37 protein-coding genes and 1 pseudogene are annotated in these 44,109 nt (G+C 72.1%); 19 read left to right on the top strand and 19 right to left on the bottom strand.

What is annotated here, in order from left to right; translation table 11 throughout:
• Positions 1–151 precede the first annotated feature (151 nt).
• The 9 genes from pstB (at position 152) to IO36_RS33750 (ending at position 11,463) form a co-directional block, all read left to right on the top strand.
• On the top strand, positions 152–1,075 hold the full coding sequence (gene pstB, locus IO36_RS33790; RefSeq protein WP_037625678.1) for a phosphate ABC transporter ATP-binding protein PstB: 924 nt from the start codon (positions 152–154) through the stop codon (positions 1,073–1,075).
• A 357-nt stretch (positions 1,076–1,432) separates the two neighbouring features.
• Positions 1,433–2,659, top strand: a complete 1,227-nt coding sequence (locus tag IO36_RS33785) for a M20 family metallopeptidase (RefSeq protein WP_037625662.1) — start codon at positions 1,433–1,435, stop codon at positions 2,657–2,659.
• 366 nt (positions 2,660–3,025) lie between these two features.
• On the top strand, positions 3,026–4,222 hold the full coding sequence (locus IO36_RS33780; protein ID WP_245173581.1) for a BMP family lipoprotein: 1,197 nt from the start codon (positions 3,026–3,028) through the stop codon (positions 4,220–4,222).
• A gap of 105 nt (positions 4,223–4,327) precedes the next feature.
• Positions 4,328–5,380, top strand: a complete 1,053-nt coding sequence (locus tag IO36_RS33775) for a BMP family lipoprotein (protein WP_037625660.1) — start codon at positions 4,328–4,330, stop codon at positions 5,378–5,380.
• Positions 5,381–5,623: 243 nt separating this feature from the next.
• Positions 5,624–7,318: an ABC transporter ATP-binding protein gene (locus IO36_RS33770; protein WP_051901155.1), complete on the top strand. Its 1,695-nt coding sequence runs from the start codon at positions 5,624–5,626 to the stop codon at positions 7,316–7,318.
• A complete protein-coding gene (locus tag IO36_RS33765) occupies positions 7,318–8,442 on the top strand; it encodes an ABC transporter permease (RefSeq protein ID WP_037625656.1) in 1,125 nt (374 codons plus the stop codon). The genes IO36_RS33770 and IO36_RS33765 overlap by 1 nt, the downstream gene beginning before the upstream one ends.
• Complete coding sequence (locus IO36_RS33760; RefSeq protein ID WP_037625654.1) at positions 8,439–9,704, top strand: ABC transporter permease; 1,266 nt, start codon at positions 8,439–8,441, stop codon at positions 9,702–9,704. The genes IO36_RS33765 and IO36_RS33760 overlap by 4 nt, the downstream gene beginning before the upstream one ends.
• The gene (locus IO36_RS33755) at positions 9,701–10,114 is read left to right on the top strand and encodes a cytidine deaminase (protein ID WP_037625652.1); all 414 of its coding nucleotides are present in this window, start codon (positions 9,701–9,703) and stop codon (positions 10,112–10,114) included. Before IO36_RS33760 ends, IO36_RS33755 begins: the two co-directional genes overlap by 4 nt.
• Before the next feature lie 65 nt (positions 10,115–10,179).
• Positions 10,180–11,463, top strand: coding sequence for a thymidine phosphorylase (locus IO36_RS33750; protein ID WP_037625649.1), 1,284 nt, complete (start codon positions 10,180–10,182; stop codon positions 11,461–11,463).
• Positions 11,464–11,519: 56 nt separating this feature from the next.
• Here the strand turns inward: IO36_RS33750 and IO36_RS33745 are convergent, their stop codons facing one another.
• Positions 11,520–12,440 (bottom strand): AEC family transporter, encoded by a 921-nt coding sequence (locus IO36_RS33745; RefSeq protein ID WP_037625647.1) that lies wholly within the window; start codon positions 12,438–12,440, stop codon positions 11,520–11,522.
• Between the two features lie 134 nt (positions 12,441–12,574).
• On the opposite strand from IO36_RS33745, the pseudogene IO36_RS48600 reads away from it, so the two are divergent.
• Positions 12,575–12,814, top strand: a pseudogene (locus IO36_RS48600) (STAS domain-containing protein); the annotation flags it as partial.
• Between the two features lie 39 nt (positions 12,815–12,853).
• Here the strand turns inward: IO36_RS48600 and IO36_RS33740 are convergent.
• Both IO36_RS33740 and IO36_RS33735 read right to left on the bottom strand, forming a co-directional pair.
• Positions 12,854–13,930 carry a sigma-70 family RNA polymerase sigma factor gene (locus IO36_RS33740; protein WP_078943611.1) on the bottom strand — a complete coding sequence of 359 codons (1,077 nt, stop codon included), beginning with the start codon at positions 13,928–13,930 and terminating at the stop codon, positions 12,854–12,856.
• A gap of 320 nt (positions 13,931–14,250) precedes the next feature.
• The gene (locus IO36_RS33735; RefSeq protein ID WP_037625645.1) at positions 14,251–15,540 is read right to left on the bottom strand and encodes an MFS transporter; all 1,290 of its coding nucleotides are present in this window, start codon (positions 15,538–15,540) and stop codon (positions 14,251–14,253) included.
• 62 nt (positions 15,541–15,602) lie between these two features.
• Between IO36_RS33735 and IO36_RS33730 the strand changes: the two genes are divergently transcribed.
• Positions 15,603–16,565, top strand: a complete 963-nt coding sequence (locus IO36_RS33730; protein ID WP_037625643.1) for a LysR family transcriptional regulator — start codon at positions 15,603–15,605, stop codon at positions 16,563–16,565.
• Positions 16,566–16,770: 205 nt separating this feature from the next.
• Here IO36_RS33730 and IO36_RS33725 read toward each other — a convergent pair whose 3' ends face one another.
• Positions 16,771–17,532, bottom strand: a complete 762-nt coding sequence (locus IO36_RS33725) for a dienelactone hydrolase family protein (RefSeq protein ID WP_037625641.1) — start codon at positions 17,530–17,532, stop codon at positions 16,771–16,773.
• A gap of 113 nt (positions 17,533–17,645) precedes the next feature.
• On the opposite strand from IO36_RS33725, the gene IO36_RS33720 reads away from it, so the two are divergent.
• Positions 17,646–18,800, top strand: a complete 1,155-nt coding sequence (locus tag IO36_RS33720) for an adenosine deaminase (protein WP_037625639.1) — start codon at positions 17,646–17,648, stop codon at positions 18,798–18,800.
• A gap of 142 nt (positions 18,801–18,942) precedes the next feature.
• Positions 18,943–19,296 (top strand): hypothetical protein, encoded by a 354-nt coding sequence (locus tag IO36_RS33715; protein ID WP_037625637.1) that lies wholly within the window; start codon positions 18,943–18,945, stop codon positions 19,294–19,296.
• Positions 19,297–19,503: 207 nt separating this feature from the next.
• On the opposite strand, the gene IO36_RS33710 is transcribed toward IO36_RS33715, so the two are convergent.
• From IO36_RS33710 to afsQ1, 5 genes are all read right to left on the bottom strand, one after another.
• Complete coding sequence (locus tag IO36_RS33710; protein ID WP_037625636.1) at positions 19,504–19,707, bottom strand: PspC domain-containing protein; 204 nt, start codon at positions 19,705–19,707, stop codon at positions 19,504–19,506.
• A 114-nt stretch (positions 19,708–19,821) separates the two neighbouring features.
• Positions 19,822–20,373 carry a VanZ family protein gene (locus tag IO36_RS33705; protein ID WP_037625633.1) on the bottom strand — a complete coding sequence of 184 codons (552 nt, stop codon included), beginning with the start codon at positions 20,371–20,373 and terminating at the stop codon, positions 19,822–19,824.
• Positions 20,374–20,436: 63 nt separating this feature from the next.
• The gene (locus IO36_RS33700; protein WP_245173580.1) at positions 20,437–21,087 is read right to left on the bottom strand and encodes a hypothetical protein; all 651 of its coding nucleotides are present in this window, start codon (positions 21,085–21,087) and stop codon (positions 20,437–20,439) included.
• Positions 21,084–22,667, bottom strand: a complete 1,584-nt coding sequence (locus IO36_RS33695) for a sensor histidine kinase (protein ID WP_037625632.1) — start codon at positions 22,665–22,667, stop codon at positions 21,084–21,086. Before IO36_RS33695 ends, IO36_RS33700 begins: the two co-directional genes overlap by 4 nt.
• On the bottom strand, positions 22,664–23,341 hold the full coding sequence (gene afsQ1, locus IO36_RS33690; protein ID WP_037625670.1) for a two-component system response regulator AfsQ1: 678 nt from the start codon (positions 23,339–23,341) through the stop codon (positions 22,664–22,666). Before afsQ1 ends, IO36_RS33695 begins: the two co-directional genes overlap by 4 nt.
• Before the next feature lie 296 nt (positions 23,342–23,637).
• Here afsQ1 and IO36_RS33685 point away from each other — a divergent pair, with 296 nt between their 5' ends.
• Complete coding sequence (locus IO36_RS33685; protein ID WP_037625630.1) at positions 23,638–24,435, top strand: SigE family RNA polymerase sigma factor; 798 nt, start codon at positions 23,638–23,640, stop codon at positions 24,433–24,435.
• A 286-nt stretch (positions 24,436–24,721) separates the two neighbouring features.
• On the opposite strand, the gene IO36_RS33680 is transcribed toward IO36_RS33685, so the two are convergent.
• The gene (locus IO36_RS33680; protein ID WP_037625628.1) at positions 24,722–25,375 is read right to left on the bottom strand and encodes a uridine kinase family protein; all 654 of its coding nucleotides are present in this window, start codon (positions 25,373–25,375) and stop codon (positions 24,722–24,724) included.
• Positions 25,376–25,674: 299 nt separating this feature from the next.
• Between IO36_RS33680 and IO36_RS33675 the strand changes: the two genes are divergently transcribed.
• The gene (locus IO36_RS33675) at positions 25,675–26,073 is read left to right on the top strand and encodes a hypothetical protein (RefSeq protein WP_037625627.1); all 399 of its coding nucleotides are present in this window, start codon (positions 25,675–25,677) and stop codon (positions 26,071–26,073) included.
• Between the two features lie 146 nt (positions 26,074–26,219).
• Here the strand turns inward: IO36_RS33675 and IO36_RS33670 are convergent, their stop codons facing one another.
• The 4 genes from IO36_RS33670 to IO36_RS33655 form a co-directional block, all read right to left on the bottom strand.
• On the bottom strand, positions 26,220–27,125 hold the full coding sequence (locus IO36_RS33670; RefSeq protein ID WP_051901154.1) for an aldehyde dehydrogenase family protein: 906 nt from the start codon (positions 27,123–27,125) through the stop codon (positions 26,220–26,222).
• Positions 27,126–28,583, bottom strand: a complete 1,458-nt coding sequence (locus IO36_RS33665) for an aldehyde dehydrogenase family protein (protein WP_037625625.1) — start codon at positions 28,581–28,583, stop codon at positions 27,126–27,128.
• 6 nt (positions 28,584–28,589) lie between these two features.
• A complete protein-coding gene (gene deoC / locus IO36_RS33660; RefSeq protein ID WP_037625666.1) occupies positions 28,590–29,543 on the bottom strand; it encodes a deoxyribose-phosphate aldolase in 954 nt (317 codons plus the stop codon).
• 706 nt (positions 29,544–30,249) lie between these two features.
• A complete protein-coding gene (locus tag IO36_RS33655; protein ID WP_245173579.1) occupies positions 30,250–31,032 on the bottom strand; it encodes a class I SAM-dependent methyltransferase in 783 nt (260 codons plus the stop codon).
• Between the two features lie 337 nt (positions 31,033–31,369).
• Between IO36_RS33655 and IO36_RS33650 the strand changes: the two genes are divergently transcribed.
• Both IO36_RS33650 and IO36_RS33645 read left to right on the top strand, forming a co-directional pair.
• Positions 31,370–32,038: a PH domain-containing protein gene (locus tag IO36_RS33650; RefSeq protein WP_037625624.1), complete on the top strand. Its 669-nt coding sequence runs from the start codon at positions 31,370–31,372 to the stop codon at positions 32,036–32,038.
• 132 nt (positions 32,039–32,170) lie between these two features.
• On the top strand, positions 32,171–33,976 hold the full coding sequence (locus IO36_RS33645) for a hypothetical protein (protein WP_037625623.1): 1,806 nt from the start codon (positions 32,171–32,173) through the stop codon (positions 33,974–33,976).
• A 186-nt stretch (positions 33,977–34,162) separates the two neighbouring features.
• On the opposite strand, the gene IO36_RS33640 is transcribed toward IO36_RS33645, so the two are convergent.
• From IO36_RS33640 to IO36_RS33625, 4 genes are all read right to left on the bottom strand, one after another.
• Positions 34,163–35,407, bottom strand: a complete 1,245-nt coding sequence (locus IO36_RS33640; protein WP_037625621.1) for a membrane protein — start codon at positions 35,405–35,407, stop codon at positions 34,163–34,165.
• Positions 35,408–36,110: 703 nt separating this feature from the next.
• On the bottom strand, positions 36,111–37,742 hold the full coding sequence (locus IO36_RS33635) for a phospho-sugar mutase (RefSeq protein WP_037625618.1): 1,632 nt from the start codon (positions 37,740–37,742) through the stop codon (positions 36,111–36,113).
• An 80-nt stretch (positions 37,743–37,822) separates the two neighbouring features.
• Positions 37,823–38,647 (bottom strand): purine-nucleoside phosphorylase, encoded by an 825-nt coding sequence (locus tag IO36_RS33630; protein WP_037625616.1) that lies wholly within the window; start codon positions 38,645–38,647, stop codon positions 37,823–37,825.
• A 285-nt stretch (positions 38,648–38,932) separates the two neighbouring features.
• A complete protein-coding gene (locus IO36_RS33625) occupies positions 38,933–39,370 on the bottom strand; it encodes a gamma-glutamylcyclotransferase family protein (RefSeq protein ID WP_037625615.1) in 438 nt (145 codons plus the stop codon).
• A 107-nt stretch (positions 39,371–39,477) separates the two neighbouring features.
• Between IO36_RS33625 and IO36_RS33620 the strand changes: the two genes are divergently transcribed.
• Positions 39,478–40,926, top strand: a complete 1,449-nt coding sequence (locus IO36_RS33620; RefSeq protein WP_037625613.1) for an NAD(P)H-quinone dehydrogenase — start codon at positions 39,478–39,480, stop codon at positions 40,924–40,926.
• Between the two features lie 203 nt (positions 40,927–41,129).
• Positions 41,130–42,062: a DeoR/GlpR family DNA-binding transcription regulator gene (locus IO36_RS33615; RefSeq protein ID WP_037625611.1), complete on the top strand. Its 933-nt coding sequence runs from the start codon at positions 41,130–41,132 to the stop codon at positions 42,060–42,062.
• 779 nt (positions 42,063–42,841) lie between these two features.
• Here IO36_RS33615 and IO36_RS33610 read toward each other — a convergent pair.
• Positions 42,842–43,387 carry a TetR/AcrR family transcriptional regulator gene (locus IO36_RS33610; protein ID WP_037625609.1) on the bottom strand — a complete coding sequence of 182 codons (546 nt, stop codon included), beginning with the start codon at positions 43,385–43,387 and terminating at the stop codon, positions 42,842–42,844.
• Positions 43,388–44,109: the final 722 nt, after the last annotated feature.

The following is a 44,109-nucleotide window of genomic DNA, read 5'->3' as shown; positions in this document are numbered from 1 at the left end:
GTACCCCCCGGGTCCGACCCGCCCGGGTCGCCTCCGCGCCGGACGCGGCCACCCGCACCCCCTGCCCGGCCCTTCCGCCCCCTGCCCACCCCATTCCTCCCCTCCCGCCGGACCCTGCCGAGCCCGGCCCGATCGTTCCGAGGTGTCCGACGTGACCGATGCGACCGCCGCGCGTGACAGCGCCGCGACCGAGACCGCCCCGACCGACCGCGTTACGGGCGCCACCGCCCTCATCGACCCCGGGGCCGCCGCGGACGGCGTCCTCGCGCCGCCGTACCCGTACGCCCGGCCGGCGACCGCCCCCGCCGAGCTCGACGCGCGCGAGGTGTCGGCCTGGTTCGGCAGCCACCTGGTGCTGGAGCGCGTCTCGCTCACCATGCCCGCGGGAGAGGTCACCGCCCTGATCGGCCCCTCCGGCTGCGGCAAGTCCACCTTCCTGCGCACCCTGAACCGGATGCACGAGCTGATCCCCTCCGCGCAGATGGCCGGCGAGGTGCTCTTCGACGGCGAGGACGTCTACGCCCCCGAGCGGCGGCTGACCGAGGCCCGGCGCCGGATCGGCATGGTCTTCCAGAAGCCCAACCCGTTCCCGGCCATGTCGATCTACGACAACGTGGTCGCCGGCCTGCGCCTGACCGGCACCCGGACGAGCCGCAGGGAGAAGGACGAGCTGGTCGAGGAGAGCCTGACCCGGGCGGGCCTGTGGAAGGAGGTCCGGGACCGGCTGCGGCAGCCCGGCGGCGCGCTCTCCGGCGGCCAGCAGCAGCGCCTGTGCATCGCCCGCGCGCTCGCCGTACGGCCCCGGGTGCTCCTGATGGACGAACCCTGCTCCGCCCTCGACCCGACCTCGACCCGCCGCGTCGAGGAGACCATCCACGAACTCGCCGGCCAGGTGACCGTCGTCATCGTCACCCACAACATGCAGCAGGCCGCCCGTGTCTCCGACCAGTGCGCCTTCTTCCTCGCGGAGCAGGGCACGCCGGGCGGCATCGTCGAGCACGGCCCCACCGCCGACATCTTCGGCACCCCGAGGGACCCGCGCACCGCCGACTACGTGGCGGGCCGGTTCGGCTGAGCCGGCATCCCGGGCCCGCACCTCACGGAACGTGACCATCGAGTCCGCTCCGGTGACCGTGCCGGGATCGGGCCGCGCTGGTGTGAGACCGTGGAGACCATGAAGGGGAACGGGCCCGGGCACCCCGGGCGTTCCCCGCCGCACATCGGCGGACGACAGCCGCCGACGAGGATCACGGCCGGTCACCCCGTACCCGTGCAAGATCCAAACGCCCGAAGAGCCGGGTGAGTTTACCCATCCCCGTAGCCGACCATGCACCACACGGCCAGATTTTCTTCCCCTAACGGGCTGAACTTTTGTTGATCGTGGGTCAGTTGGCCGCCCGATCGTCCTACCCTTCAAAGGGTGAACCAACTGATGTCCCGAGAGTCCGAGGCCGATCTCCCCGGGGAGCCGCTGCTCCCGGGCGCGCTGCCCGAGGCACTGCGCGCCGAACTCGTCGCGTTCCGCCGCGACTTGCACATGCACCCGGAGCTCGGCAACCAGGAGTTCCGCACCACCGCGGCGATCAAGGCACGTCTGGAGCAGGCGGGCCTCAAGCCCCGGGTCCTCTCCATCGGCACCGGCCTCATCTGTGACATCGGGGACGCGGACGACGTACGCCCCATGCTGGCGCTGCGCGCCGACATCGACGCGCTGCCCATCCCGGACACGAAGAGTGACTGCGCGTACCGCTCGACCGTGCCCGACCGCGCCCACGCCTGCGGCCACGACGTCCACACGACGGTCGTGCTCGGCGCCGGTCTGGTCCTCGCCGACCTGCACGCCCAGGGCCTGCTGCCCCGGCGGGTGCGGCTCATCTTCCAGCCCGCCGAGGAGGTCCTGCCCGGCGGTGCCCCGGACGCGATCGAGTCGGGCGTCCTCGAGGGCGTCGGCCGGATCGTCGGCGTGCACTGCGACCCGAAGGTCGACGCGGGGCGCATCGGTCTGCGGCACGGCGCCATCACCTCGGCGTGCGACCGGCTGGAAGTGTCACTCGACGGCGCGGGCGGCCACACCGCACGCCCTCACCTGACCACCGACCTCGTCACCGCCGCCGCGCGGGTCGTGACCGACGTGCCGGCCCTCGTCGCCCGGCGCGTGGACGCCCGCAGCGGGCTCGCGGTGACCTGGGGACGCATCGAGTCCGGTCACGCCTGCAACGTGATCCCGCAGCACGCCGAACTGTCCGGGACCATCCGCTGCCTGGACCTCGACGCCTGGCGGGCCGCCCCGGACCTCGTCCACGCGGCCATCGACGAGATCGCGAACCTCTACCGCGCCAAGTCCGAGATCAACTACATCCGGGGCGTCCCGCCGGTCGTCAACGACCCGGCCGTCACCGAGCTGCTGCGCGACGCCATGACCGCCCGGCGCGGTTCGCAGTCCGTCGAGGACACCGAGCAGAGCCTCGGCGGCGAGGACTTCTCCTGGTACCTGGAGCACGTGCCCGGTGCCATGGCCCGGCTCGGTGTGCGCCGCCCCGGCGACCGCACCACCCGCGACCTGCACCGCGGCGACTTCGACGCCGACGAGCACGCGATCACGGTCGGCGTGGAGATGTTCACCGCGGCCGCCCTCCTGGACCAGCCCCCGGCCGTCTGACCGGCCCGCCCCGTCACCCGCTCCCGCCGCCGCGCGGGCGGCCCCTCACACGGACGCGCGACTCCGGTCGCGCCCCCCGGGGCCCGGCAGTAGCGTGGTCCGCAGTTCTACGGCATGTCACTTTGTGGCGCGGGAACCACCCGTTGCGTCACGTGCGGCCCGTCCCCCCGGGCCGCCGCGTGACGGAACGGGGGGCACTGCGTCCCCGAACACGCCTTTGCGCCGCTTGGTTCACAAGGACGTAACCGGCCATCGGCACGAATGGATAACGGCCAGGCGGAATCCCGTTCCCTGGACGGTCTACGCGCGTTAATGTGCGCCGAACTCAGCACCCACTGCGGGGCTTTGGAGAATGGGGAACTTCAGATGCGTCGGATAGCCAGCCTGACCCGCGTCGCGGTGGGGGTCGCGTCGCTCGCACTCGCTGCCACGGCCTGCGGCGGCACCAGCAGCGACAACAACAGCAGCAACAGCAGCTCGAGCGGCGGTGACAAGGGCCTCGCCATCGCGTACGACGTCGGCGGCAAGGGCGACCAGTCCTTCAACGACGCGGCGTACGAGGGCCTGCAGAAGGCGAAGAAGGAGTTCGGCTACCAGACGGCCGACATCGAGCCCACCGACAACGAGACGGACGCCGACAAGCAGCAGCGTCTGGAGTCCCTCGCCAAGCAGGGCTACAACCCCGTCATCGGCATCGGCTTCGCCTACGGCCCCGCGCTGGAGAAGGCCGCCGCCAAGTTCCCGAAGACCACCTTCGGCATCGTCGACTCGGTCGTCAACGGCAAGAACGTGGCCTCCCTGGTCTTCGCCGAGCAGGAGTCCTCCTACCTCGCCGGTGTCGCCGCCGCCAAGGCCACCAAGAGCAACACGGTCGGCTTCATCGGCGGTGTGGACGTTCCGCTGATCCACAAGTTCGAGGCCGGCTACACCCAGGGCGTCAAGGACACCAAGCCCGGGGTCAAGGTCCTCTCGCAGTACCTGACCCAGACCGCCGCCGAGGGTGGCTTCTCCAGCCCCGACAAGGGCAAGGCCGCCGCCGAGGGCCAGATCGAGAAGGGCGCCGACGTCCTGTACGCCGCCGCCGGTCTCTCCGGCCAGGGTGTCATCGAGGCCGCGTCCAAGGCGGGCGTCTGGGCGATCGGTGTCGACTCCGACCAGTACAAGCAGGAAGCGCTGGCCCCGTACAAGGACAAGATCCTGACCTCCGCGCTCAAGGACGTCGGCGGCGCGGTCTACACGCTGTCCAAGTCCGTCCACGACGGCAAGCCGCTGACCGGCACGCAGACCTTCGACCTCAAGGTCAACGGTGTCGGCCTCGCCGACAGCAACCCGAAGATGGGCGAGATCGCCGGTCTGAACGACGCCGTCGCCCCCGCACCACGACAAAAAAGCCAGAAACGAATGAAGAAAGACGCAGGCGGGCGCCCCCCCCGCGCCCCCCCCCGCTTCGCCGTCCCCGTCCGTCCCCGTCCGTCCGCGTCCGGGGTCCCGGAAGTCCTCGTCTCCTTTGCGATCGACACGTCCGGGACCCGGGGACGAGTGGCGTCGAGCACAGCCGCATAACAAGGTGGACAGAAGGGGTTTTCTAGTTGGTCTACGCGCGTTAATCTGCGGCGAAGCCAGCGCCGAAGCTGAACCGTCGGGCGCTGTACGACAGGAGCACATGTAATGCGCCGGGTTACCCGCATCGCGCTCGCAGGCACTGCGACCGCCTCTCTCGCCCTCGCTCTGTCCGCCTGTGGCGGCACCTCGACCTCCTCGTCCTCCTCGGACTCCAAGGACGGCCACAAGGGCCTCGCGCTCGCGTACGACGTCGGCGGCAAGGGCGACCAGTCCTTCAACGACGCCGCGTACGAGGGCCTGAAGAAGGCCCAGGGCGAGTTCAAGTACGACACCGCCGACGTCGAGCCCACCGACGGCGAGACGGACGCGGACAAGGAGCAGCGCCTGGTCTCGCTGGCCAAGCAGGGCTTCAACCCGGTCATCGGCGTCGGCTTCGCCTACGGCCCGGCCGTCAAGGCCGCCGCCGCGAAGTTCCCGAAGACCACGTTCGGCATCGTCGACGACTCCTCCGTCGAGGCGAAGAACGTCGCGGACCTCGTCTTCTCCGAGCAGGAGGCCTCCTACCTCGCCGGTGTCGCGGCCGCCAAGGCCACGAAGACCGACACGGTCGGCTTCATCGGTGGTGTGGACGTCCCGCTGATCCACAAGTTCGCCGCGGGCTTCGAGCAGGGCGTCAAGGACACCAAGCCCGGCGTCAAGGTCCTCTCGCAGTACCTCACCCAGACGGCCCAGGAGGGTGGCTTCTCCAGCCCCGACAAGGGCAAGGCCGCCGCCGAGGGCCAGATCGAGAAGAAGGCCGACGTCGTCTACGCCGCAGCCGGTCTCTCCGGTCAGGGCGTCATCGAGGCCGCTTCCACCAAGAAGGTCCTCGCGATCGGCGTCGACTCGGACCAGTACCTCCAGGAGGCGCTGGCCAAGTACAAGGACTCGATCCTGACCTCCGCGACCAAGGATGTCGCCAAGGCGGTCTACACCCTGGCGAAGTCGGTCGAGGACGGTAAGCCCGAGAGCGGTATCGTTCGGGGCGATCTGAAGTCCGGTGAGGTCGGCCTGGCCGACTCCAACCCGGCCTTCAAGAACAACACCGCGATCCAGGACGCCGTCAAGGCCGCCCAGGAGAAGATCATCAGCGGTGCGATCAAGGTCAAGACCAGCTGACGAGAGTTACCTCAGGAGCAGCCAATGCGGTCCCGGGGAAGTTCGGGCGAGTTCCAGTGCCGGCCGGCACGGAGCGGCGCCTGTTCTGCCCCGGGGTCGCTTGGTAACCGCGGGGTTACGTCCGCTCGACGGGATACGAGGAGCCTGGCTCCCCGTATCCCGTTCTCGCGACACGTGACCTCTTTCGTTGCCGTAGGGGCGCTACGCGCGTAGACGACCCCCTTTCCCTCAGGAGAGTGCGCCATCAACGCGTCCAGCAGCCCTCCGGCCGGCGCGGTCGACGGTCAGACGACCGCTGTCGAACTCGCCGGGATCACGAAGCGATTCCCCGGCGTCGTGGCCAACCACGACATCCACCTCAGCGTCCGCAAGGGCACCGTGCACGCCCTCGTCGGCGAGAACGGCGCCGGCAAGTCGACGCTGATGAAGATTCTCTACGGCATGCAGAAGCCGGACGAGGGCACCATCGCCGTCGACGGCGAACAGGTCAGCTTCTCGTCGCCCGGTGACGCCATCGCCCGCGGCATCGGCATGGTCCACCAGCACTTCATGCTGGCCGACAACCTCACCGTCCTGGAGAACGTCACCCTCGGCAGCGAGAAGCTGTACGGGATCGGCGCCAAGGCCCGCCGCAAGATCATCGAGATCTCCGACCGCTACGGCCTCGGGGTCCGCCCCGACGTCCTGGTCGAGGAGCTCGGCGTCGCCGAGCGGCAGCGCGTGGAGATCCTCAAGGTCCTCTTCCGCGGTGCCCGCATCCTGATCCTCGACGAGCCCACCGCCGTCCTCGTGCCGCAGGAGGTCGACGCGCTCTTCGACAACCTCCGCGAGCTCAAGGCCGAGGGCCTGTCGGTCATCTTCATCTCGCACAAGCTCGGCGAGGTCCTCTCCGTCGCCGACGACATCACGGTCATCCGGCGCGGTACGACGGTCGGCACCGCCGTTCCGTCCGAGACGACCCCGCGTCAGCTCGCCGAGCTGATGGTCGGCAGCGAACTGCCCACGCCCGAGACCTCCGAGTCGACGGTCACCGACCAGGCCGTGATCGAGGTCGAGGACCTGGTCGTCTTCGCCAAGGGCTCGGTGTCGATGGGCAAGGGCTCCGCGGCCCTGCTCATGGACGAGGTGGAGCGCGGCGCCGTACGGCTCGTCCTCGACCACGTCTCCTTCACCATCCACGCCGGTGAGGTCATGGGCATCGCGGGAGTCGAGGGCAACGGCCAGACCGAGCTCATCGACGCGCTGATCGGCCTGAAGGCGGCCGACTCCGGTGCCGTCCGCTTCCTGGGCGAGGACATCACCGGGATGTCCACGCGCAAGCGCCGCGAGGGCGGCATCGGCTACATCCCCGAGGACCGCCACCGCCACGGCCTGCTCCTGGAGGCCCCCCTCTGGGAGAACCGCATCCTCGGCCACGTCACCGAGAAGCCCAACGCCAAGGGCTTCTGGATCGACATCAAGGGCGCCCAGCAGGACACCCGCCGCATCGTCGAGCAGTACGACGTGCGCACCCCCGGCATCGACGTCACCGCGGCCTCCCTGTCCGGCGGCAACCAGCAGAAGCTGATCGTCGGCCGCGAGATGAGCCACGAGCCGAAGTTCCTGATCGCCGCCCACCCCACCCGTGGTGTGGACGTCGGCGCGCAGGCGCAGATCTGGGACCAGATCCGCGCGGCGCGCCGCGAGGGACTCGCCGTCCTGCTGATCTCCGCGGACCTGGACGAGCTCATCGGCCTGTCCGACACGCTCCGGGTGATCTTCAACGGCAAGCTGGTCGCGGACGCGGACCCGGCCACCATCACCCCGGAGGAACTCGGCTCGGCCATGACCGGTGCCGCCTCCGGACACCTGGAGAACGAGGAGCTGGCCGAAGCGGCCGAGCTCGAAGAGCCCGCCGAGAACCCGGCGCCGGACGCCCCGGAAGACGAGGCCCGCTGATGAAGAAGTTCGACAAGGAGCGCCTGCTCCTGGCGGTGGCCGGTCCGGTCATCGCGCTCGTCGTCGCCGTGGCGCTGACCTCGATCGTGCTGCTCGCCTCGGGCAAGAGCCCGATCGAGCCGTACACGATCATGTTCCAGCAGGCGACGTACTCCGACATCCAGGTCCTGATCATCAACCAGGCCTCGCTGTACTACATCGCGGCGCTGGCGGTGGCCATCGGCTTCCGGATGAACCTGTTCAACATCGGTGTCGACGGCCAGTACCAGCTCGCCGCCATGATGGCCGCGATCGTCGGCGCGCACGTCGCGCTGCCGGCCGCGCTCCAGGTCCCGCTGCTGATGATCACCGCGATCTGCACCGGTGCCTTCTGGGCCGGTATCGCCGGTGTCCTCAAGGTCACCCGAGGGGTCAGCGAGGTCGTCGCGACGATCATGCTGAACGCGATCGCGACCTCCGTCATCGCCTATCTGTGGCTGCCCGACGTCTTCGGCGTCAAGCTCGGCAACAACAACACCACCGGCGAGATGCACAAGTCCGGCTGGATCCCCGGCTTCAACATGGGCGACGCGGGCGAGATCTACGGCCTGGTCATCCTCGCCGTGGTCCTCGGCATCGGCTACTGGATCGTCCTCAACCGCACCCGCTTCGGCTTCGACCTGCGCGCCTCCGGCGCCTCCGAGTCCGCCGCCGCGGCCAGCGGTGTCGACCCCAAGCGCATGGTGCTGACCGCGATGCTGCTCTCCGGTGGCATCGCCGGTCTCGCGGGTCTGCCGATCCTGCTCGGCGACACCCACACCTACAGCCTGAACTTCCCCACCGGCATCGGCTTCCTCGGTATCGGTATCGCGCTCCTCGGCCGCAACAGCCCCGTCGGCATCGCCTTCGCGTCGCTGCTGTGGGCCTGGCTCGACAAGGCCTCGCCCGAGCTCGACTTCCACGGGTACGACAAGGAGATCGCGGTCATCATGCAGGGCCTGATCGTGATCGCGGTCGTGGTCTCGTACGAATCCGTGCGCGAGTGGGGTCTGCGCCGCCAGCAGCGCCGCGTGGGCGCCGAACTCGCCGCGGGCAACGTCCTCGGCGGCAACGACAACACCGACAAGGAGGTGGCGGGCCGATGACCACCGCAACCGACGTCAACCAGCCGACGGCACAGCCCGCGGCTCCCGGCGGACGCCGTATGTCGCTCCCCGTCCTCCTGCTGGTGATCGCCGGCGCCCTGGCGCTGACCTCGATCGTCCGCATCATCACGGGCGCCGACGGCATCACCAACGTCAGCCAGATGTCGACCGCGCTCGAACTGGCCGTCCCGATCGGCCTCGCCGGTCTCGGCGGTCTGTGGGCCGAGCGCTCCGGCGTCGTCAACATCGGCCTCGAGGGCATGATGATCCTCGGCACCTGGTTCGGCGCCTGGGCCGGCTACCAGTGGGGTCCGTGGACCGGTGTCGTGATCGGCATCATCGGCGGCGCCCTCGGCGGCCTGCTGCACGCGATCATCACGGTCACCTTCAACGTCAACCACATCGTCTCCGGTGTGGCCATCAACATCCTCGCGCTCGGCATCACCCGCTACCTCTCGCCGATCGCCTTCGTGGGCCACCAGGGCGGCTCGGCCAAGCAGTCCCCGCCGGTCGACTCCCTCGGCCAGTTCACGGTGCCAGGGCTGTCCGACTGGCTCACCACCCTGAACAACAAGGGCTGGTTCTTCATCTCGGACATCGCCGGCCTGCTCGGCGGCCTGGTCACCGACGTCTCCTGGCTGACCCTGATCGCCATCGCCCTGATCCCCGGCACCTGGTGGATCCTGTGGCGCACCCCGTTCGGCCTGCGGCTGCGGTCCTGCGGCGAGAACCCGATCGCCTCCGAGTCGCTCGGCGTGAACGTCTACAAGTACAAGTACATCGCGGTGATCATCTCCGGTGGTCTCGCCGGCCTCGGCGGTGTCTTCCTCTCCCTGGTCGCCAACCCCTTCTACCTGGAGGGCCAGACGGCCGGCCGCGGTTACATCGGTCTCGCGGCGATGATCTTCGGCAACTGGATGCCCGGCGGCCTCGCGCTCGGCGCCGGACTGTTCGGCTACACCGACAGCCTCAACCTGCGCGGCGGCTCCGAGAACGTCCACGCCCTGCTGCTGCTCGGCGCCATCCTGCTCGCCATCGGCGCGATCTGGCTCGCGGTCAAGAAGAAGTACGTCTCGGCCGCCGTCACCCTGGTCATCGGCGTCCTCGTCTTTCTCTGGTACGCCAACACGAACGAGGTGCCGACCCAGATCGTCTCGGCCACCCCGTACGTCATCACCCTGCTCGTCCTCTCGCTGTCGGCGCAGCGCCTGCGCATGCCGAAGGCGGACGGCCTGCCGTACCGGAAGGGACAGGGCAAGTGACAGCCGCCGGCGCGGAGGCCGCGGAGGTCGACTGGGAGGAACTGCGGGAGGTGGCCCGTACCGCGATGACCCGCGCGTACGCCCCCTACTCGGACTTCCCGGTCGGCGCCGCCGCCCGCGTCGACGACGGCCGGATCGTCTCCGGCTGCAACGTCGAGAACGCCTCCTACGGCCTCGGCCTGTGCGCCGAGTGCGGTCTGGTCTCCGAACTGCGGGCCACCGGAGGCGGCCGGCTGACGCACTTCACGTGCGTCGACGGGCAGGGCGAGATCCTCGTCCCGTGCGGACGCTGCCGGCAGCTGCTGTTCGAGTTCGGCGGGGCGGAGCTGATCCTGGAGACCCCGCTGGGGCTCGTGCCCCTCTCCGAGATGCTGCCGCAGGCCTTCGGGCCGGGCCATCTCACCAAGTAATGCCCCGCGGCCCCTCCGACCGGCTGACGCCGGGGAGGGGCCGCTCATCTTCCGGAAGGAACTCCATGGCCATGGACGCCGTCTCCGTCATCCGCACCAAGCGGGACCGCGCCGAACTCAGCGACCAGCAGATCGACTGGGTCATCGACGCGTACACCCGCGGCGAGGTCGCCGACTACCAGATGGCCGCCCTCAACATGGCGATCCTGCTCAACGGCATGAACCGCCGTGAGATCGCCCGCTGGACGGCCGCGATGATCGCCTCGGGCGAGCGCATGGAGTTCTCCTCCCTGTCCCGTCCCACCGCCGACAAGCACTCCACCGGCGGCGTCGGCGACAAGATCACCCTCCCGCTGGCCCCGCTCGTCGCCGCCTGCGGTGCCGCGGTTCCCCAGCTCTCCGGGCGCGGCCTCGGCCACACCGGCGGCACCCTGGACAAGCTGGAGTCCATCCCGGGCTGGCGCGCGCTGCTGTCCAACGAGGAGATGCTGCACGTCCTCGACACCACGGGCGCGGTCATCTGCGCGGCCGGCGACGGGCTCGCCCCGGCCGACAAGAAGCTCTACGCGCTCCGTGACGTCACCGGCACCGTCGAGGCGATCCCGCTCATCGCCTCCTCGATCATGTCCAAGAAGATCGCCGAGGGCACCGGCTCCCTGGTCCTGGACGTGAAGGTCGGCACCGGCGCCTTCATGAAGACCATCGAGGACGCCCGTGAGCTGGCCTCCACCATGGTGGGCCTCGGCACCGACCACGGGGTGCGGACCGTCGCGCTCCTCACCGACATGTCCACGCCGCTCGGTCTGACCGCGGGCAACGCCCTGGAGGTCCGCGAGTCGGTCGAGGTCCTCGCCGGCGGCGGCCCCGCCGACGTCGTCGAGCTCACCGTCGCCCTGGCGCGCGAGATGCTCGACGCGGCCGGCATCAAGGACGCCGACCCGGCGAAGGCCCTTGCCGACGGCTCCGCGATGGACGTGTGGCGCCGCATGATCGCCGCCCAGGGCGGTGACCCGGACGCCGCGCTGCCCACCGCGCGCGAGACCCACGTCGTGAGCGCCCCGGCCTCCGGCGTGCTGACCCGCCTGGACGCGTACGACATCGGGATCGCCGCCTGGCGCCTGGGCGCCGGACGCGCCCGCAAGGAGGACCCGGTGCAGGCCGGCGCCGGTGTCGAGCTGCACGCCAAGCCGGGTGACACGGTGACCGCGGGCCAGCCCCTGCTGACCCTGCACACCGACACCCCGGACCGCTTCGACTACGCCCTCCAGGCCGTCGAGGGCTCGTACGACATCGCCGCGGCCGGCACGGACTTCAAGGCCGCGCCGATCGTCCTGGACCGCATCGCCTGATCCCGACGCGGCCCACGACGGGGACCGGCGCCTGTGCGCCGGTCCCCGTCGGCGTCTCACCCGAGCAGGGCCGCGACCACCACGAGCACCGGCACGGCCAGGATCGTCGACAGCAGGATCGACTCGCGGGCCAGGGACTCGCCGGTCCGGTAGCGGGAGGCGTAGGTGAACAGGTTCTGCGCGGCCGGCAGCGCCGAGGTCACCACCACGTCCAGCAGCGGCGCGCCACCGAGGCCGAACACGCCGACGGCCAGTGCCCAGGCGGCCAGCGGCTGCCCCACGGCCTTCAGCACGACCGACAGCAGGACCGAGCCCCGGTCCGAGCCGCGGCCCGGCAGGGCGCTGCCGCACAGCGAGATCCCGAAGGCCAGCAGGACCGCGGGCACCGACATGCCGCCGATCAGCCGGAGCGGTTCCAGGATCGGACCCGGAACGGTCAGACCGGAGGCCGAGACCGCGACCCCGCTCAGGGAGCCGACCGCGATGGGATTGCGCAGCGGTGCCATCAGCCGCCGCCACAGCGGCCCCTTCTCGCCCGCACCCGACAGGTCCAGAACGGTCAGGGCGATCGGCGTGACCATGATCTGCTGGAACAGCAGCACGGGCGCCACCAGCGAGGCGTCGCCCAGCACGTACACGGCGATCGGGATGCCGAGGTTGCCGGAGTTGACGTAGCTGGAGCAGAGCGCGCCGATCGTCGTCCTGCCCAGGCCCCAGCCCCGCAGGACCCCCACCGTGACGAACACCCCGGCCGCGGCGGCCGTGCTCATCGCGGTGACCAGCAGCCGGCTGGAGAACACGACCGACAGGTCGGCCCCCGCGAGCGTCGTGAACAGCAGCGCGGGTGAGGCCACGTGGAAGGCGAGCCTCGTCAGCACCTCTCGCCCGTTGTCCCCGAGATGCCCCCGCCTTCCGATGACGTAGCCGGCGCCGATGACGACGGCGATGACCGCGAAGCCCGTCAGCACCCCCTGCACGGCACGCTCCCGGCGGGCGGGAAGCCGGTCGCGAGGGCGTCGGATATCGGCGGCGGAACCGGTTCATGGGGCATGCATCCAACCCAAGGGGGCGGAGCGGGTGCGGGTCAATGTGATCTTCCGCGCCGGCCGCGATGAGTTCGGGGGCGGCGGGCGGTCTACTGACCGTGGACTTCGCTGAACCGGCCGTGCTCGTGCTGCCAGGACTCGTCACCCGGGACGAGGTGCCCCGGCTCTGCGAGGCTGTCCGGGCGCGGATCGGCGCCGGCGGCGCCGGCGTCGTGGTCTGCGACTGCTCGGGCCTCGGGCCGCCCGGCCTCACCGCCGTCGACGCGCTGGCGCGCATGGAGCTGACGGCACGCCGGGCGGGCGGCCGGATACGGCTGCGTGGCGCCGACCCGGCGCTGCGGGCCCTACTCGATCTCGTCGGCCTCCGCTTCGAGACCTGCGACGGCGCCGGCCCCGACCCCTCCCGTCCCGGCGGGAACCACGGCCTGCCCGGACCCGTCGAGACGCAGCGGCAGCCCGAAGAGCGGGAACCAGCGGGCCGTGTCCAGGAAGCAGTGGAACCCGGCGATGCGGCCCTTTGAGATCTCCAGCGCCTGCACCGCCCAGGCCGTGAAGCCCGACCCGTCCTCGTCCGGCTTGTACTGGGCGAAGCCCGGCAGGCCGTTGACCTCGACCGGAATCAGACGCGAACCGGCACAGGCCGCGCCCAGCGTCGTCATGAAGCCGGTGATGTCGACCGGGCCTCGCAGCCACAGGTCGAACGGCGGCATCGTCATGACCGCGTCCTCGTGCAGGAGGGCCGTCAGCGCCGTCATGTCGTACCCCTCGAAGGCCGCCACATAGCGCTCCAGGAGCTTCTGCTGCTCCTCGTCGAGCGGATCGGAGACGGCCGCGTCCGCGTCCGCCCCGGCGTTGTCCGCGAGGGTGGCGCGGGCCCGCTGGAGCGCGCTGTTCACCGAGGCGACCGTGGTGCCGAGCAGCTCGGCGACCTCGCTCGCCCGCCACGCGAGGACCTCGCGCAGGATCAGGACCGCGCGCTGCTTGGGCGGCAGCTGCTGGAGGGCCGCCATGAAGGCGAGGCGCACCGATTCCTTGGCGACCGCGGCCTCCGCCGGGTCGGCGGTCGTCGGCAGCACGCGGGCGTCCGGCACGGGCTCCAGCCAGGTGTTGTCCGGGCGCGGGGTGAGCGCGGCCTGGGCGAGCGGCGAGGGAGCGGTGAGATCCATGGGACGAGCCCTCCGGTTGCCCGCGTTGAGCATGTCCAGGCAGACGTTCGTCGCGATCCGGTACAGCCAGGAGCGCAGGGAGGAACGGCCCTCGAACTTGTCGTAGCTGCGCCAGGCCCGGACCATCGTGTCCTGCACCGCGTCCTCGGCCTCGAAGGACGAACCCAGCATGCGGTAGCAGTACCCGGTCAGCTCGACCCGGTGCTTCTCCAGCCGGACGTCCAGGTCCGCCGTCGTCGCCGTACCCTCGCTCATCGCCAACCCACCCCTGTGGCTGTTCCCGCTCCGCGCGTCGTCGCGCCGGCACTTCGGAAGCTACCGCAGCCCACTGACAATGGCCCCCGGAGCGGACGAAACGGCAGGTCGCCGGGGGTGTTCACGAGAGCGCCGAGGGCCCGGTGGATCTGCTGGGCCCTCGGCGGAGGGTGCTCGGCGGCCGGGAGCGGGCTCTCGGAGGCGGATGCTCGGCACCGGGAGCGGGTTCTCGGCGGTGGGGCGCGATGACCCGGAGCGGGCCCTCGGCGGTGGGGGCTCAGGCCCCGGAGCGGACTCTCGGCGTCAGGGCCGTCGGGACCTCAGTGGGCCGGTGCGGGCACGCGGCGGGCCGCGGTGCGGGCCGCCCGGGAGCCGAACAGGGTGACCGAGACGACGCCCAGCACCGCGAACAGCCCCATGGCCACCGTGCCCGCCCAGCCGCCCGCGTGGAAGGCGACCGCGCCCAGCGTGCTGCCGGCGCTGGAGCCGATGTAGTACGCGGACTGGTAGAGGGCCGAGGCCTGCGCCCGTCCCTGCTGCGCGGTGTGGCTGACCGAGGAGGACGCCACCGCGTGGCCCGCGAAGAAGCCGGCGGTGATCAGGACCAGGCCGAGCAGGACCAGCACCAGGGAGCCGGCGAGGGACAGCAGCAGACCGGCGGTCGTGGTCGCGCCCGCCACGTAGAGGGAGCCGCGGCGGCCGAGGCGCCCGGCCAGCCGGCCCGCCGTCGACGCCGACACCGTGCCGACCAGATAGACCAGGAAGACCGAGCCGACGACGCCCTGCGGGAGCGAGAAGGGCGCCTCGCCGAGTCGGTAGCCGATGACCGTGTAGACCCCGCCGAACACCATCATGAACAGCGCGCCGATCGCGTACAGCCGGCACAGCAGCGGGTTCGCCAGATGATCGCGGACCGTGCGGACCAGCACGCGGGGCCGCAGCGAACCCGGAGTGAAGTGCCGCGGCGCGGGCAGCAGCAGCCGGAAGGCCACCGCGCAGACCACGGCGATCAGCCCGATCGTGCCGACGGCCACCCGCCAGCCCCACTCCTGCGCCACCCAGCCGGTGACGATGCGGCCGCTCATCCCGCCGACGCTGTTGCCCGCGACGAACAGACCGATCGCGGTGATCAGCGCCTTGGGGCGGACCTCCTCCGCCAGGTAGGCCGTCGCCGACGCCGGGAGTCCCGCCAGCGCCGCGCCCTGGACCGCCCGCAGCGCCACCAGGGCGCCGATCGACGGCGCGAAGGGGACCAGCAGACCGACGGCGACCGCCACCGCCAGGGACGCCGTCATGACCGTACGCCGTCCGAAGCGCTCCGACAGGGCGCTCATCGGCAGGACGAACAGCGCGAGCCCGCCCGTCGCCGCCGACACCGTCCAGCTCGCGCCGCCCGCGCTGACCCCGAAGTCCGAGGAGAGCAGCGGGAGCAGGGCCTGGGTGGAGTAGAGGAGCGCGAAGGTCGCGACGCCCGCGAGGAAGAGCGCGAAGCTCATCCGGCGGTAGCCGGGCCCGCCGGGGGCCATGCGGGAGTCGGTGGGGACGGGGACGGCGGCGGCGGGGACGGCGGCGCCCGTGGTGACGGGCGCCCCGGTACTGGCGGAAGGCATACCCCGAACGTAGGCACCCTTCTTTCATCCGTCCAATGCATGGAATCGCCATAATCGTTCCCATGGCGCATCAGCAGAGGTCAGAGGCTCACCTGTCACCGTTCAGTGACACAGAAGACGGTGCGCACTTCGCGCGACTGCTCGCCCCGCGGCTGGCGTACTTCGCCGGTGTCGCCCGTACCGAGCACGTCACCCGGGCCGCCGAGCAGATGGGCGTTCCCCAGTCGACCCTGTCCCGGGCCATGGTCCGGCTCGAACAGGACCTGGGCGTGGACCTGTTCGCGCGCCACGGCCGGACGGTCTCGCTGACCCCCGCCGGCCGCACCTTCCTGTCCTCCGTGGAACGGGCGCTCGCCGAGGTCGAGCGGGCCGCCGAGGAGGTGCGCGCGGACGCCGACCCGGCCACCGGCAAGGTCGCCTTCGGCTTTTTGCACACGATGGGCTCGGAGACGGTGCCGGGGCTGATCCGCGCGTTCCGCGCCGATCACCCGGGCATCCGCTTCAGCCTCGTGCAGAACTACGGCGAGGCCATGCTGGAACGGCTGCGGTCGGGCGAGCTGGACCTGTGTCTGACCTCGCCCGTGCCGGACGCGCCCGATCTGGTGGGTCGCCGGCTCGACGAGCAGAAGCTCCGTCTGGTCGTGCCCGCCGACCACCGGCTCGCCGCGCGCCGGCGCATCCGTCTGGCCGAGGCCGCCGACGAGACCTTCGTGACCCTGGAACCCGGCTACGGGATGCGCCGCATCACCGACGACCTGTGCCAGGAGGCGGGGTTCCGGCCGCGGATCGCCTTCGAGGGGGAGGAGGCGGAGACGCTCCGGGGCCTGGTCGCCGCCGGCCTCGGGGTCGCCCTGCTGCCGCCACCGGCCGTCGCCCGTCCGGGAGTCGCCGAACTCTCGGTCACCGCGCCGCGCGCCGTGCGCGAGATCGGGGTGGCCTGGCTGGACGGACGTCCGGACACCCCGCCGGTGGCCGCCTTCAAGAAGTTCCTGCTCTCCCGCCGCGGCCACCTGCTGCCCGACTGAGCGCATCCGCCACCCGACTTCGCCGGGCCGTCCGCCACCCGACCTCGCCGGGCCGTCCGCCACCCACCTCGCCGGGCAGCCCGCCGGACGACCGAGCCGGGCAGCCCGCCGGACGACCGAGCTGGACAGCCCGCCGGACGCGACAGCCGAACGGGCCCGCGAACGGGCCCGCGAACGGGCCCACTCCAGGGCCCGCGAACAGGCCCTAGCGCCGCAGCGACTGCCCGAAGCCCGCCGCGAGCGGCATCCGCAGGCCCAGCGGCGGCGGCGCGGCGAAGGCGTCCTCGACCGGGCGGGAGTAGGAGTGCCCGAACAGCGAGCCCATCACGAAGTCCTCTGCGAGGGCGTGCACTTCGTGCCGGTGCTGGTGCAGCGCGTGCCCGTCCGAGTGGACCTCGAAGCGGCAGATGCCGCGGTTGGCCTTCTTCGCCCGGGACGCGAGCCGGAAGGACAACTCCGGGTCGGTACGGGAGTCGTTGGTGCCGTGCACGATCAGCACCCGCCGCCCGGCCAGCTGTTTCACCGGTTCGGGTGGCGCGGCGACATCGTCCTCGGGCAGCCAGGGCGCCAGCGCCAGCACGGAGTTGACGGCGGAATGCCCGCCGGCGCGCAGGGCCGCCCGGCCGCCCATGTCGACGCCGGCCAGGCACACGGGCACGTCGCCGTAGCGGCGGACGACCTCGTCCGCGGCCCAGGACGCGTCGGCCGCGAGATGCGCCTCGCTGCCGTTCCAGCCGCGGACCCGGTAGTGCACCACGTGCGTGACCAGGCCTTCCGCGCGTCCGGCGCGGGCCAGCCGGCGCCCGAGCGTCCGTACGGAGGCGGTCGCCATCATGGGTGAGGGTCTTCGGGCCGAGCTCTCCTCGCCGCCCGGAAGCAGGAGGACCACTCCGCTGACCGCCGTCGGCTCCGGGCCGAGCGACCTCCCCAGCCGGGCCGTGCGGACCGGCGTCGCTTGCTGTGCCATGACAGAACAGTGTCAGAAGCAAGGGTGTACGCCACCCGTCCGCACGGTCACCGTTACATATCGGCGGATGCGTACAACAGGAGATCTACGCGCGTAGGGGCTACAGTGCGGAAATGACGAGCCAGATCCGGAACATCCCGAGCTCGGAGCAGATCCGCCGGGCGCCCAAGGTCCTGCTGCACGATCACCTCGACGGGGGCCTGCGCCCCGGCACGATCGTCGAACTCGCCCGCGAAACCGGGTACTCGAACCTCCCCGAGACCGATCCCGGCAAGCTCGGCATCTGGTTCCGCGAGGCCGCCGACTCCGGTTCGCTGGAACGCTATCTGGAGACCTTCGCCCACACCTGCGCCGTCATGCAGACCCGAGAGGCCCTGGTGCGTGTCGCCCGCGAGTGCGCCGAGGACCTGGCCGAGGACGGGGTCGTCTACGCCGAGGTGCGGTACGCGCCGGAGCAGCACCTGGAGGGCGGGCTCAGCCTCGAAGAGGTCGTCGAGGCGGTCAACGAGGGCTTCCGGGGCGGGGAGCGGCTGGCCCGTGAGAACGGCCACCGGATCCGGGTCGGCGCGCTGCTGACGGCGATGCGGCACGCGGCCCGCGCCCTGGAGATCGCCGAACTCGCCAACCGCTACCGCGACTCGGGCGTCGTCGGCTTCGACATCGCCGGCGCCGAGGCCGGCTTCCCGCCCACCCGGCACCTCGACGCCTTCGAGTATCTGAAGCGGGAGAACAACCACTTCACGATCCACGCCGGCGAGGCCTTCGGACTGCCGTCCATCTGGCAGGCGCTCCAGTGGTGCGGCGCCGACCGGCTCGGCCACGGCGTCCGCATCATCGACGACATCACGGTCCGCGAGGACGGTTCCGTCGAGCTCGGGCGCCTCGCGTCGTACGTCCGGGACAAGCGCATCCCGCTGGAGCTGTGCCCCAGCTCCAACCTCCAGACCGGCGCCGCGGACTCGTACGCGGGCCACCCCATCGGACTGCTGCGGCGGCTGCACTTCCGCGCCACGGTCAACACCGACAACCGTCTGATGTCGGGGACGAGCATGAGCCAGGAATTCGAGCACCTTGTCGAGGCGTTCGGTTACTCGCTCGACGACATGCAATGGTTCTCAGTCAATGCTATGAAGTCGGCATTCATTCCTTTCGATGAACGACTGGCCATGATCAATGACGTGATCAAGCCGGGATATGCAGAATTGAAGTCCGAATGGCTGTTCCAGCAGACGGCCTCCACCAGCGGTTCTTCGGGCGAACAGGGCTGATTAGGGGAGACGGAAAACGGCCGGGTCTTCACTTCTCCTCCATGACTCGGCCGCTTTTCGATGTTTGCGGACCGCGGGATCACGTGTTTACGGTTCTGGACCGCTCACATACCGTCTCACCCACCCCAAGGACGCATTCACGATGAAGCAGTCTGCCGCCAAGACTCTCGGTGTCGCCGCTCTCGGCGCCGCCTTCGCCGCTGTCGGCGCGGGTGCCGCGAACGCCGCCCCGGCCGTGCCGGACGCCTCCTCGGCGCTCGACACCGTCACCAGGACGCTGCCCGCCGAGAACGTCGCCTCCACGCTGCCCGGCGCCGGCCAGGCGCTCGCCCAGGGCCAGGGCGCCCTCGGCTCGGGTGTGGCCGCCGCGAAGCCCGCCGCCGCGCAGCTGCTGGCCAACGGGCCCACCGCGCCCGTGGCCGGACTGCTCGGAGGGCTGCCGCTGCAGGGTCTGCCCACGCACGGTCTGCCGGTCAACGGGCTCCCGCTGGGCTGACGTTCCGCGTCCGCGCCCTTCGCCGGACGGACAGCCCCCCGCCTGTCCGAGCCCGGGGCCTTCCGTCCGTGCGAGGAGCGGCCGCGCGTGTCCCGGCCGCGCCGGTTCCCGGCCGTGCGAACGCCGGTGGGGCGCACCCTTCAAGGGTGCGCCCCACCGGCGTTCAGCCATCTCTCCGCCCGGCCGTCCGCCGGGTGTCCGCCCACGTCACCAGGCGGTGCGCGCGACCTTGTCCTCGGACGGGAAGAGGATCCACAGCGCTATGTAGAGCAGGAACTGCGGGCCGGGGAGCAGGCAGGAGAGCAGGAACACGACGCGCATCGTCGTGGCCGAGGTGCCGAAGCGCCGTGCCAGCGCAGCACAGACTCCGCCGATCATGCGGCCGTTCGTGGGGCGGGCAAGGGCGGTCATGGTGGCTCCTTCGCGAACCGTCGTCGAGGGCCGGCTCGGCCGGCTTCGTCGTTCTCATCGGTGCCTTCACCGATGTCCTCAACGCTACGAGGACGGCCGCCGCGGATCCTCGCCCTAAGGAGCGATCCCGACCCTGGGAATCGTCGGGGTCCGACCCTGAAGGTGGTCCTCCCGCAGGACGTCCGCGCGGCGCCGTGTCTCGGCCCTGCGGCGGAACCGGGCCCGGGCTGCGGGCACGATGGCGAGGTGCGCGAGGGCCACGCCCAGGCCGTTCAGGATGATCGAGTCGATGTCCACGACCTGGCCCGGCACCCCGGTCTGCAGCAGCTCTATGCCCAGCGACAGCAGGACGCCGGCCGCGGTCGTGCGCAGCAGGGAGCCGAGCGGGGAGACGGCGAGCCTGCCCCCCGCCATCGGGAGCAGCACGCCCAGCGGGGCGAGCAGGCCGAGGCCCGCGGCGAGCCGACGGGCCGCGACCTCGGGACCCAGCGCGAGGTCGGCTCTGATGCCCGCGAAGGGCCGCAGGTTGGCGGCGCTCACCCAGGGGACGTCCAGCGGGCGCAGCGTGATCCAGGCGACGAGCGCCAGGTGTGCGACCAGGAGGACACCTCCTGCCACACGGACGCGGGTGACGGCGCTGCCGTCCTCTGAACCTTGACGCTGCACGCCCCCCAAGACGCGGCCTCCGGCACGATCGGTTCCGCTGCGGTGGGTTTCGGCCCCGCAGCGTTACGAACTCCGGACAGCCGTCGACGTCGGGGCCGTGTCGCCCGGGGCGGCGCGCACCTCCGGGGTGCACTCGTAACTGCGCAGGGGAGAGGGGGCCGGACCGCCGAGGACGACACTGCCGTCGTCCCGGGCCGCGGCCGAGTCCGAGAAGGTGCAGACGATCTGCGCGAGGGCCGTCGGGGTGAGGTCCCGCGGGGAGGTGCTCAGCCGCAGCGTGTCCTCCGGGTCCCCGTCATGGGGCCCGCCGACCGTCATGCCGCCGCGGACGTCCGTCGTGTACCCGGCCTGCTCCTCGGGCGTCGACGGCGCCTCGGCGAGTTCGTCGAGCAGCGCCTGGGCCACCAGGACCCGGCGCGCCGCCTCCGCCGTGCCGTCCGGGATGCGCACCGAACGGTCCACCGTCACCAGCTGTTCCGAGCAGAGCAGGAACACCTGGACCGGCACCCCGTGCGAGGACTGGGTGGTGATGTCGGGGCCGGACAGGGCGCAGGGCACCCGGGAGGGAGCCGGACCGAAGTCGGTGGGCACCTGGGTGGGGCGGATGCCGCACCCGGCGAGCAGCGCGGCGAGCAGGGGGACGGCCGCCCAGGTCAGCGCCTTGCGGCGCGTGGCGGCGGCCGTCCGTCGGCCGTCGGGGTGTGCGGTGGTCATCCGGCGGTGCCTTCCGTGCCGTTCCCGGGCGTGGCGCCGTCATGGCCCCGGCGGTCGCCGGCGAGCAGTTCCGACACGTCCTGCGGCAGGCGCAGCGTGAACACGGCCCCGCCCTCGGGAGAGTTCGCCGCGGTGATCTCGCCGCCGTGGATGTGCGCGTTCTCCAGGGCGATGGACAGGCCGAGGCCGCTGCCCTCGGAGCGCGGGCGGGACGCGCTGGCCTTGTAGAACCGGTCGAAGACGTGCGGCAGGACGTCCTCGGGAATGCCGGGACCGTGGTCGCGCACCTTGATGACCAGCTCCCCGCCCTCCACCCGCACGGACACCCGGACCGGTGACCCGCCGTGCTTGAGCGCGTTGCCGATCAGGTTCGCCAGGATCACGTCGAGCCGGCGCGGGTCGAGCCGCACCGTCATCCCGCGTTCGGCGTCGAGTTCGACGGCGTCCAGCCAGGCACGCGCGTCGATGCACGCGGTGATCTGGTCGGCGATGTCCACGTCGTCGAGGAGGAGCCGGGCGGTGCCCGCGTCGAAACGGGTCACCTCCATCAGGTTCTCCACGAGGTCGCCCAGACGCCGGGTCTCGCTGACGACCAGCCGCACGGCCGGTTCGATCATCGGGTCGACGCTGCCGGTCTCCGCGTCCAGCTCCTCCTCGAGGATCTCGGTGACGGCGGTGATCGCGGTGAGCGGCGTCCGCAGTTCGTGGGACATGTCGGCGACGAAACGCCGGGACGCCTCGTCCCGCGCGCTCATGTCCGCGACCCGTTTCTCCAGGGCCTCCGCCGTCCGGTTGAACGTCCGGGACAGATCGGCGAGTTCGTCGGTGCCGGAGACCCGCAGCCGGGTGTCCAGCTTGCCCTCGCCGAGCCGGCGGGCCGCGATGCCCAGCCGGTGCACCGGCTTGAGGACGGTGGTCGCCGCCGCCTGCGCGAGCAGCGCCGAGCCGATCAGGGCGAGTCCGGTCGCGATGCCCAGCGACCACGCCAGGGAGTTGAGGTCCTTGGCCTCCGGCTCCAGGGACTTGAGCATGTAGCCGGTCGTGCTGCCGTCGATCACGCGGGCCCCGCCCACGAGGTACGACTTGTCGTGCTGGGTGATCCGCTGCCAGTACAGGTGGTACGCGGACTTGTTGGTCGAGGACAGCGGCTGCTGCTTGTTCACCGCCTTGCGGAGCGAGGGCGGTACGTCCTCCAGGGTGAACGTGTCCAGCTCCGAGTTGCCGGTGATCATCTTGCCGTCGACGTCCTCGGCGGTCAGCAGCACGCTGAAGCGCTGGCTGCTGTTCGCCATCTGTCCGGCCGTGCGCTGGAGTTCGTCCTGCGCCGGGTGCACCGGCAGCATGCTGGCGTGGTTGCGCATCTCCTGCTGGAAGTCGCGCAGCACCGCGTCCTGGGTACGGGTGAGCACGGCCTCGCGGTTGAGCCAGTACGCGATGCCCGAGGCGGACACCGCGGCGGTGAGCGCGACGAGTCCGAACACCACGACCAGCCGCAGCCGCAGGCTGGTGAAACGCAGTCCGGACAGCAACGCCTTGCGCGCCGCGGCCCAGCCGCGGAGCTTGTCCTGCGGTTTGGTCACTGAGGGTTGTCCAGCCGATAGCCGACGCCGCGCACGGTACGGATCAGGGTGGGCGAGGAGGGCACGTCCTCCACCTTGGCGCGCAGCCGCTGCACACAGGCGTCGACCAGACGCGAGTCGCCCAGGTAGTCGTGCTCCCACACCAGTCGCAGCAACTGCTGCCGGGACAGCGCCTGTCCGGGCCTGCGGCTCAGCTCGAGGAGCAACCGCAGCTCGGTGGGCGTCAGTTGCAGGTCCTCGCCGTTCTTGGTGACCGTCATCGCGGCCCGGTCGATGACCAGCGAGCCGAACGACGCCGAGTCGTTCGCCTCCCGCTCGCCACGGCGCAGCACGGCACGGATCCGGGCGTCGAGCACCCGGCCCTGCACGGGCTTGACGACATAGTCGTCGGCGCCGGACTCCAGTCCGACCACGACGTCGATGTCGTCACTGCGCGCGGTCAGCAGGATGATCGGCAGCTGGTCGGTGCGTCGGATGCGACGGCACACCTCGAAGCCGTCGATTCCGGGCAGCATCACATCCAGCACGATCAGATCCGGTCGCTGCTCGCGCAGGAGCTTCAGACCGTCCTCGCCGGTGGCAGCAGTGGCCACCCGGTGTCCCTGGCGCGTCAAAGAGAGCTCCAGGGCCGTCCGGATGGCGTCGTCGTCCTCGATCAGCAACAGGGAAGGCACGAACGTCATTCTGGCCCATGTCATGCTCGGGTATCGACTGTTGGAGCGCTCCCACTCGTCTCCCGGGCACATCGGAGGCCCTCCGGGGTGCCACCCGGGGCCCAAGTGGCCATCTGCGTAGTCGTACCGCTCTTCTCTGTGATCGCGCTGTGCCGCGCCTGGGGGCGGCCCCTGTGACAGGTCTGTGACAGTCGGCGGACACGGCCATGAAGTGGGCCCGGCAAGCTTTTCGGCACAAGGCAGGACGCACGACGGAACGAACCGAAGATCCGGGACTCCACGACGGGGGGCGCGAGATGAACACGCTGCACAGCACCAGCACTAGCGCAGTTGTCACGCGGCTCCACGACGTCACCCGGGCCGCGGAGAAGTCCGGCAACGTGAACAGCGGCCGGGGGTGCGCTCGCGGGGCCGGGCGTCAGCACACCGTGTACATGACGGTGGTTGACGGTTTCACGGGGGAGAACACCACGGCGCCCGCCGCCGTGGGCACGACGGGGGGGAAGGCTCACGGGGGAGCCGCGTACGGGGAGGACACGGGGGAGCGTCGCTCCGGGACGGGCAGCGCGGAGGCCGAAGCGGCCTTCACCGCCTACGTCCAGGAGCGCCGCGCCTCCCTGTACGCAACCGCCTACCACCTGACCGGTGACCGCTTCGAGGCCGAGGACCTGCTGCAGAGCGCGCTGTTCTCGACCTACCGGGCCTGGGACCGGATCAGCGACAAGGCCGCCGTCGGCGGATACCTGCGTCGCACCATGACGAACCTGCACATCAGCGCGTGGCGCCGCCGCAAACTGAACGAGTACCCGACCGAGGAGCTGCCGGAGACGCCCGGCGACACGGACGCGATGCGCGGCACCGAGCTGCGCGCGGTCCTGTGGCAGGCGCTGGCCCGGCTGCCCGAACTCCAGCGGACGATGCTGGTCCTCCGTTACTACGAGGGCCGCACCGACCCGGAGATCGCGGAGATCCTCGGCATCAGTGTCGGCACGGTGAAGTCCAGCATCTGGCGGTCGCTCCGCCGGATGCGCGAGGACGAGGTCCTCAGCTTCGGCCGTGACGAGGAGGAGTCCTTCGGCGAGCTTGTCGCCTGAGGGCACGGGGGAGCGGAAACGCTCAGCACGGAGACCGGTTCCGGGGGGAGCCGGTGACGGGGGAGCCGGTTCCGGGGGGAGCCGGCGCCGAACGGGGTCACGGGGAAACGGGTCACGGGGAGACAACCGTGTCACGGGGGACCACGGGGGAAAGACGGAGAAGGTCCAGGCGGTCGGGGGTCCGCCTGGACCTTCTTCGTGTCCGTGAGCCGCAGGGCGCGTCCCCGGCGGGAGTTCTGGCCGGCAGGGGCGACGGTTACCGGCTTACCGGACTGCGAACTACTGCCTACGCGGCGGTGGTCGGGGCGGTGGTGGTCGGGGCGGAGGTCCGCCGCGCGGCCGAGGCGGCCGTCAGCCGGCCGAGCGCCTCGTCGCGGTCGCAGGGGTGGGCGCCCAGGGCGGCCTGGCGCGCCACGATGGACCGCTCGGAGCGCATCAGCCGCCAGCCGCGCCGCAGCAGGAAGGGCACCGACTTGCGGCCTTCCCGCAGATCCCGTACGAAGCGCCGCCGGAACGTGGTGACCGCGCCCCGGGACAGGCACAACGCATCGGCCAGCAGCCCGAGTTCACGGCAGCGCCCGACGATCTCGGCGGCGAAGATGCCCTCGGCGATGAACAGCGGCGCGCCGTCGATGCCCAGGGCCTCGCTGCCGGTGCGGGCGCTCAGGGAGATGTCGTAGACGGGGATGGTCGTACGTCCCGTACGGCACAGTTCCTCGATCGCGGCGACCGCGGTGTCCGCGTCCCAGGACAGCGGGTGGTCCCAGTCGATGTCCGCGCTGCCCTCGACCTGGGGCAGCGTCGGGTCGCCGGCCTCCTTGTAGAAGTCGTCGAGGCGGAGCACCGGGAGCCCGGAGGCGGCGGCGAGAAGGGACTTCCCGGAGCCGGAGGGACCGCAGAGCAGCACCACGCGGGCGGGTATCGGGAGAGGGGAACCCAATGGTCTGTACCTTCTGTGACAGGTCCGGCGGCGCCGCGCGACGGCGCGGCTCCCCGCCATTATCCCCGGCTTCGCCGTATGTGCGGACGGATGTCGCCGGGGTGTGACGAGCGGCTCGGTCGTGACGAGCCGTCGGGGCATGACGAGTGGCGCTGATATGCCTGTTGACCCGCAGGGGCGAATCCGCCGCGAGGACCGCACGGGCGCGGCGCGGGTCAACTACTGTGCGTGGCGCGGCGAACGCAAGGCGTTCTCCGTCCGTCGTACCCCGATCTCCGCAAGCCGAAGAGGACAACCTGATGGCGCGACACGCAGCCCCGCGGAACACCCTGGCCCGTACGACCGCGAGGGTCGCCGCGCTGGTCGGTGTGGCCGCCGCCGGCGCGGCCGTGGCCGCACCGGCGTTCGCGGACACCGCTCCCGCCGCGCACACCGGGTCCGCCGCGCTCGGCGGCATCGACCCGCAGGCGGGACTGACGGCGCTGACCGGGACCGTGGGGCATGTCACGGGCCCCGTCGAGGGCCTCAAGCCCAACCCGCTGGCCGGCACCGGAGTGGACCCGCTCGACAACGGCGTGGGCACCCAGCTCGCCGACTTCCAGCCGCTGTCCTCCAAGGCGCTCACCGGCCCGGTGGCGCAGGCGCAGTCGATCGGCCGCATCCCCGTGCTGGGCCAGGTGACCGGCGTCCTGCGCTGACCGAGGGCCGCACGGGCCTCGCACGGCCCCGGACACGCGAGAGCCGCGCTCCCCCTGGACGGAGGGGGAACGCGGCTCTCTCGTGCGCGGAGCCCCGGGGACACGGATCGGGGCCCCGACATCTCAGGGCGTCGGCAGCCCGGGGCTCAGTAGGACGAGCCCCCGGCTCCCAGGGAGCCGGTCGGGTGCCAGACCGTCTTCGTCTCCAGGAAGGCCGTCATGCGCTCGGTCCCGGGAGTCCGCGCGTAATCCACAGCCTGTGGACGGAGAACGCGCTTCAGGTTGTCCGCGGCGGCGATCTCCAGCTCCTTCGCCAGCACCTCGTCGGCGCCGGCCAGGTCGATCGCGTTGACGTCCTGGTGGGCGGCCAGCGGGGCGGCGATCTCCGCGGTCCGGCCGGACAGGACGTTCACGACACCGCCGGGCAGGTCGGAGGTGGCCAGCACCTCGCCCAGCGACAGCGCCGGCAGCGGGGACTTCTCGCTGGCGATCACGATCACCGTGTTGCCGGTGGCGATCACCGGGGCGATCACCGACACCAGACCGAGGAACGACGACTCCTGCGGTGCCAGGACCGTCACCACACCCGTCGGCTCGGGGGAGGACAGGTTGAAGTAAGGGCCCGCGACCGGGTTGCCGCCGCCCACGACCTGGGCGATCTTGTCGGTCCAGCCCGCGTACCAGACCCAGCGGTCGATCGTGGCGTCCACCACGGCCGCCGCCTTCGCCTTGGACAGGCCCTCGGCGTCGGCCACCTCGCGGACGAACTGCTCCTTGCGGCCCTCCAGCATCTCGGCGACGCGGTACAGGATCTGTCCGCGGTTGTATGCCGTCGCGCCGGACCAGCCGCCGAACGCCTTGCGCGCCGCGACGACCGCGTCACGGGCGTCCTTGCGGCTGGACTGCGGAGCGTTCGCCAGCCACTTGCCCTTGGAGTCGGTCACCTCGTACACCCGGCCGCTCTCGGAACGCGGGAACTTGCCGCCCACGTACAGCTTGTAGGTCTTGAAGACGCTCAGACGCTGCTGCTCGGACTTCTCGGCTGCACTCATTTATCGCTCGCCCTCCGGGCTAGACGGGGCGAGGTACGCCTCCAGGCCGTGACGGCCGCCCTCGCGGCCGAAGCCCGACTCCTTGTACCCGCCGAACGGCGAGGTCGGGTCGAACTTGTTGAACGTGTTGGACCAGACGACGCCCGCGCGGAGCTTGTTCGCCACGGCGAGGATCCGGGAGCCCTTCTCGGTCCAGATGCCCGCCGAGAGGCCGTACGCGGAGTTGTTGGCCTTGGCGACCGCCTCGTCCGGGGTGCGGAACGTGAGGACGGACAGCACCGGACCGAAGATCTCGTCCCGGGCGATGGTGTGCGCCTGGGTGACGTTCGTGAACAGCGTCGGGGCGAACCAGTAGCCGGCGGAGGGGAGTTCACAGGCCGGGGACCAGCGCTCGGCGCCCTCCGCCTCACCCTGCTCGACGAGCGAGGTGATGCGCGAGAGCTGCTCCTCGGAGTTGATCGCGCCGATGTCCGTGTTCTTGTCGAGCGGGTCGCCGAGACGCAGCGTCGACAGCCGGCGCTTGAGCGAGTCGAGCAGCTCGTCGTGGATCGACTCCTGGACCAGCAGCCGCGAACCCGCGCAGCAGACCTGGCCCTGGTTGAAGAAGATGCCGCTGACGATGCCCTCGACGGCCTGGTCGATCGGGGCGTCGTCGAAGACGATGTTCGCGCCCTTGCCGCCCAGTTCGAGTGTCACCTTCTTGTGCGAGCCCGCGACCTGGCGCGCGATCGCCTTGCCGACGGCGGTGGATCCGGTGAAGGCCACCTTGTCCACGTCCGGGTGCGCGACGAGGGCCGCGCCCGCGTCGCCGTAGCCGGGAAGGATGTTGACGACACCCTTGGGCAGGCCCGCCTGGCGGCAGATGTCCGCGAAGAACAGCGCCGTCAGGGGCGTCGTCTCCGCGGGCTTGAGGACGACCGTGTTGCCGGTCGCGAGGGCCGGGGCGATCTTCCACGCCAGCATCAGCAGCGGGAAGTTCCACGGGATGACCTGGCCCGCGACGCCCAGCGGACGCGGGTTCGCGCCGTATCCGGCGTGGTCGAGCTTGTCGGCCCAGCCCGCGTAGTAGAAGAAGTGCGCGGCGACCAGGGGGAGGTCGGCGTCCCGGGTCTCCTTGATCGGCTTGCCGTTGTCCAGGGTCTCCAGGACGGCCAGCTCACGGCTGCGCTCCTGGATGATCCGCGCGATGCGGAACAGGTACTTGGCACGCTCGGAGCCCGGCAGCGCGGACCACTTCACGAACGCCTTGCGGGCGGCCTTCACCGCGCGGTCCACGTCCGCCTCGCCGGCCTGGGCGATCTCGGACAGGACCTCCTCGGTGGAGGGGGAGACGGTCTTGAAGACCTTGCCCTCGGCGGCCTCGGTGAACTCACCGTCGATGAAGAGGCCGTAGGAGGGGGCGATGTCGACGACGGAGCGGGACTCGGGCGCCGGTGCGTATTCGAATACGGAAGCCATGTCGGATCAGTCCACCGTCACGTAGTCGGGGCCGGAGTAGCGGCCGGTGGCCAGCTTCTGACGCTGCATCAGCAGGTCGTTCAGGAGCGAGGAGGCGCCGAAGCGGAACCAGTGGTTGTCCAGCCAGTCCGCGCCCGCGGTCTCGTTCACCAGGACCAGGAACTTGATTGCGTCCTTGGTCGTGCGGATGCCGCCGGCCGGCTTCACGCCGACCTGCACGCCGGTCTGCGCGCGGAAGTCGCGCACGGCCTCCAGCATCAGCAGCGTGTTCGCGGGGGTCGCGTTCACGGCCACCTTGCCGGTGGAGGTCTTGATGAAGTCGGCACCGGCCAGCATGCCGAGCCAGCTCGCCCGCCGGATGTTGTCGTACGTCGAGAGCTCGCCGGTCTCGAAGATGACCTTCAGGCGGGCGGCGCCCGAGGCCTCCTTCACGGCGACGATCTCGTCGTACACCTTCAAGTATCTGCCCGCGAGGAACGCCCCGCGGTCGATGACCATGTCGATCTCGTCGGCGCCCGCGGCGACGGCGTCGCGGACGTCGGCCAGCTTCACGTCGAGGGCGGCGCGGCCGGCCGGGAAGGCGGTGGCGACGGAGGCGACCTTCACGCCGGAACCGGCGACGGCCTCCTTCGCGACGGCCACCATGTCGGGATAGACACAGACCGCCGCCGTGGTGGGCGTCGTGCGGTCGGTCGGGTCCGGGAGGACCGCCTTGGCGCCGAGTGCCCGGACCTTGCCCGGGGTGTCCGCGCCTTCCAGCGTCGTCAGGTCGACCATCGAGATGGCGAGGTCGATGGCGTACGCCTTCGCGGTGGTCTTGATGGAACGGGTGCCGAGCGAGGCGGCGCGCGCCTCCAGGCCGACCGCGTCGACGCCGGGCAGCCCGTGGAGGAAGCGGCGCAGCGTGCTGTCGGACGCGGTTACGTCGCCGAGGCTATGTGCGGGTGCAGAGGTGGGCATGGTCACCAGACGAGCATATCTACGCGCGTAGCGGCTGTACAGCCCCGGTCGGAGCGGAGCCTTTTTTCGACCGGGCTGCCCCGCTCGGCGCCCTGCCCCGCACCGGGGGGAGCTTGCCCCCGATCCGGAGGGGAGCCCGGCCCCTGCACCTCCCGGGACCGGGGGTGTCCTGCCCTCCTGGGACCCGGGGTGTCCGGTCCCCCGGCACCCCACAAGCCTTCTCTCGCCCCCTCCGCCCCTACCCGTCCCGTACCTGGGGCTCCGCCCCAGACCCCGCTCCTCAAACGCCGGAGGGGCTGGAGATTGCCCCGCACCCGAGAGGTGGGGGTTGGCCCGCACCCGAGGGGTGGGGGTTGGCCCGCACCCGAGGGGTGGGCCGGAGGGATGGCCACCCCTGGGGCTCCGCCCCGGACCCCGCTCCTCAAACGCCGGAGGGGCTGAAATATCCCCGGCCGGGGCTGAAATTTCCCCGGCCGGGGCTGGAAGGTTCCCGGGCAAGGGCCGGAACGTTGCTGGGCCGGGGCTGGGACGTTCCCGGGCCGGGACTGGATCCTGCACAAGCCACCACGCACCCGCAGTCGGGATCCGGCGTGAGGGGACGGGCCGGTACATCGATGCCCGTCGCCACTAACGTTCACGTCTCTGTCCGACGGCGACGGGCTGATGCACCGGACCGGCCCCGACCCACCCACCGGGCCGGACCCGGTCAGCGGCCAGTGGCTCGTGCGTCGATCTGCCAGCAGGCTGCCGTGAAGCGCACCTGCGTGCCGTGCACGAACGGCTCGAACGCGGAGCGGACCGACTCCACCACCCGGGCCCGGGTCTCCTCGTCCACGTCCCGCAACGCGATCCCGACCGGCCCGAACCGGCTGAAGTACGGCACCAGCTCCGACTCGGCCATGACGCACCCCGCGTCCACAGGCCGCACCTCGACCTCGCCCCACCCGCCCCGCTCCAGCAACCCCCGCACCCGCCCCGCGTCCGCCAACGCGAACTGCCCCGGAGCATCGGGCACCCGCTCCGGCAGCCCCGGCATCAACGGCGCCGCCGCCCGCTCGGCCGTCGTCATGAACGGATTCTCCGCGAGATCACGCCACACGATGAACCGCAGCACGCCGTCCTCCCGCACCGCCCCCCGCAGATTCCCGAACGTCCGCACCGGATCCGCAAAGAACATGACCCCGAACCGGGAGACGACCGCATCGAAGCCCCCGGGCTCGAACGCATGGTCCTGCGCATCGGCCCGGACGAACGACGCCCGCACCCCCGCCCGCTCCGCCCGAACTCGCGCCGCCCCCACCATGGGCTCCGAGATGTCGACACCGACGCACCGGCCCTCTGCCCCGAGCCGACGCGCGATCGCCACCGTCGTGCCGCCCGTGCCGCACCCCACGTCGAGGACGCTGCCCCCCTGCCCGGCCGGAAACTTCTCGACCAGCAGTTCCTCCAGCGGCGCGAACAACGCGTCCACCATGTCCTGGGACTCCACCCAGGCGTTCCCGGTAGGCCCGTTCCACCGTTCGACCTGATCTTCGGCGCCCGTGCGGCCCACCCCGTGCTCGGATCCCGTAGCCATCGTTGCCTCCTGTCGTCGCCCTCACGGCCCTGGAGAGAACACCGTCCCGGTTCACGCCGGCCTGAGCCCAAGACGATGCCGGACCTGGATAGCGCCGCACGGGCACGGCGCGCCAGAGCACCCGCTCCGATCCCGCGCAGAGCTCGCGGGGGGCTCGCGGAGGGCTCGCGGAGGGCTCGGGAGGGTTCGCGACCATAGCGAGACCCGGCCGAGCCCAAGCGCGCGGTACACGTCGTGCACAATCGGGACCATGACGACCCCCGACCCCCAGTCACCCCGTCCGGACGCCTCGCGACCCGAGGCCAGGGACCGGATCTACCGGTCGCCCGCCGGTATCGCGGGCGGCGTCCTCCTGCTGCTCCTCGTGGGCTGGCTCGGCTTCGACGCGTTGGTCTCCGGACACGGCCGCACCCCCTGGCTGGCGCTCGCCGGACTGATCCTCATCGTCCCGGTCGTGGCCGCGTTCACCCTGCGCCCCGCCGTCTACGCCAACGAGGACCGGCTGCGGGTCCGCAACCCGCTCCGTGTGATCGTCCTGCCGTGGGGCAAGGTCGCCTCGCTGCGCTCGCACTACTCGAACGAGGTGATCGACACCTCGGGCACGAAGTACCAGTTGTGGGCGGTGCCCGTGTCCCTGCGCGCCCGCAAGAAGGCGGCCCGCCAGCAACAGCAGGGCGGCCGCGGCCGCGAGGGCCGTACGTCGCAGTTCGGCCTGTCCGGCTTCGGCCGGGGCGCCGCCACCGACGCCCCCTCCCGCCCCGAGACGGACCAGATCATGGACGATCTGCGGGAGCTGGCGGAGGCCCGCGCGACGGCGGAGAGCGCGCAGGGCGAGGTCACGGTGCGCTGGGCGTACGAGGTGATGGGCCCGGCACTCGCCGGCCTGGTCGTCCTGGTGATCCTGCTGGCGACGGGCTGACCAGCCCCTGAGCGACGGGCTGACCAGCCCTGAGCGGGTCCTGCCCGCCCCGCCCGCGACCGCTGCCCCACCCGGAGACGGAGCCGAGGGCTTTCCGCACCACCGCCCCTCGGCCCGAGTCCCTGGAAAACGATGAACACCCACGCCCGGCAGACGCTGCCCGCCACCGCGATACCCGACGGCTGCCTTCCCTGGAGCACGGAGGACACCCGGCGCTGGACGCGGGCCCTGCCGCCGGGCTGGATCCCGGTGCCGAGGGTCGGACTGCGCGTCCTCAAGCTGGTACTGGCGGTGGGCGTGCTGGCCGCGCTGGGCCTGACGACGGACGGTCTGCCGCCGTACCTGGCGGCGTGGGCCGGGCTCCAGTTGGTGTGGCTGCAACTGCGGCCCGAGCTCGTACGGGTGTCGGCGCCACTGCTGGCGCTGGTGACCGTGGTCCTGCGGCCCGCACCGGTGATCCCGGTGCTCGCGGGGGCGCTCGTACTGAACGGGGCCTGCCTGGCGGTCGCCGCCCTGCGCCTGCGGGCACGGGAACGCCAGCGGGAGGCGGCGCTGGCCGCCTCCGGCGGGGTGAGCGCACTCCCGCCGGGTGCGGACCTGCCCCTCGGGCGCGGCCGGTTCCTCTCCGGGCTGGGGATCACCTTGATCGCGGCGGGCGTCCCGCTGGCCGCGACCGCCGGTGTCTGGGACGACGCCGAGGGCCGCCGGGCGGCGATGGTCGCCGGCTGTTTCGTGGCGGGGCTGGGCGCCACCGCGCTGCTCTCCGGTGTGCTCGGCCGACGGCGGGCCGTCGCGCTGCGTGCCGCGCCCGCGCCGGTGCTGCGCGTGCTGATGCGCGAGACCCGGCACGGCGACGCGAAGGTCTACGCCGCTGACGACATCGGGGGCCTGCGCCCACTGTTCACGGTCGGAGTGACTCCTCTGGACGCGACCCCCGCCCAGAACCTGAACGCGACCCCCGCCGAACCTCACGCCCCGACCCACAACACCCCCCACCCCCAGAACCCTGCCCCAGCCCCTGCCCCGGCCCCCGCCACAGACCCCATGACGGACGCCATGGCCGAAGCCGTGGCGGACGTCCTGACAGACGTCGTCACGGACGTGGCCGACCTCGGTCCAGTCTCCGACCGGGACGACGACCGGCCGGGGCCGCTGCGGGAAGCCGTCCTGTACGGGGCGCCCTACGACGGCGCCGAGGTCGTCCTGGTCGGCGCCCCGTCCGAGCCGGGCGGGGCGCCGGTGGCGCAGCGGTCGACCGGTCCCGTCCGCCCGCTGTCGGAGGGGGCCGTGAGGCGGCGGCTGGAACGGGAGAAGCGGACGTCGGCCCGGACCGCCGCGGAGGACGAGCTGCACCTCGGCCTGGTGGAGACCGCCAGTCGCGCGAAACCGGTGCCGGTACGGCGCTGGCGCGCGGGGGCGGTGGACCGGCTGGCCGGTCTGCTGATGGTGGTGTGGGCCGTTCCGCTGTGCTGGGACACGTTCGTCGACGGGGACACGGGCCTCTGGAAGCGGATCCTCGTCCTGCTCTTCGGCCTGTTCGGGGCGTTCCGCCTCCCCGTGAAGCTCTGCTGGCGCCTGACCGCCGACCGCACCGGCCTCTGGCTGAACGGTCTGCGCGGGACCACCCACATCCCCTGGGACGACGTCCGCTCGGTCCGCCGCGAGTCCCTCGAACTCAAGCTGCGCTGGGGCGGCGACGGGGCCTGGACGGTCTCCGCTCCCAGGTGGGCCTGGTTCCAGCGCGTGCGGGGTCTGACCCACCCGTACGACGCCCTGGCCGCCGAGGTCACCGCGATGCGCACGGACCCGGCCCTGCGTCCCACGGGCGACAGCGAGGAGCGGGACCGGGGCCGACCGCTGTGGCCGCTGGCGGTGCCGCTCGTCCTCGCGTGGCTGACGGCGGTGCTGGCCGGCTGGACGGGCTTCCCGGGCCGCTGACTCGGGCCCCGTGCCCCAGCGTTCCAACCCGGGCCAGTGACCCAGCGCTCCAACCCGGGCCGGTGACCCAGAGCCCACCCCGGGCCGGTGACTCGGTCCGCCAACGCGGACCGCACCCCGGGCCGGTGACCCCGACCCGCCAACCCGGTCCGCCGACCCGCAGCGGCCCCCCGCCCCGATCAGCCCCTAGGGCGCACTGGGCCACACCAGCACCATGTACGCACCGCAATACGCCGACCCCAGCACCGCCGCCGTGAGGAAGATGCCCCGGAAGCGGCGTGAGGCTCGGGCCAGGTGCAGGGCCGCGGGGAGCAGCAGCGGGAAGCCGGGGAGCAGGAAGCGGGCGCGCGGGAAGTAGACGCCGCCGCTGCCGAGGACGATCAGCAGCAGGACGCCGGTGAAGACGAGCAGGGGGAGCGGCTGGCGGTCCCCGGCCGAGAGCACGTACAGCCCCACCGACGTCAGCAGCGTCACGGTCACCATGATCAGGAACAGCTCGGGCGACGAGTTCTGCGCCAGTACCTCCCGCAGCCGCCGCACGGTCTCGGCGCCGCCGTCCCACTCGTTGTGCCACAGCCGCTGTACGGCGAAGTAGCCGTCCCAGCGGCCCAGCCGGACGCCCACCCAGCCGACGTAGGCGAGCCAGCCGGCCGGGGCGAGGAGGACGGCCGCGAGTGCCCGGACCGAGAAGCCGCGGCGCAGCGACAGCAGGGCGGCCACGGCCACGGCGGCGGCGACGGCGATGCCGGTGGGCCGGGTCAGGCCCGCCAGCGCCGCCAGCGAGGCGGCCCACAGCAACCGGCCGGTGAGGACCGCGTACAGCGCCCACGCGGCGAAGGCGGTGAACAGGGACTCCGTGTAACCCATCCACTGGACCAGGCCCACCGGCAGGGCCGCCCACAGCACGGTCAGCAGCACGCCGACGCGCCGGCCGTGCAGTCGGCTGCCCACCGCGTGGACGCCCCAGGCGGCGAGGAACGAGCAGATGACCGCGATCGCCAGCCCGGTGGAGGCGCGCGAACCGGGTGTCAGGACCGCGACCGCCTTGACCAGGACCGGGTAGAGAGGGAAGAAGGCCAGGCTGTTGGCGTCGTACGCGGTGCCCAGATGGTGTGCGTAGCCGTGGTCGGCGATGCCGAGGTACCAGTCCGCGTCCCACTGGGCCGCCAGGATCGGCCAGACGCCGTGGTGTCTGCGGTGCGCCCAGACGGCGAGGACGAGCAGACCGGTGAGGCGGACGGCGGCGTAGGCGAGAAGGGCGGGGGCCGCGTCCCGCAGCCGGGCGCGGACCGTGGTGACGAGGCCGGTGAGGACGCCGGGGAGGAAACCGGCGGCGCCGGGCGCGCGCCGGGCGGCCGGGACGCCGGGGACGGTCCTGCCCGGGGCGCTCCGGGGCGGGGCGGACGTCGGCCGGGATTCGGTCGAGGGCACGCGGCGGCTCCTGGGACTCGATGGTGCGCTGCCGGTAACCGTTCCTCGGTCACCCGGCGACGCACGGGAGCGCTGCGTCAACTGCCCTGCGGAAATCACCCGTGAGGAGGGCGGACGCGCGTGTCGGAGCCCGGCGCGGTCTTCCGCGCGGCAGCAGGGTCTCCCCGTACGGCGGGAGGCGTCTCCCGCACGGCAGGCGGGGGCTCTCCGCACGGCGGAAGCAGGTCTCCGGCATGGCAGTAGAGGTCTCCCCGCACGGCGGGAGCCGGTCTCCCCCTCGGCAGGAGGGGTTTCCCGCTCGGCACGAGGCGGCCTCCCGCACGGCAGCAGGGGTATCCCCCCGAGGCAGGAGGCGGTCTCCGGCACGGCAGGAGGGGTCTCCCCGCATGGCGGGAGGTGGTCACCCGCTCGGCAGGCGGGGGCTCTCCGCGCTGCGGGAGCAGGTCTCCGGCATGGCAGTAGAGATCTCCCCGCACGGCGGGAGCCGGACTCCCGCTCGGCAGGAGGGGTTTCCCGCTCGGCACGTGGCGGCCTCCCGCTCGGCAGGAGGGTCTCCTCGCCCGGCGGGAGCAGGTCTCCCGCGCGGCGGGAGGGGTTTCCCCGCGCGGCGGGAGGCGGCCTCCCGCACGGCAGGCGGGGGCTCCTCGCCCGGCGGGAGGCGGTCGTCGGGCCGCCTCCCGCCGGGGGGATCGAACCGCTGCGGTCAGATACCGGCCGCCGCCGACAGATCCCGCTTGATCGCCGTCAGCAGCGCGGTCGCCTTCGTGTGCGCCGCCGGGAGCTCGTCGTGGCCGCCGACCGGCACCACGACCTCCAGGTAGCACTTCAGCTTGGGCTCGGTGCCGCTCGGGCGGACGATGACCCGGGCGCCGTCCAGGGTGTAGCGCAGACCGTCCGTGGGCGGCAGCCGGTCCGTCCCCCGGGTCAGGTCCTCGGCCCGGGTGATCGCCAGGCCCGCGAGCTCCGTGGGCGGCTGCTCGCGCAGCCGGCGCATGGCGTTCGCGATGACCGTCAGGTCCTCCACCCGCACCGAGAGCTGGTCGGTGGCGTGCAGCCCGTACGCGACGGCGATGTCGTCGAGCAGGTCGAGCAGCGTCCGGCCCTGCTCCTTGAGCTCCGAGGCCAGCTCGGTGATCAGGAGGGCGGCGGTGATGCCGTCCTTGTCGCGGACGCCCTCGGGGTCGACGCAGTAGCCGAGCGCCTCCTCGTAGCCGAACCGCAGTCCTTCGACGCGGGCGATCCACTTGAAGCCGGTGAGCGTCTCCTCGTACGGCAGCCCCGCGCCCTCGGCGATCCGGCCGAGCAGGGAGGACGAGACGATCGACTCGGCGAAGACGCCGCGCGCGCCGCGCCGAACCAGGTGCTCGGCGAGCAGCGCGCCGACCTCGTCGCCGCGCAGCATGCGCCAGTCCGTGCCGGACTTCACGGCCACGGCACACCGGTCGGCGTCCGGGTCGTTGGCGATGACAAGGTCGGGCTCCGCCGCGCGCGCCGCCGCGAACGCGAGGTCCATCGCGCCCGGCTCCTCCGGGTTGGGGAAGGCGACGGTCGGGAAGTCCGGGTCGGGCTCGGCCTGCTCGGCGACGAGCACCGGCTCGGGGAACCCGGCCCGGGCGAAGGCGGCCAGCAGCACGTCCTTGCCGACGCCGTGCATCGCCGTGTAGACGGTGCGGGCGGTGCGCGCCGAGCCCTCGGCGAGGACGGCGTCCGTACGGGCCAGGTACGCGTCGAGGACACCCTCGTCGAGGGTCTCCCAGCCGGAGTCCGGACGGGGGACGTCGGCGAGCGCGCGGACGGCGTCGATCTCGGCGGCGATCTCCGCGTCGGCCGGCGGGACGATCTGCGAGCCGTCGCCGAGGTACACCTTGTAGCCGTTGTCCCGGGGCGGGTTGTGGCTGGCGGTGACCTCCACGCCCGCGACCGCGCCGAGATGCCGTATGGCGTAGGCGAGGACGGGGGTGGGCAGCGGCCGGGGCAGGACGGCGGCGCGCAGTCCCGCGCCCGTCATCACGGCGGCGGTGTCGCGGGCGAAGTCCGCGGACTTGTGACGGGCGTCGTAGCCGATCACCACGAGTCCGCCGGCCTGGCCCTTGCCCTTGAGATACGCGGCGAGTCCGGCCGCGGCCCGGATGACCACGGAGCGGTTCATCCGCATCGGTCCCGCGCCGAGCTCACCGCGCAGACCGGCGGTGCCGAACTGGAGCGTCCCGCTGAAGCGGGCGGTCAGTTCGGTGACGTCCTCGGCCTCCACGAGCTTGGCGAGTTCGTCACGGGTCTCCGCGTCGGGGTCCTCGGCCAGCCATGCCTTGGCCCGCGCGACGATGTCGTCCTGCACCTGGGGTGCACCTCTCTTCGGTCGTACGGTTCCGTGTGCCCGGGGCGCCGCGCCCCGCGCCGGGGCGGTCGCGCCGTCGCCTACAGACGATCCAGCACCTGGGTCAGAAGTTCCCCCATGCGCGCGGCCGAGTCACGGCCCGCCTGGAGGACTTCCTCATGGTTCAGGGGCTCGCCCGTCATACCGGCGGCGAGGTTGGTGACGAGGGAGATGCCGAGCACCTCGGCGCCGGCCTCGCGCGCGGCGATGGCTTCGAGGGTCGTCGACATGCCGACGAGGTCGGCGCCGATGACACGGGCCATCCGGATCTCGGCGGGCGTCTCGTAGTGCGGGCCGGGGAACTGGGCGTAGACGCCCTCCTCCAGCGTGGGGTCGACCTCCTTGCACAGCGCGCGCAGCCGCGGCGAGTACAGGTCGGTGAGGTCGACGAAGTTCGCGCCGACGATCGGCGAGGTGGCCGTCAGGTTGATGTGGTCGCTGATCAGCACGGGCTGACCGGGGCGCATGCCCTCGCGCAGACCGCCGCAGCCGTTGGTGAGCACGATGGTCTTGCAGCCGGCGGCGACGGCGGTACGGACACCGTGCGCGACGGCGGCGACGCCGCGGCCCTCGTAGAAGTGGGTGCGGCCGAGGAAGACCAGGGCGCGCTTGTCGCCGATGCGGTACGAGCGGATCGTGCCGCCGTGTCCCTCGACGGCCGGCGGCGGGAAGCCGGGCAGCTCGGTGACCGGGAACTCGGCCTCGGGGGTGCCGAGGGCGTCCACGGCGGGGGCCCAGCCGGAGCCCATCACGAGGGCGACGTCGTGGGTCTCGGCGCCCGTCAGCTCACGCAGGCGCGTGGCGGCGGCGTCGGCGGCGGCGTGGGGGTCGCCCTGGATGTCGTCCGGAAGAAGAGATGCGTTCACGCGCAAGAGCGTAGCCGCTCTGGGCCTACGCGCGTAGATGACGGAGCTCACGGTCTTGCGATCGTTGTCTTGTCGTTTCCGACGAACGGGTGACGCGGGGGAAGCCGGGGGCGTCCTGGCGACACGGCGGGCCGTGCCGGTGCGCGGCGGGACCGGCCGGGGAGCGGCGGGGTGCGCGACGGCACCCCGGCGGCGGGGCGAGCGGGCCGGGCGGAAGGGCGGAAACCGCTCCCGAGCGGCCAGGATGCTGCGCGACGCGGCGGGGCGTGCCCGCGCGGGCACGGCTCAGCAGGGGCGCTTGCGCAGCTCCATCACATAGTCGTGGGGCGCTCCCGCCGACTCGGCGGCGTCCGCCACCTCGCCCAGATAACGCGCCGAGGGCAGTCCGCCCTCGTACCCGTTCAGTACGTAGACCCACGCCGCTTCCTCACCCTCCAGAGTGTGTACACGTACGCGCATCCGGCGGTAGACGTCGAGACCGACGCCCTCCCATCGGTCCATGGAGTCCTCGTCCAGGGGTGCGATGTCGTACAGCGCGACGAAGACCTGGGACCGCGGCGCCTCGACGATCGTCGCCAGCGCGCCCTCCCAGCCCATGTGCTCGCCGCCGAAGGTCAGCCGCCAGCCGTTCAGCCAGCCCGTGGCGCGCAGCGGCGAATGCGGGGCGCGGCGCGTCATGAGCCGCGGGTCGAGATTGCCGGCGTACGCGGCGTAGAGCGACATGGGGTCGAGGGTACGGCAGCGGCCCGTACGCCTCTCGCGTAACAAAGTGGCTCGGATGCCGCTCTCCCGGGCCCCCTGGGCGGAAGCACCTTGAAGCGTGCGGGACAATGGAGTACGTGACTCGGATCGTGATCATCGGTGGCGGACCCGGCGGATATGAAGCGGCGCTGGTGGCCGCGCAGCTCGGCGCGGAGGTGACCGTCGTCGACTGCGACGGTCTGGGCGGGGCGTCGGTGCTCACCGACTGCGTGCCGTCGAAGACTCTCATCGCCACGGCCGAGGTGATGACGACGTTCGACTCCTCGTACGAGGAGCTGGGGATCATCGTCGCCGACGACACCCCCCACGTGGAACAGGCCGCCCGGGTGGTCGGGGTCGACCTCGGCAAGGTCAACCGCCGTGTGAAGCGCCTCGCGCTCGCCCAGTCGCACGACATCACGGCCTCGGTGACCCGCGCCGGCGCCCGTGTCCTGCGCGGCCGCGGCCGGCTGGAGGGCATGCAGGCCCTGGACGGCTCCCGCAAGGTCGTCGTGAGCGCCGCGGACGGCACCGAGGAGACCCTCACCGCCGACGCCGTGCTCATCGCCACCGGCGGCCACCCGCGCGAGCTGCCCGACGCGCAGCCCGACGGCGAGCGCATCCTGAACTGGACCCAGGTCTACGACCTCGACGAGCTGCCCGAGGAACTCATCGTGGTCGGCTCCGGCGTCACCGGCGCCGAGTTCGCCGGCGCGTACCAGGCGCTCGGCTCCCGGGTCACCCTCGTCTCCAGCCGCGACCGGGTGCTGCCGGGCGAGGACCCGGACGCCGCCGCGGTCCTGGAGGACGTCTTCCGCCGCCGCGGCATGAACGTCATGGCCCGCTCGCGCGCCGAGTCCGCCAAGCGGGTCGGCGACCGGGTCGAGGTCACGCTCTCCGACGGCCGGGTCATCAGCGGCACGCACTGCCTGATGGCCGTCGGTGCCATCCCCAACAGCGCGGGCATGGGTCTGGAGGAGGCCGGGGTCAGGCTCCGCGACTCCGGGCACATCTGGACCGACAAGGTCTCGCGCACGACGGCCCCGGGCGTGTACGCGGCCGGTGACGTGACCGGCGTCTTCGCCCTCGCGTCCGTCGCCGCGATGCAGGGCCGCATCGCCATGTACCACTTCCTCGGCGACGCGGTGGCCCCGCTGAACCTGAAGACGGTCTCCTCGAACGTCTTCACCGACCCCGAGATCGCCACTGTCGGCTACACCCAGGCGGACGTCGACGGGGGCAAGATCGACGCCCGGGTCGTGAAGCTGCCGCTGCTGCGCAACCCGCGCGCCAAGATGCAGGGCATCCGCGACGGCTTCGTCAAGATCTTCTGCCGTCCCGGCACCGGCATCGTGGTCGGCGGTGTGGTCGTCTCCCCGCGCGCCTCCGAGCTGATCCACCCGATCTCGATCGCGGTCGACAACAATCTGACGGTCGAACAGATCGCGAACGCCTTCACCGTGTACCCGTCCCTGTCCGGCTCGATCGCCGAGGTGGCACGGCAGCTGCACACCCGGAAGACCGCGGGCGAGGGCTGACGGGCCCGGCCGACTCCCCGCAGGTCGCGGGGAGTTGGTGACGCTCCGCAGGGGCGGTATGGCCCGAGTGGGCACGTATACCACTCACCACCCCGTCATGCGAACAACTTCTGTTATTCGGCGCAAACTGCTGAAAGCAGACGGTCGTTGGGGTTACTGTCAGTTTCGTGTTCGCTGCAGAACGTCGCCAATTGATCCTCGAAATGGTGCGAGCGAACGGGGCCGTGTCGCTCCGTGAGCTCGCCCGCGTCGTCCAGACCTCCGAAGTGACCGTACGGCGGGACGTGCGCGCGCTGGAGGCAGAAGGACTCCTCGACCGCCGGCACGGCGGTGCGGTATTGCCGGGCGGGTTCACGCGGGAGTCCGGCTTTCCGCAGAAATCGCATCTCGCGACCGCCGAGAAGACCGCCATCGCCGATCTCGCCGCGGGTCTCGTCGAAGAGGGCGAGGCCATCGTGGTGGGGGCGGGTACCACCACGCAGGAGCTGGCCCGCCGGCTCGCGCGGGTGCCGGGGCTGACCGTCGTCACGAACTCCCTGCTGGTGGCCCAGGCCCTGGCGCACGCCAACCGCGTGGAGGTCGTGATGACCGGCGGCACCCTGCGCGGTTCCAACTACGCCCTGGTGGGCTCGGGTGCGGAGCAGTCCCTGCAAGGGCTGCGCGTGTCCCGGGCGTTCCTCTCCGGGAGCGGTCTGACCGCCGAGCGCGGACTCTCCACGTCCAACATGCTCTCCGCGTCCGTGGACCGTGCTCTGGTCCAGGCGGCCGCCGAGGTCGTGGTCCTCGCCGACCACACCAAGCTCGGGACGGACACCATGTTCCAGACCGTGCCGACCGACCTCATCACCCGTCTGGTCACGGACGAGCCGCCCGCCCACGACGACCGTGCGGCCACCGAACTGCAGGCCCTGGCCGATCAGGGCGTCCAGATCGCGGTGGCCGGGGCGTCGGCGTCGGGCGGTGCGGGAGGGGAGCAGCTCCCGGCGGGACGCCAGCAGCGCCGGGACGTACCGCTCCCCGGCCCGCGCCGCGGCCAGGTGGTCCCGGGCTCGGGGCCGCAACTACGGAGCGCGACGGTGATGGGGGACCAGCCCCCGGCCGAACGCGCACGAGTGGCCGATCTTCGACGCCGCTGAGCGGCGCCGGACCGTGACGCCCGATGGCCGGACCACCGTCCGGCCGGGCCGGTTCACCGCGGCAGGTGGCCGCACCGGCTGAAACGGGCCGTCAGGACGACCGCCGCCCGAGCGGTCCCGTCGGGCCGACAGGCTGGGCCCGGGCATGCTGCCCGGCGGCCGAGCCGGGGTGGTCCGTGGTGCCGGACTGTTGGTCAGGTCGCCGGCGGGCAAGGGTGGTTCGTGGGTACCGGCCGCAGGTCGGGCCCTGCCGGGTCGCGCCGAGCGTCAGGGCGCTGCGGGGGTAGGGACCGTGGGCCGGGACGCGTGTGAGTTCGGGTTGCCCGGCGGAGCGCGGACCGGGGTGTCCCGCCGCCGAGCCGGGTCTGGACGGTGTCGGACTGTCGGTCAGCCGGCCGGCGGGCATGGGCCGTTCGTGGAAATGGGCCGCAGGTCTGGGAGCTGCTGGGTGCGCGCCGAGCGTCAGGGCGCTGCTGGGTACGGGCCGTGGGCCTGAGCGTTGTCTGGTTCGGGTCGTGGGCCGGGCTGCTCGTGGGTTCGGGTTGTCCGGCCGGGGGCGCATCACGGTGTCCTGCCGTCGAGCCGGGTGGTTGTGGCGTCGGGCCGTCGGACGCGGACGGCCGGCTGCGCCGGACTGTGGGCCGGGCGGATCCCGGTGTCGGGCCGTCGGGTCGGTTCGAGATGTTGGCCGGACACCGGTGCTTCACTGCTGCGTGGCGGCCGGTCGGCCGGGTGGTTGGTTCGGGCCGGTGGCTCTGGCGGGGCCGGGGCCCCGGGGCTCATGGCTTCAGGCCGCGCAGGGTCAGGTTCAGCAGACGGTCGGCCAGGGCGGGGTCGTTCGCGGTTTCCTCCGCCGCCAGCGCGATCGCGTTGGTCAGCTGGAGGAGGTCCCCGATCGACACGTCGGGGCGTACGGCCCCCGACTCCTGGGCGCGGAGCAACAGGGCCGCGCCCGCCTCACGCATCGGGCCGCTGCACCGGGCGAGGTGTGAACCCTCGTCCCGCGCGGCCGACATGAGGGCACGGGCGAGCCCCCGGTATTCACTGGCGTGCGTGACGATCTCGCGCAGCCACTGCACCAGGGCGGTGCACGGCTGCGGGGCGTCGAGCAGTTCGCGCGAGCGGGCCAGCAGTTCGCCCACCGCCTCCTCGAAGACCGCGCTCATCAACGCGTGCCGATTCGGGAAGTGCCGGTACAGGGTGCCGATTCCGACGCCCGCGCGCCGGGCCACGTCCTCCAGCGACGCGTCCGTACCGTGCGCGGCGAACGCGGAGCGCGCCTCGGCGAGCAGCCGCCCGTGGTTGCGCCGTGCGTCCGCGCGCATCACGCGCGGCGCCCCCGGTCCCGGGGCTGGTACGGCCGCCCCGGTCCGTTCCCTCGCGGTCGCGCCCGTCATGGCCTTCACCTGCCCTCTCCCGCCGCCCGGCTGCGCTCCAGGATGCCACCGGCGGGTCCGCGGGCGAACGTTCACGGGCCGGGCGCCGGACGGCTCGAAGAATCATCGACGGTTGCGCGGACGAAGGACCGAGCGCCGCGGGGACGGGTTCCGCCCCGCCCGGCGGGCGCCAGGCGGACCCTTTGCGGCGCCCCACAGGGCGAGGCGCCGGTTGGCCGGCTTGGCGAGCCCGACTTGCGGAGCCCCCAGGCGGACTGCTTGGTGCGCCCTGCCCGGCGAGTTGCCCCGCGGGCCGCTTGACGCGCCTGCACAGCGAGGCGCCGGGTGGATCGCTTGGCGAGCCCGCAATGCGAAGCCCCCGGCGGAACGGTTGGCACGCCCGAACAGCGAAGCCCCTGGTGGACCGTTTGACGCGCCCAGCGCACCGACGCGCCGGGTGACCGCTCGGCGTGCCCCGCAAGGCGAAGCGCCCGGCAGGCCGCTTGTTGCGGTGCCGGGCGCTTCGGAGGCGGGGGACGGGTGGGTACCCGTCCGTGGTGCTCAGTGCCTGCTCAGTCCTTGATCTCGCAGATCGGGGCGCCGGAGGTGACGGAGGCGCCGACCTCCGCGCTCAGGCCCTTGACGGTGCCCGAGCGGTGCGCGTTCAGGGG

The organism is Streptomyces aureus (assembly GCF_000725495.1).
In the GTDB taxonomy this organism is placed as follows: domain Bacteria; phylum Actinomycetota; class Actinomycetes; order Streptomycetales; family Streptomycetaceae; genus Streptomyces; species Streptomyces aureus_B.
Note: the sequence above shows the minus strand (reverse complement) of the source record. Positions and strands in the feature narration are given on the sequence as shown.

Bases quoted from the DNA above. Each gene is read 5' to 3' on its own strand.
- IO36_RS33785 (WP_037625662.1), top strand. From the start codon at position 1,433: ATGTCCCGAGAGTCCGAGGCCGATCTCCCCGGGGAGCCGCTGCTCCCG.
- IO36_RS33780 (WP_245173581.1), top strand. From the start codon at position 3,026: ATGCGTCGGATAGCCAGCCTGACCCGCGTCGCGGTGGGGGTCGCGTCG.
- IO36_RS33775 (WP_037625660.1), top strand. From the start codon at position 4,328: ATGCGCCGGGTTACCCGCATCGCGCTCGCAGGCACTGCGACCGCCTCT.
- IO36_RS33765 (WP_037625656.1), top strand. From the start codon at position 7,318: ATGAAGAAGTTCGACAAGGAGCGCCTGCTCCTGGCGGTGGCCGGTCCG.
- IO36_RS33760 (WP_037625654.1), top strand. From the start codon at position 8,439: ATGACCACCGCAACCGACGTCAACCAGCCGACGGCACAGCCCGCGGCT.
- IO36_RS33750 (WP_037625649.1), top strand. From the start codon at position 10,180: ATGGCCATGGACGCCGTCTCCGTCATCCGCACCAAGCGGGACCGCGCC.
- IO36_RS33740 (WP_078943611.1), bottom strand. From the start codon at position 13,930: ATGAGCGAGGGTACGGCGACGACGGCGGACCTGGACGTCCGGCTGGAG.
- IO36_RS33735 (WP_037625645.1), bottom strand. From the start codon at position 15,540: ATGCCTTCCGCCAGTACCGGGGCGCCCGTCACCACGGGCGCCGCCGTC.
- IO36_RS33730 (WP_037625643.1), top strand. From the start codon at position 15,603: ATGGCGCATCAGCAGAGGTCAGAGGCTCACCTGTCACCGTTCAGTGAC.
- IO36_RS33725 (WP_037625641.1), bottom strand. From the start codon at position 17,532: ATGGCACAGCAAGCGACGCCGGTCCGCACGGCCCGGCTGGGGAGGTCG.
- IO36_RS33720 (WP_037625639.1), top strand. From the start codon at position 17,646: ATGACGAGCCAGATCCGGAACATCCCGAGCTCGGAGCAGATCCGCCGG.
- IO36_RS33715 (WP_037625637.1), top strand. From the start codon at position 18,943: ATGAAGCAGTCTGCCGCCAAGACTCTCGGTGTCGCCGCTCTCGGCGCC.
- IO36_RS33710 (WP_037625636.1), bottom strand. From the start codon at position 19,707: ATGACCGCCCTTGCCCGCCCCACGAACGGCCGCATGATCGGCGGAGTC.
- IO36_RS33700 (WP_245173580.1), bottom strand. From the start codon at position 21,087: ATGACCACCGCACACCCCGACGGCCGACGGACGGCCGCCGCCACGCGC.
- IO36_RS33685 (WP_037625630.1), top strand. From the start codon at position 23,638: ATGAACACGCTGCACAGCACCAGCACTAGCGCAGTTGTCACGCGGCTC.
- IO36_RS33675 (WP_037625627.1), top strand. From the start codon at position 25,675: ATGGCGCGACACGCAGCCCCGCGGAACACCCTGGCCCGTACGACCGCG.
- IO36_RS33670 (WP_051901154.1), bottom strand. From the start codon at position 27,125: ATGAGTGCAGCCGAGAAGTCCGAGCAGCAGCGTCTGAGCGTCTTCAAG.
- IO36_RS33665 (WP_037625625.1), bottom strand. From the start codon at position 28,583: ATGGCTTCCGTATTCGAATACGCACCGGCGCCCGAGTCCCGCTCCGTC.
- deoC (WP_037625666.1), bottom strand. From the start codon at position 29,543: ATGCCCACCTCTGCACCCGCACATAGCCTCGGCGACGTAACCGCGTCC.
- IO36_RS33650 (WP_037625624.1), top strand. From the start codon at position 31,370: ATGACGACCCCCGACCCCCAGTCACCCCGTCCGGACGCCTCGCGACCC.
- IO36_RS33645 (WP_037625623.1), top strand. From the start codon at position 32,171: ATGAACACCCACGCCCGGCAGACGCTGCCCGCCACCGCGATACCCGAC.
- IO36_RS33625 (WP_037625615.1), bottom strand. From the start codon at position 39,370: ATGTCGCTCTACGCCGCGTACGCCGGCAATCTCGACCCGCGGCTCATG.
- IO36_RS33620 (WP_037625613.1), top strand. From the start codon at position 39,478: ATGGAGTACGTGACTCGGATCGTGATCATCGGTGGCGGACCCGGCGGA.
- IO36_RS33615 (WP_037625611.1), top strand. From the start codon at position 41,130: ATGGTGCGAGCGAACGGGGCCGTGTCGCTCCGTGAGCTCGCCCGCGTC.
- IO36_RS33610 (WP_037625609.1), bottom strand. From the start codon at position 43,387: ATGCGCGCGGACGCACGGCGCAACCACGGGCGGCTGCTCGCCGAGGCG.